Genomic DNA, 54,961 nt, shown 5'->3' with positions numbered 1-54,961 from the left:
CCAAATTCCAAATTCCAAATTCCAAATCCCAAATTCCAAATCCCAAATTCCAAATTCCAAATCCCAAATTCAAAATTCAAAATTCAAAATTCAAAATCCCAACCCTTTCCCGATGAACGCCAACACCATCCTGAACCACGACGAGATCCAGCACAAAATCAAACGCATCGCCTACCAGATTTATGAAACGTTTGTAGACGAAAAAACCGTCGTCATTGCGGGCATCGCGGGCAACGGCTATGTATTGGCGCAGAAGATCGCAAAAACGCTCGGGCAGATTTCGGATTTGAAAGTCGAGTTGTGCGAAGTCACGATCAACAAACAGCAGCCACACGACCCCATCACTACGTCGCTCAAGCCCGACGATTACACCAACAAGGGCTTGGTTTTGGTAGACGACGTGCTCAATTCGGGCACCACCTTGATCTATGGCGTACGCCACTTTCTGAACGTGCCGCTCACCAAATTCAAGACGGCCGTACTGGTAGACCGCAACCACAAAAAATACCCCGTCAAGGCCGACTTTAAAGGCATTTCATTGAGCACGTCGTTGCAGGAACACGTACAGGTGGTGTTCGACAAAAAGGGCGATGCCGCTTACTTAAACTAAAATTTCCTTGATTTTCGAGACGACTTGGTCGACCGACAAACCGTCGGTGTCGATTTTGTGCGTGGCGTGGTTGTAGTAAAAACTGCGCTCGAATAGGCTTTTGGCGATGAACTCCTTCATTTCGGCTTCGTCCAGTTGGGCGATCAACGGCCTGTGGTGCCGCTCGGGCCACAACCGGTTAAAAAGTGTATCGATCGACGTCTTGAGGTATACCGATACTACGCCCGGCTTGGTGAGCCACACGTGGTTGTTCGCATAACAGGGCGTGCCGCCGCCCAGGCTGATGATGGCTTTTTCCTGGTCTTGCATCAGGCCCGCAAGCAAGTCGTGTTCCAGTTTCCTGAACTTGATCTCGCCTTGGGTTTCGAAGATTTGCGCGATGGTCATTTGGGTATGCCGTTGGATCACGTCGTCCAAATCGAGGACGGGCCAACCAATCGCACGCGACAAGGCCTGCGCCGTTTGTGTCTTTCCTGAACCCATGTATCCGAGCAAAATGATTTTATCCATGCAATAAATCCTTATAAACTAAGGCCTTAACGGCGATTCGCAAAAAAAGGCAAATTTAAACCAAATTAGGTTTGAAAAATAAATAATAACCTCTTATATTTGCACCCGCATTAGAGGTTTGCGCTTTGACTCGATAGCTCAGTTGGTAGAGCACAACACTTTTAATGTTGGGGTCCTGGGTTCGAGCCCCAGTCGGGTCACAATGGGCATTTAGCCCATTTTTTAAGGCCACGTGGAGAAATTGGTAGACTCGCCATCTTGAGGGGGTGGTGTCGCAAGACGTGTCAGTTCGAATCTGATCGTGGTCACAACAAAAATCCGCAAAACCCCGCAACGCCAGTTCGCGGGGTTTGTTTTTTTGCAGCGCCGTCGGATTGTCTTTAAATTACGCCCAGCGCTTCTTTTCAGTAAACCTACTCCCATTACTTACCGTTGCCTTTCCTACTCAGCAAGAAATTATAAGATTATCCAATACTCTTTTGCAGACAGTAGCCCGAAGGGCGAACTGTACAAAGTAAAAACCTGTACATTTTTTCCAAAAAAAATCATTCCCGATGACAAACAAAACCCGACGACAAAAATCCGTTGTGAAAAATCTGTTGTGAAATATTCACAACGGATTTTTCACAACAAATGCGGTGAAAAGTGCAACTTCAAAACACACCAGTATTTTCAGTGCATCAGGCCGGTGCTTGATGAAAATGGCATTTGTCACTACGAGTTCAAGCTCAATTTCGAAAACACATCGGGTGCAGATCTGTATATTACCATCACGAACAATGCAGGGCTGGGTGTGTTGTCTCCGTCCACAATCTTGATCCCTGCAACCGCCGTGCCTGGATCTCCTATACAATTCACGTTCGTTTTGTACCCCATCGGGCCTTTCGCTGGCGGTACCCTAGGCATCACCTTTAACGGAGAGACCGCCGATCACAAAAACCTATGTACCCAAAAAATCCAAATGGAATTCCCTGCATTGGAGTGCGAAAAGGATCCGAATAAAGTATATGGGCAAAGCCCAAGCGCCATGCAAACCAACGACACAAAAGGCATCTTGAATGTGGTACCCAATCCCGCTTCGCAAAGCACCGAAATACGATACGTATACAAAACCGAAAATAATGCTGCAAACCGTGAAATCGAGGTATACGATTTGGTCGGACGGCCAGTTTTCCAAATAAAGGTGCGCGATGCGAACGGAAATGTTCCGCTGGATATTAACGGATTCCCTGCAGGATACTACGTCGTATTACTGAAAGAAAACGGAGAAACGCTGCAACAACAAAAACTAATCGTGAAGTAGCAACCATCGTACTGAAACAATAAATGTGTATTTTTATAATAAAAAACATGAAAACAATCTATCTATTACTCTTTTCAATACTTTCCTGCCATTTGGGTGCCCAATCATGGCAGTGGGGCAAACGCGGGGGCGGGGATCAAGCCATAGGCGACCTGAATTGGACCGAGCGGGTGCGTTCGATCAAGACCGACTCGCAAGGGAATGTTTATGCCATTTGTCCAGTTTCGACCCCTAATTTAAATATCGACGGAAATCCGAAAACAGGATACAGTAACGGAAATACTTATGATTTTGCGCTAGTGAGCTTTGGTTGCGACGGTACTTACCGATGGTCGAAAGTGATCGGTGGTCAATATGATGACTATATCGATGGAGTGCAGATTGATAGTCAAGATAATATTTTCGTTTCAGGAAGGGTCATTGCAACCCCGTCCGGATCATCATTAGTACATTTCGACGACGATTTGGTTTTGGAACAATCCCCTTCTAACGTAAACACCTTTAAACGCGGAATGTTCTTGATTAAATATGACACCAATGGACAAATGCAGTGGATGAAGATGCCCCAACCAGAAGACATTTCGCTGGCCGGAAACGGGCAATGCCAATCGTTGGGATTAAGCACCGACAATCAAGGCAATAGCTATTGGTTTACAAAACTGCAGCCGGGACTGTACGCAAACGGCGCTTATGCTGTAACGGGAACTACATCGTCCTACCATATCTTGAAGTATGATGGAGAAGGAAATTTTGAGGGCGGGATTCAGATCAGTATAGCACCAAATGCACAGTCGGAAACTGCTGTCAAAATGGAGGTGAACCACAGCACAGGTACAGTATATTTTGCGGGTTACATTTATTCACTATCGGGTGGCGCGATAAGTTTCAACGGAGAGCCCGTGACCAACGACATGTACCTCGTTGCTTATGACAGCAATGGCAACTTCTTATGGAAAAAAGAAAGCTCACAAAATCTGAACCGTGGCACAGGCTTTACCGATATCCATATCAATGCAGCAGGTGACATCTATTTAAGCGGGGGAACTGGTAACGGTATGGCCTTTGACACCTATACCTTTGCCTCCGGCCAACCTCACAATTTCCCATTTGTGATTAAAACCAACGCAAATGGAGGCTTAATATGGGGAACAAATGCCTCAACATTAGCCACGAGCTATGCGGCGGGCGTTACCGAAGGCGCCGTAGTAGGTGGGTTCGGTTCAATGACCTGGAACGGCATTACGGTTGCCTCTGAACCAAACACGGGATACGATGTATTCATGACAAGGTTTAACCCCGCAACAGGCGAAGTAACAGCCATAGACACATTACTTGACGACGATGGCTATTCCGATTTCGGCACCGCCGTCACCAAAGACCTCCACGGCAATTTTTACGTGGGCGGCAGCTTCGAGCATTTCCTGTACGTCAACAGCCCAACGCCCATGATCAACGATGGGCCGCAAACCGATTTCTTTATCGCCAAGTTCGGCTCAAGCAATTGCGAGCTGGCCGTCGAGCAATACGAGAAGGCGCATGGTTCGGTCTACCCCAACCCCGCATCGGGAATCCTGAATGTTACAGACCGCGAAAATGCGGCTTATGTGGTTTATTCGCTGTTGGGGCAAATCCAATCGAGCGGCACCGTCGGCAAAAACGGCCAAATCGATATCGCACCGTTGGCGGGTGGGGTATATATTTTGAAGATTACGATGGGGGATCAGGTTGAAACTTTTAAATTTATAAAACAGTAAAACAGTACAAGTTATATATGGCATCGGTACGGCAAAGCCATGGTTAATGTACCAACAATTCTATGGGACACGGCATTACAAGAGTATGCATGTACCCGAAAGACGTTCAACGCATCATGGGCAAGGAATATACCCAGGCACGGCGGTATTTGATCAAGATCAAGACACACCTGAAGAAAGAGAACCATCAGTACGTGTCAATCGAAGAATTTTGCAAATACACCGGCCTCCCCATAGACGAAGTGTTGCGCAGTATGTTGTAGGGTCGGTCAACAGATTCGCGTCTGTAGCCTACTCGAAGACATGCAAAACCAGTCCATTAGCAAGTACAAATAAAAGCATAGTTTCTGCCTAAAGTATCGATCTTCCATCCAGATTTTGTATATTTGAATATCAAAAGGCAAAGCCGAATTTATCTGATAGGGGTACAATTCGGGGTACTTGGAATTAGCGATTCTGCAAAAGCTTGATAGATAAGGGATGGCAATTATAGTTCGAATCCCATCATCGTCACGAATAAATAAAAATAAGCCTAAAAATGTAAAGCTCGCTTTAATATTTTTAGGCTGTTTTTATTTTCAGACCGGAGGTCTGTGGGATGTGCGCAGCAAATCCCATTCGTCTTATCTCCAATTAAATCATAAAGCTCGCTTTAATGATTTTAGGCCGTTTTCATTTTCAAAGCGTTAGCTTTGGGATGTGCGCAGCAAATCCCATTCGTCTTATCTCCAGTTAAATCATGAAGCTCGCTTTTCTTATTTAAAGCCTGCTTATTTTCATACCAGAGGTCTGTGGGATCAACGAAGGTAATCCCATTCGCACCAATCCCTACCCTTTTCTTCAACCTCCAACCATTTTGGGCCGTTTTCATCTTCAAAGCGCTAGCTTTGTATCTACGCAGCAAATCACACCCCCCAACTTTAACAAAAACTACAGATTTTCTATATCGTTTTGTCAATTCCATTGCTTAGGGGTAAACCCTATTCCCCCTGCCCTATTGGTTGGAAATTACGAAATTCTTTGATACCTTTTTTGTAGAAAATCTATACATTTTTCTCAAAAAAATTCCCTACCGACGGCAAACAAACCTAACGGCAAAAACCTGTTGTAAAAAATCTGTGGCAAAAAAAATTGCCACAGAAAATTTGCCACAGAATGCAGCGAAAAGCGGAATTTCAAAACTACAGCAGTATTTTCGGTCCATACAGGCGGGGCTAAATGCCACGTAGGTTTCCATATATACCTTCGTCAACCATTTAAAAGCGGTACATTTTTGACGCACCGGCTTTTCAAACTTTTACATCAGCATAGGGTTTTTCGATACCCGATTGTTTTTTAGTAAATTACATCCGTAATCCCATTTGTACAGCCCATGAAAAAGCCATTACTCCTGCTCGTTTTTTTGGTTTCGATGTTATGTAACGCCCAATCCTGGCAGTGGGGCAAACGCGGGGGCGGGGATCAAGCCATCAGCGATTTGAATTGGATTGAAACAGTCCGAACAATAAAAGTTGACTCGCAAGGAAATGTATACGCTATTTGTCCTGTCTCTACGGCCAATCTTGATGTTGACGGGCACCCAAAAATTGGTTATGGAAATGGAGGCACAATTGACCATGCGTTAGTAAGCTTTGCGTGTGACGGGACCTATCGTTGGTCCAAAATCATTGGTGGGCAATATAATGACTCATTTAATGGGTTACAGATTGATTCTGAAGGCAACGTCTTCGTTTCAGGGCGAGTAATTGTAACCTCAACAGGTTCACCGCCCGTCCATTTCGATGAAGATTTGGTTTTAGAGCAGTCTGCTTCCAACGTGAATACTTTTAAACGCGGATTGTATATAATTAAATATGACACCAATGGGCAGATGCAATGGATAAGAATGCCGCAGCCTGAGGATATTTCGTTAGCAGGAAACTTACAATGTCAGTCACTTGGCTTGAGTACGGATCAAGATGGAAACAGCTATTGGTTCACTAGATTATACCCCGGAAGTTATGCGGATGGCGCTTATTTAGTCTCGGGATCAGCATCGTCTTACCACGTTCTAAAATACAATGGACAAGGAAATTTTGAGGACGGCGTTCAAATCAGCTTGGCCCCGAGTGGTCCGTCCGAAACCGTAACGAAAATGGCGGTAAACCACGATCAAGGTACCATATATTTCGCCGGGTATATCATTACCCAAGCTGGCTGGGGCATGAATTTTAACGGCGAACCTGTAAACAACGATATGTATCTCGTTGCCTACGACAGCAATGGCAATTTCCTCTGGAAAAAAGAAAGCTCACAAAATATGAACCGCGGCACAGGCTTTACCGATATCCATATCAATGAAGCGGGCGACATCTATTTAAGTGGGGGAACTGGTAACGGTATGGCTTTTGGCACCTATACTTTCAATTCAACAAACAACAGTAATTTTCCATTCGTGATCAAAACAAATGCAAACGGCGATGTCATTTGGGGCTCCAATTCATCCACCACCGCGGGAACCTATGCGGCAGCCATTTCCGAAGGTGCAGCAACGGGCGGCTTCGCCGGAAATTTCAATTGGGGCGGCCACAGCTTATCTGTCCCTGACAACACAGGCTATGATGTTTTCATGACGCGTTTCAATCCAGCCACAGGTGAAATAATCGCATTGGAAACGCTGGCCGACGACGACGGCTACGCCGATTTCGGCACCGCCGTCACCAAAGACCTCCACGGGAACTTTTACGTGGGCGGCAGCTTCGAGCATTTCCTGTACGTCAACAGCGCCACGCCCATGATCAATGATGGCCCCCAAACCGATTTCTTTATCGCCAAGTTCGGCTCAAGCAATTGCGAGCTGGCCGTCGAGCAATACGATAAGACGCATGGTTCGGTGTACCCGAATCCCGCTTCGGGAATCTTGAACGTTACAGCCAGTGAAAATGCGACTTATGCGGTTTATTCGCTGTTGGGGCAAATCCAATCGAGCGGCACCGTCGGCAAAAACGGCCAGATCGATATCGCACCGTTGGCGGGTGGGGTATATATTTTGAAGATTACGATGGGGGATCAGGTCGAAACTTTTAAATTCGTCAAGCAATAAAAAAGAGTGGGGCGGCAATTGGGTGCGCTGTTGCCACTTTCAAAGATGACTTTCAACATCCATCATTTCGCGCAGCACTCTTATTATTTCTATTTGGGTTTTCTTTATTTTGTAAAAGACAAAATGCGAATTGACTTTTGTACGCCAATAATTTTTCCTGATTTTTCCGAGGTCAATTCCTGAATTTGGTCTTAAACACAAATAATCAAATTCGTCCAGTAACAAATTTAAGTATCTGTCTGCTTGTTCAATTGACCAATTTTCAAAAGTATAAAGCCAAATCTTCTCCAAATCACTTTCAGTTTCTTTGGTCAAGATATAAATCATTTATTCAAATACTTTTTGTGCATTTCATTCAAGAACTTTTCGCGACTGAAATTTTCCACGAAACCTGATTTTTCGCCTTTTATGAGTTCTTTGATCAATTCAGATTTTTTCGTTTCTTCCTTTTCGAACATTCTCAAAGCAGCGCGAACAACTTCACTTGCCGACGAATATTTTCCAGTTTTAACTTGACTATTGATAAAATTGTCAAAATAATCTCCGAGTAAAATTGACGTGTTTTTTGCCATGATCTAAAAGTTTGATTCAAATATACCAATTCATGGTATACGTTCAGGATTTACGACGAAGTTTCAGTGGTTGCAGCCAACGTTTCGCCTATTTGCGAAGGAGCGGAAATAGGAACAAAGTACTCTCTGCTAATATTTCCGCCGCTTCGCTTAGCGGCCTAACGTTACTGGAAGTCGCTCGATTTTTTCAAATATTCTCCAGCAGTTAAAACTGGAATTTTTGAACTCTTGAAATCCTTTTTATTCCTTGTGATAATAACGTCTGCATCATTGTCCATGGCAACAAAATATTGTAAACCATCTTCAAAATCATTGAATTCTGACGCCAAAGCTAATTCAATAGCCTTATCTTCAAGTGGGAAAACAGTAACTAGAACTTTGAATTTCGCCAAATATTTTCTAGCCTCTACTTCCTTATGATGCTTTACAATAGAGTAGTAGGCGTTTGCAAACGACAATGATGAAATGCAAAGTTGAATTTCTTTTTTATCACTCAGCGTAAATAAATCTTGCGCCTCTTTGTAAAATGGCTCGCGCTTGGCTAAGAGATCAATAATGATATTTGTATCGACAAAAACATTTTCCATTACGAGTATTTTTTATCGATATAATCCCTGTAGTCTCTCTTATCGTCATAATCACTTGGAATTATTCCGGTTAAACTCTCAACCAAAGAACTTACCGATGACTTCTTTTTTGCTTCTCGTGTCAGCGAATTAAGATAATTTTCTATTAGCTTAGAAAGGCTTACTCGATGACTTTTAGCATATGTTTTTGCTTCATCAATAACTTCCTTATCGAGATTTAATGTGAGTTTCGTGTTCATAACAATTAATTTACGTGTAAAAGTAATAAATTATCACGTGAGTTGTTTGACGTACGATAATTTCTTCTGCGATTTCCAGTAACTTTAGAATTCCCGTACAACGAATTTGAATGTCATGATTAACGGGGACAGCTCCTGCCCACACCAAAATTCGAAGCATCGCCCCCACAAAAATGCCCAAGAACTCCCAACGAACAGCAAATCACACCCCCAAAACTTTAACAAAAACTACAGCTTTTCTGCCCCGTTTTGTCAATTTCATTGCTTAGGGGTAAACCCTATTCCCCCTGCCCTATCGGTTGAAAACTACAAAATTCTTCGATACCTTTTTTGTTGAAAACCTGTACATTTTTCTCCAAAAAATTCCCTACCGACAGCAAACCAATCCTGCACTCGGATCAGGGCTGGCAGTACCAGATGAAACAGTACCAAAGACTGCTGAAGCAAAATGGCATCACACAAAGCATGTCCCGAAAAGGAAACTGCCTGGATAATGCCGTAATCGAAAACTTCTTCGGGATACTTAAATGTGAACTCTATTACATCAATAAGTTCAGGTCAATAGACCATTTAAGGCATGAGATAAAAGAGTACATCAATTATTATAACAATGACAGGATTAAACTGAATTTAAATGGAATGAGCCCGACACAATATCGGGTTCATCATTATCAATGTAATTATTAACTTGTCTAAACTTTTGGGTGCAGTCTAAAAATTTGCCACAAATAGAACCAGCGGTCACCACAAACCAAACAAGCCCAAAACCACAAACTTCCGTTCCGTGGCTTTAGGCTTGCTTGCATTAACCCAATTTATTCAAACTCATTGAGCCCGTACAGGATCTCCTTCATCTTGGTGCCGTTGACCTCGACGGGTTTGTAGGCCACGTTGAATTTCTCGATCGCGATGTCGATGTCGGCCTTTAGTTTTTTGTACTCGAGCGGCAGCTTGGTCTCGCACTGCTTTTCGTTTTCGTAACTGCCCAGGATGATCTTGAATTTCTGGTAAAATTCGCCCGCCTGGTCGATAAAGTTGTTGTATTGCGTGATGAATTGCAGCAACCGGTCTATCGGAAACTCCATGTTCACCTGCATCTTGTATTGCGTCGTGCCCGCCGAATTCTTGACTTTGAGCAGGTACTCGTCCATTTTGATCCCGATGGCTTCCCAATCGTCGCCTTTACGGCACGCGTCGAGCGTTTGCGCATAACCGATGGGCTTGGTGTAGTCCTTGAACAGGTTCTCGATATCGGCCTTGACCTTTTCGCTGTTCGATTGCAGGTAGGCCGTCTCGAAATAAATCGTATTGAGGTCGTTTTGCATGCGCAGCGTAAAATCGAGTATACATTCTACATTCTTGATCTCGGTTTCCTTTTCTTCCTTGGTGAGCGTCGAGCCGATCATGTTCGTAAAAGTCTGCACCAGCGATACCAGCGTGTTAGTGCCCAGCATCGACGTGAGGTCGACGGCAAACTTCTTGTCGCGCTTCGATTTGAGGATTTCCTTGAGTTTGTCGTATTCGGGGTATTGGTTCGGATTCGACATCTTGTTCATCTCGTTGAGCGTACGCACCGACGCAAAATGATGGTCGAGGCTGAGCACTTTTTCATACAGGATACGCATCACCTGCAACCCCTTGAGGTAGCGCACTTTCGAGATGTCGGCATTGTTCTCGTTCTGCAGTTTTCTGATGTCGTCCATGATGCGGTCCTTGACGATTAGCGCATCGACCTTTTGTTCGGTGGTGACGGCCACGGCCAGGATTTGATTGATGGCCGCGAGTTCATCGAGCTTGACCTCGAGCAACAAACCGTACCGCTCGTTGATCAAGCGGGTCTCGGCAATCAGCTGCGCGATCACCTCATTGGGGTTGCTGTTGTCGGGCGACGCCAACACGCGAAAGCCAGGCAAAAACAGCAAAACGATAAGGACATACTTTTTCATGATCGGTCAAAATTGTGCGCCTGCTTATGGTGCCACGGTAAAGGTCACCTCTACATGGTCGCTGTAAATGTTCATCGGGTAACTTCCCGCCGGAATCTTGTTGTAGGCCGATGCAAAACCCAGGTTCGACACCGTGGCCGCATCGAGCGTAATGGCGTCGACCTGCTGGAACATCGGCCGTTCGTTGGCCGTGAGTTCTGCGATTGCCTTGCCTACGATACGTATCTCGTCCTGTGTGCTCAAATCGCTGCGCTTGGCCCTGAACACAAACGTGTTGGCCGACGTTTTCTCGGCGCTTTTCGACGTGGTCGCGGTGGCCGCCGTTTGCTGCGCATTGAACGCACACACGCCCCTGCCGCTGCTGCAATCGTTGCCGAACCTGCCGAACGAGGCCGACGATTGTTTGGCTGTCACCTGCGCCGATGCACCAAAAGCCGTTGCGATGGCCGATACGCCGAACAAAAATTTCAATCTTTTCATGATATGGGTGTTTATGGATTACAAGAACACGGCGTAGGTTTTTTAAAGGGGCCAGACCAATCGGCTTTACGGCGTCTTGGTTTGTGAAAGCGTCAGCAGCACCTGGACTTTGTCGTCCGCGATCTGCAAAGGATACTCGCCTTTCTTGAGGTACTTGTACCGCAAATCGAGGTCGAGATGGAGCAGCATATTGAAACTGAATTCATAATCGTGCTGCTGGATGAACGTCAACTTTTCGTCGGGCGTTACCTTGGCATATTCTCTTCCGAAAAACTTAATCTGCTCTTCGACCGAAAGCTTGCAAGTATCCAACTCCAGGATCACCGAGGTGGACGAGGTTTTGATGGCTTTGAAATTTTTCACGGCAATTGATTTTTAGGGCTTCTATTGGGTGTTGTTTTGGCGTTGACGCTGTTGCGGATACCTCACGGTCCTGATGCGTAAAGTTACCCTCACACCAAGGTTTCGGTTTACACTTTTAGTGTAAAAAACGTTAACGACCTGGTAATCCGAAACAAAAAAACGACAGCGGGCACTGTCGTTTCCTGGAATTCCAGCATGGAATACCGGTGGCATTTTACACGGTTTTCAACAAAGGCGGGTTGGTGTTTGCGGCATGGCCATTGCGCGCCAAAATAGAAACTTCGCCTTCGGTGTCTTCGGGTTTGGTTTTTTCTTTCCAGTAGGCCTCGAGCGCAATCTGCGAACAATACTCCTGGAACTGCGCAGGGGTTTCCTGCACGTCCTGTAGGATGTATTGTTGGACTTCTGCGAGTTTGTGCGGGAATTCCGCGAGTATTTTTTGCGCCATCTTCCGTTTGTTGTCGCGGTCGATGTAATCGAGCTTGATCACGCGGTCGATACGCCCCGGACGCGACGAGATAAAATTGTGTGCGTCGTGGTTGAACGCCTCGGGCACGCCCAGCGCCTCGTCGATCTTGGTGATGTCGTTGGTCGATATGATGGTGAACACGCCATCGGTTTTGTCGACGCCGTCCAGACAGTTGAGCAGCGTATCGAACGTAAGCGGGCTTTTGAGCTCGCCGCTCTCGCCCGTAGCCCCGTTGGGCATGAACATCGCGCCATTCAACATGCCCGACAGTTGCGAGATGTTTTGTCTTTTGTGGAACACGTTGTCGATGTCCTCCAAAAGCGCAATACACGGTACGTTGAGCTGCATGCTTTGCCAGGCCTTCAAAAAGTCGTTGTTCGACATTTGCCCCATCGAGAACACATAGATCGGCAAATCGAGGTCTTCGGCAAAAGCACGTGCGAGCGCCGTTTTTCCGGTGCCGGGTACGCCATAGAGCAGCCAGCCTTTCTTCCACGGGATTTTCTTTTCCTTGTACCAGTCCTTGCTTTTGACCCAAAGCCCGACGATATCGATCAAATCTTCGACTTCCTTCGGGAAATACAGGTTCTTGAGCGCGTTCCCCTTGCTTTTCATCTCGAGCCCAAGGTCGTTTTGCTCGACGCCAATCAGGTTCAGGTTGCGCAGCATGTACCACGAATACCCGAATCCGTAGCGTTGCTTTTTTTCCTGCTCCTGCTGCTTGCGCTCTGGAAAATAATAGATGTTGAAGCGGTTGGCGTTTTCGATGTCGTCCTCGAGCTGCCAACCCAGGTTGTTGCGCACGGTGACCGCCCTTTCGATGATTTCGGGCACGTTGACCGTTCCCCTGATCGAGATGATGTACGAAAAACTTTTGCTGTTATCTTTCGGCGCCGCGGCTTCGGTACCTGCCGTCTCCAACGCATTCTTGCTGAACACAAACGGGATGCGGACGAGTTTGAACAAAAACTTTCTTTGCGACAAAAACACCATCATGCTCTCGCCGTATTTCTCGAACGCCACCAGGCCGTACTTTCCGGTGCGGAACGACTCGTACTGCGACCCGAACACCTGGTTGTAGTTGTTGAACTTTTTGTTGTTTTCGACCAGATACCCGATCACTTCGTTGTGCAGGTCTTCGGTCTTGATCTCGTATTTCTGGACAAACACCGACGCGACGAACCAAAGCGACGACTTGATGTTGCCCCAAAATCCGGCCACGACCGCAATGAGCGCGCCTCCTTTTAATAGATCCATGACGGTTACTTTTTGTGGTTGTTGATTAATTCGAGCGCCTTGGCCAATGCGTCGTCGGATTTTGTTGCTATATCGGGCGTTACGCCTACCTTGTCCAGGCGTACACCGTCGGCTGTATAAAAATCGCCGATGGGTACCATGACGACATACTTGCCAGAGACGGCAAATGGCGAGGCCGCCAACATGCCGCCATAGGTGGTTTCTCCTATGATGGTCGCCTTTTTATTTTTCTTGAGCGCATACACGATGGGCTCGCAGGTGCTTGCTGTCCTGCCGTTGGTGAGGACATAAATTTGACCTTTAAAAATCGGATTGTCGGGCTTTCTGAAAATCATTCTCAGCCCAGGCTTGGTGCGCAGGTCGTCTCCGAAAGCCGCAGTACTCTTTGGCTGAACCGCCGGTAGCGTGTTAAAAAGCGCCTGATCGAAGCCCGAATACTGCAATTTATTGGAGACAAAATACCCAACCTCGATATCTTCGCTTACAATGTATTTGGCCAGTTCAAATGCGGCATTGATCCCGCCTCCGCCATTGTTGCGCAAGTCGATGATCAGGTTATCGTAATTTCGGTTGGCGACTACTTTGGGCATGGCTTCGGCCAACTGCTGTTTCGAGGTGCTGAAATTCTTGATCTGAACATAGGCCGTGGTCGCGTTTTTCTCTTCTACGACAACCGACCCTTTGGCGTCGGTTGGTTCTTCTTCTTTAGCAATTTCGGCTATTTGTAACGTCAAATGGGTAAACGGAAGCTTTTGCGCAAGCGTGTTGAACCCAAAAAACAATTCGATATCATCTACGGATTCGTCGCAATGGCGCTTCAGGTTTGTTTCGAATTCCTTCCACTGGCTTGTCTCGAGTACGCGCGCGGCGTAAATGTTGTCTTTGATTGTCTGCAGCAATTCGGGACACAAAGACGCGTAATCGATCTTGTGGGCCGTAGATTGCGTTCCGGTCACTTTGCCGACAGGTTCACCATCCTCGTCGATCAAGACACCTTGCAGCTGTTGATCGGTGATGATTCCCTTAAAAAAAAGCTTTCCAAACATCGGGATCTTGGTTTGTCCAAAAAGGCTGTCATTGCGCACCATGCCTTCAATCGACACGATTATACCTTTCTTGGGCGATTTTCCGATGATACGGCCCAAACGCGCCTTACCGCCCATGATACGAACATCGGCATTCTTGGGCGAGGTAATCGTAAACTTACCGTCGGCGATGGTCGACTCGAAAAATGTCGAGAATACCGAACCATGACCAAGGTCCACCTCACTCTTGAAACGGTTCTGGCTTTTCTGGCCCAGCGCGATGGCCGTAGAGGCAAGGCATAAAAGGACAATCCAATTTTTCATCAAGCTTGTTTGATTAAATTCAATGCAATCAATTCTTTTACGAAGTCAAAACCGATGACATCGCCGTTCAAAACCAACGGCTGCCCTGTCGAGACTTGTTGCGGCGTCCGAAAGAAAGTCAACACATCGAACAATACAGATCCGATTTGCATTATTTCATAGCTCTTTCGATTGACCATAAAGATACTCTCGTCCTTGTGTTTTATCAAGCGAATGGCATCGCTGACCACAAAAGGGGTGTTGTTGTATTCGGTCTCGGGCGCCGATGCTGTTGACGGACCGGTTTCGGCTTCGCCGTCAAACAATTCATGGATGTAAAACCAACCCGACCATTGTTCATAATTCTTATAAAGGTACCGCTCCAACTCGCCATAAAGCTTTCTTGTAACCGAATTGACGAAATGATTCCGGTCTTTCTTGGCCAGGAGCCGGTCTGTGTTCACAGGCTTTATGATGACCGAATTGTTCAGCCTCTTGTCTCGTTTGGCAATGATGGTAGCCACGGGCGCCTTGGTCAAATAAGCCAGCAATGCGACACCTTGCCTTGCATAGATGTGGTGGTGCAAGAAATCGATCTTGAGCAAATTCTTGTCACTGGCAAAATTATTCTGCTTGGTGCCTGAGTTCCCGTCGATGAAAAAGAAAACAGAAACGCCGTCGTTTAATTTTTTGCTCAATTTAAGCAATAATTTCGGGTCGTGGGCCGACATTATTTGGAGCGCGCTGGTATCGCTGTTGGGCACGTCCCGATAAACGTCCTGGACAAACGATTCATAATCCCTGATGTAATTGTCCCCGGCCACAACACAGAACCTGTTGTCGTTCATCGCCAAATGGCGCAAAATCATGTAGTAGGAACCCGCATGATAGCTTACAAAAATATGAGGTGTTTGTTTGCTTTTGGCCAACACATCAGACTTGTCGTAAAACCTGGTGTTGTTCAAAAGTGAAGGAAAATACAAGTCGGCACCCGACAACGACCGGTGAAACTGCATGTTTTGCACCATGTTGTAGTGATCCTCGGCATTCAGTCCGGGCAAAAAAGTCGACAGATTGCAGGAAACGACCAAAAATGACCATAGCAAGCCATTTCCATCAATTTCCAAATCGTCTAATTTGGTGCCGTAGATATTTTCTTTGATGCGTGCGACGTTGTCTAAAAAATCGATGTTGTTCATGGCAAAAGTCGTTAAGTGTTCATTTTCTTGCTAAGCGCTATTAAAAAGCCCTGCCCCAACCAAGAGACAGGGCTCACAAACTACAATTTTGTGGTGAGTGGCACCGTAGTGGTAACCGTACAGTGGCAATCCTCTTTTTTCAAGGCTTGCAAGTGTGCGTCGTTGTTGAAATCGAACTTTGGGTTCTGGGCAACAAACTCGTCGAATTTTCTCAAAGTTGTCGCGTTCGTGATTTGACTTCTCACATTGGTGATTTCTTTTTTCGTCTGCGATGTGGTTAAATTGATTTCCATAATTAAAAGTGTTAAGGGTTAAAGACCTGAAATGATTTCAGATCGGGTTTTTATAATTTGAACTAACAAATAATTCTCGAGTAATTTGTTATGTCAAAACTACGCCCGGCACAGCGATCCTACTTACACTTAAAGTGTAAAAAACGTTAAACCAAATGGCTTCCCAGCATAGAACCGACCGGATAAAACAAAAAAAAACGACAAAGGATTGTCGTTTTTGGAGCCATGCCGTCCGGCTATCGCTTTTGGACCACACGGATATGAAGGGGGATTGAAGACTATCGTTGGCGGGTAATCGTCACGAAGTAATAACCGTCTTTTTCGGTCACGGCATAGGTGCCTTTGGCCACGACGAATTCACCTGCAATACCAAGGCCGTCCGAAACATTCCGCGGCAATGAAAATGCATCTACTTGAAGACCGTTCCTGAGGTAGGCGATGTTCTTTTGGTAGAAACTGTTGCTGAACGCCAACGACACCTGGTTGTCGCTCAGTTTCGAAATTCCCGCATCGAACGTTGTGCCGCCGCCAAGCGAACCCGCACAAAAGCCCGATCCGTCTACGCACGGTCCTGCATAACTTGATACTTTACCCAATCCAAGATCAATCTTGGTGAAGTTTTTGGGTGCGCTTTGTGCGTTTGACACCGCACCCGCAAATAACGTGGCCACCAGGACAAAAACTAACTTTTTCATATTAAATAGTTAAGGGTTATCAACCTGAATCTCTTTCAGATTTAAACCCAAAACTACACCAGCCGGCGTCGGCGCGCATGCACTTAAAGTGTAAAAAAAGTTAAGGTCGACCTGCGTTACAGCAGTCCCAGCGAACGACACTCCTTGAGGATGTCCTCGTCGCCGCCTTTCTCGATGTTGAGCAAATCCTTGATCTTGCTCTTGCGTTTCTTGATGGTGTCTTCGGACACGTTCATCTTGGACGCAATCGATTTGATCTGGAAACCTTCGGCGAGTAACACGATGATTTCACGATCCAGGCTGTCGAGCAGGCCTTGTGCGAACAATGGTTGTTTTATTTTTTGCGTGACCAACGGTGTGTAGTAGATTTCGCCGTCCAACACTTTCTCGAACGCTTCGATGAGTTGCGGCGGACGGTAGTCGCTTTTGACCAGCAATCCGTTGGGTTGGATTTTTTTGACCACATTGTACAGCCGTATGGTATCGAAATGGGCCGTCAGCATGATGATCTTGGTCTCGGGCATGTGTTTGCGGATCAGTACCCCAAGGTCTTCGCCGTTGTAGATCTTTTGCTCGGGGTACGGCGGAATCGAGTAGTCCAAAAAAACGAGGTCAAAAAAAGTGGCGTGGTTGGGGTCGGTGATCAGGTGGTAGGCCTGTTCGCAATGGTACGCTTCGGTGATTTCGATGGAATGTTGCTGTTTGTTCAGCGCCAACATCGCCTTGTAGCCCTCGATCATCCCGGGATGGTCATCGATCATCAAAATTTTCACAACCATAAGCGCAAAATTATTTAAGGTGAAAATACGTACTAAATTGGAATTATCAAACTTACTTTCGTTCCTTTTTTAATTTCAGACCAAATTTCGAAGCGCCCACCCAGCTCCGCGGCCCTGACTTTCATGTTCTGAATGCCGATGCCGTTTTTTTTCTGTTTGGTGTTGAACCCGTTGCCGTCGTCCGAAATCGTGACTTCGAGCTCGCCCGATTCGGTCTTGCTCATCGCAACGGCCACATGCTTGGCATCGGCGTACTTCTCGATGTTGTGCAACGATTCCTGCAGGACGCGGTACAAATTGATCTTGATGGTGTGGTTGATCAAATCCCAGTTGACCGAATCGCTCACCTCGAGCGAAAAATGGATTTGTGAATGGTTCTCGATCTTGGCGAAAAGTTCTTTTACGATCGCAATGAAGTCGGAATTGTCCGACAGTATGTTTGCATTCAAATCGTGCGCAATGTTCCTGATCTCCTGCTCGACCGACTGGATTTCCTCTATTTGCGACGAAAACGCATCGTCTTCGATCAAATTCGCCCTGTAAAGCATCGCATACAAATTCAACCTAACGGCCGCCAGCTTACCCATCACGCCGTCGTGGAGTTCCAACGAGATGCGTTGCTTTTCGATATTCTTGCCCTCCTGGATCTTTTGGTGTTGGTCGAGCATCAGCTGGAAAATGTCTTCGTTGGCCTTTTGCTGCTCCTGCTTTAACAACAGTTCGCGCGTTTTGGCCTTGTTCGACTGGTTGACATACCACAGCACGATGATCACGATCGAAAACACCGCTATCGCTGCAATGATCCAGCGCTGGAGCGACAGGTATTCTGTTTTTAAGGACAGGCTGTTGCGTTCGGTCTCGATCTCGTCGGTCTCGAACTCGATCCTCGCGAATTTGTCCCTTGTGGCACGTTCGACCACCTGAAGGCTGTCGCTGAGCGCAATATAACGGTTGGAATAGTACGATTTCTCCTGCGGATTGGCCTCGGCAAGCAACTGCAATATCTTGAGTTCGTCGTCAAAAATATGGAACCGGTGCGCCTGTGTTTGCGCCTGTTTCAAATAACCGTTGGCCGCGGTCGTATCGCCGTGCGCCAGATGGTACTCGCCAAGATACGTTTTGCTCGTGATTTGTATCGGATTGTTTTTGAGACTGTCGGCGATGTGCAAGGTTTCGGTGAACTGCTTGAGCGCCGTCGGGTCGCCCAACTTAAATTTTCCGTACGCCAAATTGTTGACCAGGTAACAGTAAACGGCGCTGTTGCTTTTCTTAAAATCGTCGAAGGCCAGTGCTTGCTTTGCTATTTTGATGGTGTTGGCCGGATCATTTTTTTTTCGGTACACGCTTGCGATATAATTGTAAGGCATCACTCGAAGCGCCTGGTATTGGGAATCGCTCTTCAGGTTGTCGGAAACGCCGATCGCTTTTTGATAGTACTCAATGGCCTTGTCGTAGTTTTCAAGACCGGCCAACGAATTCCCGAGGGTGATGTAACAGTTGTAGGTCACCAGGTCGTACTTTTCTTGCTTGGCCACCTTGAGCGCTTCTATAGAAAGCCGCTCGGCCTGCACATAGTCTTTTTTGAAACTCAGGATATCGGCCTTGATGTTCTTGATGAAAGCTGCCGTAGACTTTCGACCCTTGATATTCAATAAAAACTTTTCTGACTTTGTGTAATAATAATACGCGCTGTCATAATTGGCTTCATTGTAAAAATAATTTCCGATGCAATATGACGATTCAGCGATGCGAATTTGATCATGGGCTGCCATCGACTTTCGGTAAAGCATTTTTGAGAGATCGAAGTACTTCTTTGGCTCGCCCAACTCAAAAAAAGTCTGGGCCAGCTCAAAAATGTCTTCGCTTTTGGCCGCATCGCTTTTTTCGACCAATTGATAAGCCTGATTGGCATAACGCAGCCGCGTGCCAGGAGTTTCCGTCGCGTCGGAAGCTTTACTCAACAAAGATTTGATCGCGCTTTGGTCTTTCAAACGACCAGTGTCCTTTTCTTGGGTACAACCCAAAAAAAAGACACTAGAGAGTAATAATATTCGTATTGTGTTCAAGTGTTACAAATTTCTCAAAACTACAAATTAATGTGAAACATCTACTAAGGTTTTGGCGGGTAAGGAGGTTTGATTGGAGGCTCAATCGGCGTTCCGTTGGTTGTCGCGTCGGGCGGATTGGGCAACAGACTGTCTTTGCGCACCAGTGCGTCGTCTTGTTCTTGGTGTTTGACCACCACGGATGTCGATTGGATTTCGTCTATGTCGTCGGCGCTACACGAGCCGAAAAAAGAAGCCAACGCCACGATGGCGACAGACAGAACAGCATATTTGAACATAAACTGAAGGGCAGATTCTATACTAATTGATTTCATGGGATTATTTTTTTGGTGAAACTTAGATTGGTTTTCAAGACGGTTCCGGAAAATGTCTTTGTGTTTGTTAAAAAATTAGGGTGTTGGTTGCTATTGTAACATTACACCACAAAACTACGTCGAGAGAAATTGTAAGTTTTACCTTAAAAGTGTAAATGATGTTAAAATTTCATGTTACTGTGTAATAAATTAACACAGCGCATCCATTAAGACTTGTACGCCATAAAGTCAAAAACACAGGTAGCCAAGACAAATCTGCGATGTCAATCACAAAAAAATCACAAAAATTTTTTTACCTAAAAACACATCGATACATTTGAATAAATAAATTGATTTTGGACGCTAAAGTCTTTGAAAAAGTATCGAAAGCGCTGGGGGATCCGTACCGGTTGAAAATCATCGAGAAGATCCAGAAGAACGGCGATTTTGTGCCCTGCACATCAATCCTTGATTTGTGCGGGTTGTCGCAGTCGACCGTTTCGCACCACATCAAGCAACTGGTCGATGCCAACTTGCTCGTGGCTGTCAAGGAAGGACGCAACGTTAAGTACATCCTTAACAAAGAATCGTTTGGCAACTATATTGATTTCTTGAACAAGTTTCAACAGTAAAAAATTTTAGAAAAACACATCGATATTTTTAGATGTATCGATTTTAAACCGCTCTGACCATGAAAAAAATGCTCAAAATGACAGCCGTGTTCCTCGGATGGACCAGTTGTGTCGCACAAGGCAAATGTCTCGAACAACAACAAACCGACGAAGCGACACAAGACGCGACGCTAACCCAGAAACCTACCGATACGCGTACCGGGTTGGCGTTGCTCCAAAACATTGACGATATATTCTATCTATAACCCCACCCCGCCCCATAGCCCAAAAAAATCAAGCGGCTTAACGGGAGAGAAGGACAGATTGCGCAAGGAAATCGGCTAGGAAAGGGCTGTCGTTAATCGTGCTTTTTGGTTTTTTCCGTAAAATATTTGAACGGTACGAACAGCATCCCAAAACATTCTCCGTGTTCCTTATCCAGATGCTTGTGGTGCACCTTGTGCGCGCGACGTACGGCCCTGGCATATTTGTTATTGATGTTTCGAAGAAGCTTGAAGCGCTGATGGATAAAAATATCGTGCACCACAAAATAGGTCAGACCGTAACAAAAAATGCCGACGCCGATGGCCAGCCCCAGTTTAAGGTTACTATAGCGCCAAGCGAGAAAAAACGAGATGCATACAATGGCGTACGCGAGAAAAAACAAATCGTTGCGCTCAAACCAGGAATCGCCGTGTTTGCGGTGGTGGTCTTTGTGCCATATCCAAAGTACGCCGTGCATGATGTATTTGTGGCTTAGCCATGCCACAGATTCCATCGCCAAGAATGTGACGATCCCTACCGCGATATGCAGCCAAAGCGGGTAATTCATATCATCCTTAATTTATAGTTGGCATAGCACTTGGCCAAAAGCGCTATCTTTTGATAATTGGGGACCCTGACCCGTGTCTGGAGGATCCGCGAGGGCGGGGTCCGATCCAATCGGGCGAGCAATTCCTTGTAAAAATTGTAGGCCATGTAGACACCCAATTTCGCCTCGACTGGCAATTCCAGGATTCCGAGGTATCCCACGCGCAGATCCTCGCGTATCTCGTCGATGATTTCGCTTTTTTCTACGGCACTCAAGCTGGCCAGGTCGACCTTTGGAAAGTAGCGCCGTTCTAGAATCTCAAGGTCATCCTTAATGTCGCGAAGGAAGTTGATTTTTTGAAACGCAGACCCCAGTCTCATGGCACTTTGCTCGAGCAATTTGAATTTATCCTCGTCACCCGCAACAAATACACGCAGACACATCAGGCCCACGACATCGGCCGAACCGTATATGTAAGCTTCAAATTCCTTTCTGGTGTTGTAATCTTTTTGTGAGAGATCCTGTTCCATGCTGTTCATGAACGCCTCTATGTGGGCCCATGGAATGGCATATTGGTTCACGGTGTGCTGGAATGCATTTAAGATGGGATTTGTACTGATGCGGTCCTCGAGCGACAAGATCAGGTCTTGCTTGAACCTGTAAAAAAGTGCAGCCTGCGGATAGCCCTGAAAACTGTCGACTATCTCATCGGCCAGTCGGACAAAACTGTAAATGTTATAAATATCCTGCCGGATAGACGGCGCCAACAAATGTACCGACGACGCAAAAGAGGTGCTGTATCTTTTGGTCAACATCCGCGAGGCGGAAAACGATATTTGGTCGAAGTACGACTTCATGGACGGGCATATTTTTGTACCAGGGACGCAACCAACTTGCCCGATATGAGCGCCGGGGGAATGCCGGGACCCGGCACGGTCAGTTGCCCTGTAAAAAACAGATTCTTGACTTTTCGGCTGCGCAAACCCGGCCTGAGGAAAGCGGTTTGCTTCAAGGTGTTTGCCATACCGTATGCATTCCCTTTGTACGAATTGTAGCGGTCACAAAAATCGCGCGAGCCAAAACTTTCCCAAAACACTACATGCTGGGACAGGGGTTGGGTAAGGTTTTTCTCAAGCCGCTGTATAATTTTATCGAACATCTCTTTTCTCAACGCCTCGTTGTCGGTCAGTCCCAAGGCAAGAGGCACCAGTATGATGGCAGACTCCTGTCCGTGGGGCGCGCACGAAGAATCGGTTACACTCGGAAAACTGGCATAAAACACCGGCGAGTCGGGCCACCGCGGATGGTCATAAATGTCTTGGGCATGCTGTTCGAAGTCGGCGTCAAAAAAAAGCATATGGTGGTTGACATCCTGCAACTTTTTGTCGAATCCAATGTAAAACAATAAAGCAGAAGGGGCAAAAGTCCTGCTGTCCCAGTATTTCTCGGAGTAATGCCTGAACTTTTCCTCCAGAAGTTTTTCGGTATGGTAGTAATCGGCGCCGCTGACCACCAGGTCGGCCTTTTTGAACTGTCCGCCTACCTTCAAGCCGCTCACGCGATTGCCTTTGACTTCGATCCGCTGCACCTGGGCGTTCGTCTGGAAAGAAACACCGAGTTCCGTGGCCAAAGAAACCATCGCTTCCACCACGGTGTACATGCCCCGCTGCGGGTACCAGGTACCCATGCCGAAGTCGGCATAATTCATAAAACTGTAGAACGAAGGCGTGTCGGCTGGTTTGGCGCCAAGAAACAATACGGGAAACTCCAATATTGTTTTCAGCCGCGCGTCCTTGAACCGTCCTCTTATGTCTTTGGTGATGGGGGTAAAGAAACGACGGATCCGGCGAAGGGTTCTCAGGCCTACCAACTCGAACACCGATTCTCCGGGACGATAAACCAAATCTCCGATCGCCGTGACGTAGTTGTCCTTCGCCTCCACCATAAACGCATCCAAGTGAGCTGCTGCCGAAGTTTCAATCCCCTCGAACGTATTCCTGATATCGCGGTAGCGGCTGCCTATATCGACGCGCTGGCCGTCATTGAAATGAGCCGAATATGCAGGCGACAACCGCTGCAAATGATAATATTGGGACGGGTGCTTGCCGAAATCGGCAAAGAATTTCTCGAAAACGTCGGGCATCCAATACCAGGTGGGGCCCATATCAAACCGAAAACCGTCGCGCCGCAATACCTGTGCACGACCGCCCAGTTGTTCATTTTTCTCCAATACCGTGACGTCATAACCGCTTTTGGCCAAATAACAGGCTGCCGAAAGCGAAGAAAATCCCGAACCGATAATGTAAGCCTTTTGTTTCATTGTTTAACAAATTTAATAAAAAGTTAAACAAAAATAAGACTTTAAGAAAATTTTACAATTCGTTTATCGCCTCAGAAATTTGCGAAAATATCCGTACACCCAACGGCAGGGGGGGCGTGATTTCGCGTGCCAGTTTCCCGAGTACCCACAGCTCTGAAGTGTCGTCCATGACTTCCTCGCGAAACCGTCGCAAATAGTCAGGCAATTCCGCTGCGCTGGGCACGACCGTGAGATAGGTGACATACACTACGTTGGCAAAGAGGTGCTTTACTTCGAGCAAACTCTCCAACGGAACGCTTTCGCCAAGGTAAATGCTCCGGTACCCATTTAAGGTCACTTCGTAGTTAAAATACATTAGTCCTACATCGTGCAGCTCGTCCTTGGGCAGGAACAATACGAATACCTTTTCATGCCGGGTATGTTCCAGTATCTGGATGCGCTCGATGTTCGTCAGGATTTTTTGTCTGATCAGGTAGCTGATAAAATGCTCGTGTGCGGGGGTAATGGTTGCTGTTTGCCACAACATGCCTATCTCCTGCATCAAAGGGACAAACACCTCGAAAAAAACCTCACTAAAGGATTTCTCAGACAACAGCGCATTGTAGGTTTGGAAGAAAAGCGGCTGGTCAAAATTCATCATGGCCATTTTGAAACTGCTGATCGCATGGATCTTTGCGCTTTTCTGCGACACGATCTGGCGCACCAGCGAGAGCATCTTCTCTTCGCTCAGTGTGGCAATTGCCGACAACTTGTAGCCATGCTCGTTCAAAAGCTTTACATTCAGTAGTTTCTGGAGACTAGCGGCATCATAATACCTTATGTTCGTCTGGGTTCGATCTGGTGAGAGCAAGCAGTGTCGCTTTTCCCATATTCGTATGGTATGGGCCTTGATGCCCGAAAGATTCTCAAGATCTTTAATGGTAAATGTGTTTTTGATGCCGGAACTCATAGGTTAATTTTCTGTATCAAATCTACTAATTTCTGGTATGATATCGTTAATTTTGGGTAAAAAGCCAGATGACATACGACTATATTTTCTGCGGATTCGGCCTGTCGTCCATGCTCATTTTACTAGAGCTCCAAAAAACCGGTTCGATGGGCGAAAAACGGATTCTGGTATTGGAGAAAGACAAGGACACGCAAGAGAAGACCTGGTCTTTTTGGGAGCGCGGCAAAGGCGAATTCGATGATCTTCTGGACGGCAGTTGGTCCAGCGGCCATTTTACGGCACCCGGACTGACAACTGAAATCCTTGGAGAGTACACTTACAAAAGCCTTCGTCGTTCGGCACTAAGCGCCTTTGTGCTCAAGCGCCTGTCTCTTTTGGAATCGGTCCGGTTCGAACGGGCCGAGGTGCTATCGTGGGCAGATGACGGCTTGGGCGTGACCGTTCGTACCAACGGACCAACCTACCGCACCAAGAAATATTTCCACAGCGCACCGCCCGACCTGGCATCGCTTGGTAAAAAAATACTGCTTCAACATTTCATTGGATGGAACATCCGCACCGAGCAAAACCATTTTGAGCCAGTTGCCGAGATTATGGACTTCGATGTGCCGCAACACGATAACACCCGCTTTTTTTATGTCCTCCCTTCGACAAACCGTTCCGCCCTTGTCGAATATACGCTTTTTTCGTCCCATTTACTTTCCGAATCAGAGTACGAAGACGAAATTAAACAGTACCTGCTCCGACGAGGCATTGTGAACTACGAGATCGTCTCCAAGGAACGCGGTGTAGTTCCCATGACCACTTACCCTTTCTGGAAAAGGAACACCCGAAACGTGCTTCACATCGGAACAGCGGGCGGATGGACAAAAGCGAGTACGGGATACACGTTTTACAACGCTCAAAAACTATCGGCGCGACTGGTACGGTCGCTTCTTGACGGCAACGCGGACTTCCGGAAATTCTTCAGGAAAGACCGCTTCTATTGGTATGACGCGATTCTCATTGAGGTGCTATGCTTTAAAAACGATGCGGGTCGTGAAATCTTTACGCGGCTTTTCAAAAACAACCGACCCGGACGTGTGTTGCGTTTTCTAAACGAAGCGACGCACTGGACCGAAGAGTTGTCTATTGTGAAGTCCTGCCCCAAATGGCTTTTTTTTAGAGGGTTGGCACACATAATTGCAAAAAGGGGAACCCCGCGTCCCCCTAATTACAATTAAACAAAAAACACTACAATGATGGCAAGAGCACTTTATCCACAACGTGCACGACACCGTTGGATCCCTGTACGTCCGTGGCGACAATATTCGACACCCTGCCGTTTGCATCGGTGATCTTTGCCCCTCCTGAGAGCATCACCGTAAAGTTCCCACCCTGAAAGGTCGCTACGGAAAGTCCTTCACTCAAATCGGCAGCCAGTACGTTGGCACCGGTAACGACGTGGTACTTCAGCGTGTTCTCGAGTGTGGCCTGCGGAACATCGGCCAATCCCGATAAGCTCAATTCGGTTAGCAAATTGCCGAAAGCGGTATTGGTTGGCGCAAAGACCGTGAAAGGCGATGCGGCATCTCCCGATAGTACCCCTACGAAATCAGGCTGATCACCCCGGGTCAAGGCTTGCACCAAAATACTGAAGTCAGGGTTCGCTATGGCATGGTTGACAACCGTAGGAAGCCCGATCACGCGATCCACGACATGGATGACGCCATTGTCCGCGGCGATGTCGGCCGTTGTTACGGTAGCTCCCCCGTTAGCAGCGCCACCATTGATGACAACCCCTGAGGCGGTGTTGATGTACATGCTCAAAGTATTAGACGAAGCGGAACCTTTCGCGAGTGTCTTGACATAGCCGGTGACCAACTGCGACGATCGTACTTCGCCAGACACCACATGGTTGAGCAGCACTTCTTTCAGCGCCGCCAGCGGGACATCGTCGATGTCGGCGTATCCATTTGCGGATAAAAATGTTTGGAAGGCGGTGTTGGTGGGCGCAAACACTGTGAAAGGCCCTCCTGTGTCCAGTGTCGTAACGAGGTCGGCACGCACCAAAGCATCCACCAGAATTGAAAAATCGTCATTTCTAGATGCTACATCCGAAATGGAATTGTCTTGGGGCGATGGATAATAAACCTGATCGTCGTCGTTGCACGAAAAGGTCAAAAAACAAATCGCCAAAGGCACCAACTTAAAGATAGAATTTGTTTTCATGATTTTGAGTTTAATTGTTGATAACGAGACGAATTTACTAGAAATAATTTTATGTTTAACTTTTTTAATAAAATATAAAACATTGTTTAGTTGCTTTGGAGACGAAAGAAAAAGTGTACGCCAACCTACAAACGGACTTCATGCCCAAAATAGGAAACGATCCAAGAGGAAATACGCGCAGAAGCATCGCTACGTAAAAAGGATATTCAATTTTTGTGCAACGGCCTGAAGGAAAAGAATGCCACTGTAAAAAAATCAAGGTCGATATGAGGAATAACGCCGCCCGCGTCATATTATAGGGCAGACAACGGCATCCTACATCCAGCGCAATGTCACAAGTGCCAGCGCAAAGATTCCCACCACGCGGCCAAATTTCTTGTCATTGAATTTGAAGCGCAAAATTTAGGCAATAAACGTCTGAAATCTTTGCAACTACACTGACCATGATTATCATTTTCATACCAGAGGAATAAGTAAAAAAAAGCCTCCGTTTTCGGAGGCTTGTCTATTACTTTTCCAACAACTGTTGAAGCGGCTCGAGTTGTTTTAAATCGATGTCGGCATTCTGCAGCGCCGAAACCATCGTAACGATGCTCGTTGGATTCATGTCGTTGCCCAGCACGCGTACCACGGCAAACCCGTTTTCCTTTTTGTTGGCAAAAACCACGAACTCATCGATGTGCTCGTCGTCGCCTACAAAACTGATCGACGCGCCTTCTTTGCCCGAGCCGAATTTCATCAGTTGTTGGTATTTCGGATCCTTGAGGATCTGGCTTACCTTGGCGCGCTCGGTTTCAAACTCCGCCGTGTTCGCATCGGTGGCCTTGAAAGCCAAGATGTTCATGCGGTCAAACGATTGGAAGGCCTGCTTTTGCTCGAGCGACAACTTGGTTTGGTCGAGGTTGAGGATGCTGGGCGACACGTCGAGTGTAACAAAATCCTGGTTGTCGGTTTGCGCGACAAAATACTTTTGAAGCGTCGGTTCGGACTGACATGCCGCCAGCGCCGCAAATGTCAAAAGCAACATCTTTTTCATGGCTCTTTATTTTGGGCCTTTCGGGCCTTTTGGACCTTTGCTCTTGGTGGCTTTCTTGAGGTCGTCGCCGCCTGGGAAACGCATTTTGTCGGTCAGGGTCGAAATTTCGGCCAGGTCAAAGTTCCCCGTGAGCGACATCAGTACGGTATCGTCTTCCTTGCCGCCTTCGATGAACATCAGCAATTCGCGCACCTGGGAATCTGTAGCACCCGATTTGACCATGATCTTGATGTTGCGCCCATTCTCGGTGATGCGCATCAGCTCGTCGAGCCCTGCAGACTTGATGTAGGAATTGGCGGTGGCCTTCATTTCATTCTCGACACGTGTGCTCTTGGTGGTAAACACCTTAAGGTTGTCGAGTTTTTTGATCAGCGCGAGGTATTGTTGGGCTTCCTTATCGGATGCATCCATTTTTACCTTGCTCATGAGGTCGAACATTTTTTTGTTGACGATGATCGACGTCACGTCGTCTTGCCCGTCGAATTTATCGAAAGCACCCTGGGCAAATGTAGGCGCCGAAAACAACAGCATCAAGCTGGCGATTATGAACTTTTTCATTTTTGGAAATTTTTAGTTTTTAAGTTTGACAATTCCCTTTGCTGCGGGACACAGGAAGCCTTAGTGGTGGTCTATGAACACGCGGTCTTTCGTGGCTTCGAACGTTTGCATGTACTGGACGCTCTCGACGCCCGTGTTGACGTGGCTGGACAACAACGCCAACGCTTTTTGGGTCTCCCTGAACGCTTCCTCTGGACTGTCGTACGTACCCAGGTCCTGCGGTTGCGTTTGGTTGAAATAGGCAAAAGTGCCTACACCCACCAGGACAACGACCGAAGCGGCCACCGATAACCACGCTACTCTTTTGCGTTTTCCAGATTGTAGTGGTACGGTTTGTTCAAATTGTTGTTCCCTGGCCAAGGAGAAATAGCCGAACATTGGTTTGTATTGTTCCAGATGCGCGGGTACATCGCCGGAAAAATAATCTTGCAATTGCTTTTCCTGCGCCGTGGTGGTTTCTCCTTCAAAGTATTTTTCGAGTAATTGTTCTATTTTATCCGATTCCATAGCGGTGTGTTTTGGTCATAAATTCCCGTATTGTTTTCCTTGCTCTTGAAAGCGCCACACGGATGGCGGTTTCATTCATCTCTAATATTTTGGCGATGTCTTCGTATTCGTACTGTTCGATGTCGCGCATTTGTACGATGAGCCTTTGTTGCTCGGGCAGTTGATTGATTACTTTCTCTACCCAACTCATTGCGTCGTTGTCTTCGACTTGCTTTTGAAGCGGCGGTTCGCGGTCGGTAAAATTGTTGTGGACGATCCGGAGGTTGCCGGCGCGTTTGCTCTTGAGCTGATCCAAACAATAATTCTTGGTCATGGTCATCGCAAGCGCTTCGACACTATTGTACTCCGACAGTGTTTCGTTTTTGGTCCACAATTTTACCAGAACTTCCTGCGTCGCGTCTTCGGCTTCTTCAGTGCTTACGAGCAAACGCTTCGCCACCCGAAAGATCTTGCTCTTGAATGGCGAAACCAGCTGCATAAACTCGTTCTGATTCATAATTGTTCGTTTTTTGATGATGATTGAAAGCCAGACGAAGGCGTTTTATTTTTGTTACAAAACAATTTACATAAAACTAAAATTTTTATTTTTACGTGGGTAAAAATTCTGCCGATGCTATGAAAAATCCTTTGAAAATATTGCTCTTTCTTGTCATGGGCATGCTTGTCGGATGCGAAAAAGACGACCACGACGTACCGCAAAACATCGAAGTACAGGATTTTGTCTGGAAAGGACTCAACCTGTACTATCTGTGGCAGGCCGATGTACCCGAGTTATCGGACTACAAATTCGGTGACCAACAAGATTTGAACGCGTTTTTGTACGGCTACCCTAATCCGGGCGAATTGTTCCAAAGCCTGTTGTACAAACCCGCCTCGCAATTTCCTGCAGACCAAGCCATCGACAGGTTCAGTGTCATTTACAGCAACTACAATGACCTCGAAGGCGTACTTTCGGGGACGACGCGCAACCACGGTGCCGATCTGGCGCTGTATTACAAGGACGATTCCGAATACGAAATCATTGCGGTAGTGCGTTACATTTTGCCCAATTCAGACGCGGCAACCAAAGACATCCAGCGTGGCGATTTGATCTATGGCATAAACGGCCAACAACTCAACGTCGACAATTACATCGGATTGTTGTCGCAAAACAGCTACACCGTCAATTTCGCCGATTACGACAACGCCAATTTTACGCCCAACGGACAATCGTTGTCGCTCACCAAAACCGTACTTTCCGAGAATCCTGTTTTGCTGACCCAAGTGATCAACGAGGGTGCGCACAAAATCGGTTATTTGATGTACAACGGATTTTACCCCGCATACGAAACCCAACTCAACGATGCTTTCGGACAACTCAAATCGCAAGGCATCACCGATCTGGTACTCGATTTGCGCTACAACGGCGGCGGATCGATCGCAACGGCGGCGCGATTGGCCAGTATGATCACAGGGCAGTTCAACGGGCAGGTGTTCGCCAAGGAACAATGGAACGCCAAGGTCGAGGCCTATTATCTTGAAAACAGCCCCGGAACGCTCGTCAATTTGTTCTCCAACCGCATCGAAAACGGCGGCGCCATCCAGAGTTTGAACCTCGACCGGGTTTATGTGCTAACCACGCGCGCCACGGCATCGGCCAGTGAATTGGTCATCAACAGCCTCGAGCCTTACATCGATGTGGTGCAAATCGGCGACCGTACCATCGGCAAAAATGTAGGATCGATCACTTTATACGATTCGCCGTCCTTTTCGAAACTCGGCGCGAGCCCGAACCACCGCTACGCCATGCAGCCGCTGGTGCTCAAGATCGTGAACAAGGTAGGATTCGGCGACTACGTCAACGGATTGCAACCCGACGAACCGATCCAAGAAAATATCCAAAACCTGGGCGCGCTCGGCAACACAAACGAACCATTGCTCAACGCAGCCATCATGCACATTGTGGGCGGCGGACGCATACCACAAAATCAAACCCCATCGCAGCGACCCGTAAAGGATTTGCGCCCGATGCAGCAACTCAAGACCGAAATGTACCGCGACGTCCCGCCGGGCTTTTCAAACATCCGATAAAAAAAGGGCGGTCTCAAAAATCGAGGCCGCCCTTTTTCTCAAGTAAGCAAAAATCAGTTGAAATACACGCTGTTCGGAATCAAACCGGTAGTCAGGTTCTTGAGCAACGTACCTGTTGGGGTGTAAATGAGCACCGCACCGTCCGAGGCATAATCCTTGGCATCGGTGACATACAGGTTTCCGTCTTCGACCTTTAAACCATAAAGCGTTGTGGCCGCTGTCGTGAACAGTTCGGTGCCGCTTACGCTCGCCGCATTAATCGCATTGCCGTAAACCTTGTTGCCCACGGTAAAGAACAGGCCGCCTTCGTCCTCATTGAGGTTTTGGGCACCAACCAACGTTTCGGGAAAAGTGATGTCGCTTTCAACCGCGTTGGTCGCGAGGTCGATCCTGACCAAATGGCTCGGCGCCGGATCAAAGAAACTACTTGCGGTGAGCACATACAATTTTCCGTCCTCGGTATCGAACGAATTCGGGCTTTGCGGCAAAGCAATCGTTGCATCGACACTGCCGGTATTCGGGTTGATGACCTTGATCGAATTGCCGTCGCCATAGTTCCCGTTGAGCACATACAACTTGCCGTTCTCTTCAAAAATCTTGTCGGCGATGGCCCCTACCGGAATAGGTGCATCGACACTGTAGTCGGCCAAATCGATGACGGTGATGTAGTCGTCGGCGAGGTCGCCAAAATCGGCGAGGTTGGTGATGTAGGCCTTGCCGTTGAACACCACCCCGTAACGCGGGTTGAAAAATCCTGTTTCGATCGTGGTAATGTGCTTGAACGTGTAGCGGTTTACGACGGTCATTTTATTCGAACCGCCCGAAATGACAAATGCCTTGTCGCCGCCGAAGAACATCGACTGGACATAGCCGCCAACACCATCGCCTTCGTTCTCTGCGCCAAAAACATCCTGCTTCAACAGTGAATAATTGTAGGTCGAGAACGTGATAGAACCCGCCGATGCATTGCCCTCGTTCAACACAAAAAAGCCACCTTGGTAGGCCCCGAGCGGTACATTGACCACCGGGTCGTCGTCGTTGTCGCACGAGACCAAAACCGAGCAAAACAGCGCGGCAAAAAACAATTTACTGAGTTTCATATGTTAGAATTTAAGAATTAGATACACGTTAAAATGGCGTCCCGGCATGGGCCTGTCGGCCACGCTTTCGTATTGCTCGTCCCACAAATTGAGCGCCTTGAACCCCAACCGATAAACGCGCTTATGCCCAAAATCATAGTCTGCGGAAACATTTGACACATGGTACAGGCCGACGGTTTTGTCGGGGTTGTTGTCCGATTGCGTATACACCCATCCGTTGTAGACATGCTGATAAGCCAACGATAGCTTGCGATAGCCATACGCCACGGCCACCGTCGCTTTGTGGTAGGGAACATAGATCAGTTGCTTGCCCGTTTCGCGGTTGCGCGAGTCGGTGTAGCCGTAGGCGCCTTTTAGGTTGAACCGGTGGCGTCCTATGCGATGATCATAACCCAGCGTCGCTTCGGCTCCATTGATCAACACGCTGTTGGTGTTTTCGGGCGAGAACACGCCGCCGCTGCCGGGAACCCATCGGATCATGTCGCTGATTTGCATCTGGTAAATCGTTGCGGTCATGCTAAAATGATTGAACCTAAAGCTGTTGGTTGCTTCGAACTGATAGGATCTTTCGGGTTGTAGATTTGGATTCCCACCTTGTTTCCAGTACAAATCGTTGAACGTCGGGATGCGAAAATTGCGCGAAGCGTTGACTTTCAAACCGTACCACCGCCAAGGCGTCCAATCGATTCCTGCCGAATACAACAGCGGACTGTCGTAATTGTCGGTAACTTCCTTGCGCAGGGCCAGCTCATAGCCCAACACGGGCCACGGCCGGTGCCTGAACAACAAACCAGCCGATCCGATTTGTCTTTTTTGCAGGCTAATGTCGGACCCCGTGCCGTCGTGCTGCGTAAAATCGATCAAGGTGTTAAAGGCCATCCGGTCGTTGGGCGTAAAGGTCAAATCGTGGCGCGCCAAAAAAGTCTTGACCTGCCCGAACGTATGATCGGCATCAGACAAATCGTCGAAATACTGGTAGCGTTCGCTCAAAAAAGCGGTCTTGACTTTCGAAATCCATTTGCCCCAAACCGCCTGCCATTCCAATAAATTTCGCGTGTTGTAATCGCGGTACTTGGTGGGGGTATCCGAGGTGTTGATGAGCGAAAAATGCCGCTCGCCGTCAAAAACCTGACTGTACAATTTCACGGCGTGTGCATCACCCAGTCGATACCCCAAGGCAAGATTCATCCCGGTATTGTAAAACTGTCCGTTGCTGTTTTTTCTGTTTCGTTTGTCACCCACAAACGGGTAATCGTTTTGGGATTGGTTGCGCGACAATCCTGCGTTCACGCTCCAATCTTGGTTGGATGCCGCCAGTTGATACGATCCGTTGAACGTGTCGAAACTACCATAAGCCAATCGAACATCATGACTGAACCTCCGACCAAAAAAAAGCTCGTTCTCAAGGTGGATACTCCCGCCCACAGCACTACTGCCATAAATCGCGCTGCCGCCACCAAGACGCACCGAAACGTTTCCGAAGCCTGCGGTAGGGACGGTATTGAAATCGGTTTGCCCGTTGAGTTGCGAGTTGATGTTGATGCCGTTCCATACGACTGCCGTCTGTTGGGCCGTCGTACCGCGGAACGCAGGCGAAGACACCATGCCGTAACCGTTCTCCTTAAAATAAATCGGGGTGTTGAACTGCAGCAGGTCGGCGAGCGAAACCGAATTCCTCGAAAGCGTCGAATCGTTGAGTTTGATGACGTTTTGCGTGTTGGAAAATCGCTTGAGTTGCGCGTCGGAAATGGTCACTTCACGTAGCGCAATCGAATCCTGTTGCGCCCGCAAAACCGGACACAGCAATATAAAAAAACAAAAAATGAGCTTTCTCGCAGTCATCAATCCTGAATCTTTTTTCCCGAAGATTCGACATTTGTTTAGGATTCAGGCAGGTCTCCTGGCTTGCGTCTTGTCGTATACCTTCCCGTTTTAAAAACAGTGGTTTGCAGCTTACGACAAGCTGGATAGCTTACAGTTGCGGGAACAGCCCAGGCTTTTTACGCGTTCGACATTTGTTTGCGTTCACCTGATTCCCTTTTAATGCGTTTTCACACAACCTGAATCTGGCGCAAATATAGCGCATAGATTTGAAAAAACTAAATTTGATTTTTAAGACCTACGCGCCTACCTTTGCTTTTCAACGTGCGATATGAAAAACTTATTTGTTCGATGGATGGTTGTTTTGGTATGGTTTGGCTTTGTGGGCTGCCAGCGCGAAACTGCGTCGTCTTCGGTAGCCGTCAAAACTCAAAACGAAATTGTCGCCGCCAAGGGCCTCTCGATCTACAGATACCAGGGCTATTCGCTGGTCACCATTACCAACCCGTGGCCCAACGCGACCAAGGATTACGTTTATGTTTTGCAGCGAAAAGGGGCCGTAATACCCGACAGCCTCAAACAATACCCGACGGTTCCGGTGCCGCTTTCCGCTATTGTCGTGACCTCAACCACGCACATCCCGTCGCTCGAAATGCTGGGCGTTGCCGAGACACTGGTGGGCTTTCCGAACCTCGATTACGTTTCGTCGGAAAAAGTCAGGACGCGCATCGATGCGGGAACAATCCGTGAACTTGGCTCGAACCAAAGTCTCAACACTGAAGTGCTCCTTGATTTGCAGCCCGATCTAATCGTCGGCTTTGGCATCGACAACAACAATCCCGCGCTCGACAATCTGCAAAAAAGCGGACTCAAAGTCATGCTCAACGGCGATTGGAACGAACAAACGCCGCTCGGAAAAGCCGAATGGATCAAGTTCTTTGGCGCGTTGTATGGCAAGGAAAAACAAGCCGATTCGATTTTCAACCAAATCGAAAAGACCTACAAACAAACGCTGGCGCTGGCCAAAAATGCCAAGCAAAAGCCCACGGTGATGGCAGGCGCAATCTATGAAAACCAATGGTATTTGCCACACGGCAACAGTTGGGGTTCGATATTTATCGCCGATGCGGCCGGCGCATACCTTTGGGCCGACAGCCATGGCACGGGCAGTTTGTCGTTGCCTTTCGAAAAAGTGCTCGAAAAAGCCAAGGACGCCGAATACTGGATTGGCCCCGCGCAATACACCTCGCTGGCCGAAATGACTGCCGACAATCCGCATTATGCGCAATTCAAGGCGTTCCGCGATAAAAAGGTTTTTTCTTTCAGCACCAAGAAAGGCGCAAAAGGCGGTCTCATATTTTATGAATTGGCGCCCAACCGGCCCGACCTCGTGCTCCAGGACATGCTCCGCATCCTGCATCCCGAATTGCTGCCCGATCACCCACTGTACTTTTTTGAACAACTTCGCTAGCATTGGCCACCACGCGACATACCATTTTGTTCTGGCTGCTTTTTTCAGGCACGGTGTTGTTGTTTGTGGCCGACATCAGCCTTGGGTCGGTTACAATTCCTGTGCGCGAAGTGTTCAAAAGCCTATTCGGATCGTCGTCGAAAGAAACGTGGGATTACATCATTGTCAACTATCGCTTGCCCAAAGCCATTACGGCCGTACTCGTTGGATTTGGCTTGTCCATCAGCGGATTGCTGATGCAAACACTGTTTCGCAACCCGCTGGCCGGCCCCTATGTATTGGGACTTAGTTCGGGTTCGAGTTTGGGCGTGGCGCTGGTCATCTTGGGGTCGGCGGTCATGCCGGGGATTGTCGGTCATTTTATGGTTTCGTCCTATGGCATTATCCTCGCGTCCTGTTTGGGCAGCTTGCTCGTGTTGGTCGCGGTGTTGTTGGTGTCGAAAAGATTGCGGGACACGTCGGCCATTTTGATCGTCGGGCTTATGTTCGGCAGTTTCACGAACGCGTTCGTAGGCGTATTGGCCTATTTCAGCACGGCCGAACAACTGCAAAAATTTACGTTCTGGTCGCTTGGCAACCTCGGTAACTTGTCCTGGACTTCGGTGTCGATTTTATCCGTATCGGTACTCATCGGATTGCTGTTGAGCATTGCTACCATCAAACCGCTCGACGCCCTGCTGCTCGGCGAGAATTACGCCAAAAGCCTCGGTATTCGTTACCAGCGCACCCAACGCATCATCATCGTGGCTACGAGCATATTGGCAGGCAGCATCACGGCCTTTGCGGGCCCTATCGCTTTTATTGGGCTGGCCGTACCGCACATGGCCAAACTGGCGTTCCAGACCAGCAACCACCGCGTACTTTTTGTCGCCACGTTGTTTTTTGGCGCCATGGTGATGTTGTTTTGCGACATCGTTTCACAGGTTCCGGGTACCGATTTGACGTTGCCCATCAACGCGATCACTTCGATCATTGGCGCGCCGGTGGTCATTTGGTTGTTGTTGCGCAAACAAAGATTCAACGCATGAACCAGCCGATATTACATACCCAAGATTTGCAGATTGGCTACAAAAACGCCATCGCTTCGAACGTCAACCTATCGTTGCAACCGGGCAAACTTGTCGCGCTCATTGGGGCGAATGGCATCGGTAAATCGACATTGTTGCGTACGCTGACCAAGATCCAGCCACCAATTTCGGGCGATGTTTATTTAGGCGGTAAACCGATATCGGACTATTCGTCGGCCGAACGCGCGCGGCAATTCAGCATCGTCTTGACCGAAAAACTACCGCCGAGCAACCTCACGGCGTGGGAACTTGTGGCGCTCGGACGTCAGCCGTATACGGATTGGATCGGCAAACTTTCCGACGTCGATCGCCAGCAAATTACGCAAGCCATGGCGCTCACGCAGGTTACGGATTTGGCCGACAAACGACATTTCACCCTGAGCGACGGCCAATTGCAAAAAGTGTCGATCGCGCGCGCGCTGGCGCAGGACACGCCGCTGATCGTGCTCGACGAACCCACGACGCACTTGGATCTGGTGCACAAGGTATCGCTGCTCAGGCTGCTCAAAAAGCTCACGCTCGAAACCCAAAAGTGCGTGCTTTTTTCGACACACGACATCGATCTGGCGCTGGAGTTAAGCGACGAAATGATTGTCATGAGCCCGCAAAAAACCATTCAAGCCGCACCATCGCAATTGATTTCAGACGGCGTGTTCGATACGATTTTTAAGGACGAACACATTGTATTTGACGTCGGAAAAGGAAAGTTTATTTTCAGGAATTTGTAAGCCGTCGCTTTGATTTGGTTTATATTTGTGAAAATCGTTCGCCATGAAATTACTTTGCGCCCTGTTTTTTGTGTTTTCGGTTGCGATGGTTGCCCAACCGTCGGTCGAAATGACGCCGCGCGGGTTTGCGCCCATCACGATCCCGTCGCCGGCCAAGCCACTCGAAAAGCTGATGGAAGCCGCTACCGCCTGGGCGCCGTTCTACAACAAAAATGGTCATGACGTGTACGATGTCGGGAACAACGCACTCACCGTAGACGCGCTACGGGAGAACGCCTATTTCTACCGCAACCTGGGCGAACGCTTCGATTACAATATCGTTTATACGCTCAAGATTGTTTTTAACGACAACCGAACATGTACGCTGTCGTTTTCGGTCAAGGAAATCTACGCCAAGGAAGCGCCTGTCAAGACAACGGTTGCCGACTTTTTCACGCCCGAAGGCAAACTCAAGGAAGACTACCTCGAAGTCAAGCCGTCGCTCGAATTGACGGCCAACAAGATTGTCAAATCGTTCGCAGATTTTATCGCCAACTAGCTATTTGCCCTTGAGCAGGTTGATGCTGACCGTGGCCGTATCGGCGTCGGGAAATCTTCTGAACACATGGGGATCGGGATACAAACCGGCTTCTGAAGCGACGCTATTGAACACATCGATCTCGACAATGTACTGGTCCGAAAAACCGTGCGTCGCATCGTAGGCGGTTGCCGAGGTACGTCCGAGGTGCGCCGCCGCGAGTGCCGGGTCGATCGTATGCAACTCAATCAACAGCAAACCGAACTTTTGTACATAAGGCGACCATTTTTGCAAATGCTCAAGCAGGTTGTCTTCGACCAAATTATTGGCGATGCGACGACCGCGATGCGCAAACGCGCCTGTTGATTTGCTGACGCGGCCCGGTGTAATATGATTGGGCTCGCTCCAAATGCGGTTGTGGTCCAGAAAAGTCCGTACGTTGAGCAAATCCTTGAGATCGATTGCATAATTCTCCTTGAGGTCGCGCGCCAAAATATCAGGACGACCAATATCGCCCCAAATCACCTTGGCCCAAATGTCGGCCTTGATCAGGTTGGCGCGGGTGACCTTGAGCGCGGTTTGGTTGTAATCGACACCCACCAAAAACAACGGGTAATTGTCGAGCATCTTGCCACGTAGCGTTTGCCGGTCGATCACTTCAAAAATATGCTGCAGGAACGCGCCGTTGCCGCATCCCATGTCGAGTATGCCTTTGGGCTGTTGCTCGATCGGACGGTTGAACAAATCGATCAGGATTTCGTCGACGACTTTAAAATAGGTGTCGTGCGCGCCGCCGCTGCCCCATACGTTCATCTCGCGGTCTACGTGGATTTCGTCCTGCCCCTCGCCCACCATACGCAAGGCCGAGGGGTCGCCAAAAATCAGTTCCTCGATCTTGGCGAAGGTCGGCAAATAAGACACCGTCACGCCATAAGCCGAGGCGCGCTTGGCAAAAAACAGCCCCGTTTCGGTAAACTGGTAATTGCCGTTTTTTTCGGTATACCAGCCAAGCCAGGTAAAGAAATCGAGGATCTTTTTGAACAATTCGGGCGATTTGTGGAATTCCTCGGGACGGAATGAAATCTCCATGAAATACTTGTGGAACATACCCGTCATGCCCAACCGAACGAGTGTCGGGCCCACGATATAACCTTCGATGTGTTTGAGGATTTGGCGTTGGACGTTACCCGTAATTTCGTCGTCCGAAAAAACGATACCGTAGTTTTTCTTGTATTTTTCGAAGATGGCGTCGAGTTTCTGGAACGGCGCTTCCTCAAAAAGCCGCGGATGGAATTGGGTCGAAAAATGCAACAAATCGACTACATCCTGGTACAGGTAAAAATGGGCAAACGCCGCCTCGGTTTTTGCGTTGGATTGTACGGTAATCACATCCTGCGCATCGATCCGGTAATCGAGAAAACCTTGCGAAGCCAGTACGCGCAAACCTACATTCAGGTAACCTTCGTTGGCTTTGAACCGCGTGGTCAGTTCAGATAAAGTGGCTTGTTTTTTTTCAAGTACGTAATCCAGTACGCCTTTGTTTTGGAGGGCGATGGCGACCGGCGCCGTGGCCAATCCGTCGAGGTGTTTGAAGATCGTGCTTCTAAGTTGGGCTTTGTCAATCATAATTTTTGGGTCTCACTTCCCAAATATAACAATTTCCCGACAACCTCAACGCAATTGTCTTTTGGCCTCGCCGAGCACGAAAGCGACCGAATTGGCCAGGTTGTAGCTGCGCACCAAAGGCGAAATCGGGATCGTCAAATGGTTCGGAAACCGTTCGAGAACAACCGATGCCAGCCCGACACTTTCCTTGCCGAACACCAACCAATCGCCGTCCTGGAAATCTTGGTCGAGGTACGATTTGGCAGCATGCGAACTGAACAGGAACACCCTTGAAGCGTCGGGAACCTGCGCGGCCCATTGTTCGACACTCTCATATTCGGTGCGGTCGAGATGCACCCAATAATCGAGCCCCGCGCGTTTGACGGCGGCATCGGTGATTTTGAACCCAAACGGATGGATCAAATGCAGGCGGCTTTCAGTACCCACGCACAAACGACCGATGTTGCCTGTGTTGTTGGGGATTTCTGGTTCGACGAGGACGATGTTTAACATTGATTATTTTTTATTTCTATTTTTTATTGTCACGATCAAACGTCGAGCATGGTCACCTCGCGCACTTCGCCCGATTGGAGGTTATCGAGATGGATGTTGCCGATGCGCACCCGAACCAACCGCAACGTAGGGAAACCAACGGCCGAAGTCATTTTGCGCACCTGTCGGAACTTGCCCTCGCGCAACGTGATCGACACCCAACTTGTCGGGCCGTGCCGGTCGTCGCGGATTTTGTAACTCCGTGCGGGAAAATCGGGTGGTGCCATCAACCGCGCTTCGCACTTTTTGGTCGTGTATTTTTTGCCGTTGAAGCCAATCTGAACGCCCGCCATGAGTTCATCGACCGCTTGCTGCGTGATGACGCCGTCTACTTGCGCGTAGTATTCCTTTTCGACTTTTTTGCCGCGGACGATTTCGCTCATCATGCCGTTGGTGGTGAGCAACAACAAACCTTCGGAGTCTTCATCAAGCCTGCCGATGGCCATGGTGCCGGGCGCAAAATCGTGCAACTCGCCCAACAGTTTTTTGTTGCGTTTGAGCTCATAGACAAACTGGCTCAGGTAACCGTAGGGTTTGTGGACCAAATAGTGGCGGTGCTCCATGACGCAAAGGTAATCTTAAAAACGGCTTTTAAAAAAATGTTTGGAAACAGAAAATCATCTGCCATTGTTTTGACGAAAACGATATATTTGCCTATTGAAAACCAAGGGCATATGATAGTTTCTGTCGTCCCTACCTGCTAAAGGGACATTCCACCACCGACAAAAAAAGGACGGGACCGTGTAACGCGGCCCCATTTTGAACATCATATACTTTTATCATGACACAATTATCGCCTGCACAAGGCAAACTATCGCTTATATTTTCGGTCATCAAGAAATCGCTGCGTGGCGAAGAACTCGATTATACCACGGGCAGCATCCGTCTTTCGGTTGTTTTGCTCGCCATCCCGATGATGCTCGAGATGATGATGGAATCGGTTTTTGCGCTCGTCGATTTGTACTTCGTAGGGCATTTGGAGCACAGCAGTTTTGCGATCCAGACCGTCGGACTCACCGAATCGGTACTCACCATCATCTATTCATTGGCCATCGGGATCAGCATGGCGGCCACGGCAGTTGTCGCGCGACGCATCGGCGAAAAAGACCCCAAGGCGGCGGGCAAGGCAGGCATGCAGGCCATCTTGGTCGCGGTCGCGCTCAACGTGATCATCTCGGCGTTTGGGGTGTACTACGGCACCGACATCCTGTTGTTGATGGGCGCTTCGCCCGAAGCTGCCGCACACGGCACGCCGTTTATCCAAATCATGATGGGCAGCAGCATCGTCATCACGTTGTTGTTTTTGATCAACGGGATTTTTCGCGGCGCGGGCAACGCGGCCATCGCGATGAAAAGTTTGTGGATCGCCAATTTGGCCAACATTGTGCTGTGTCCTGTTTTCATCAATGGATTTGGACCGGTCCCGGCGTTCGGGCTTACTGGCGCTGCCATAGCCACAACCATCGGCCGAAGCATTGGTGTGGCTTACCAACTGTACCATTTGTTCAACGGAAAAAACCTGCTCAAGATCACGTTGTCCTGCATGACACCCGACAAAGAGATCATCCAGAACATCGTCAAGATCGCCTCACCTGCCGTGTTGCAGTTTGTGATTGCGTCGTGCAGCTGGATTTTCCTCGCGCAATTGGTGGCCACCACGGGTGGCGACGACGGCTCGGCGGGCTACCAAACCGCCATGCGCCTGATGATGTTCTTTTTGCTCCCGGCCTGGGGTTTGAGCAATGCCGCGGCAACGCTCGTGGGCCAAAATCTGGGTGCCCAACAAACGCAACGTGCCGAAGAATCGGTGCTCAAGACGGCCAAATACAACATGATTTACATGGGGCTCGTGATGCTGATTTCGCTGGTGGGTGCCGAGTTGCTCGTGGCCTTTTTCACGAACGACCCAGAAGTACGCGTCTATGCCGTGCGGGCCGTACGCATCATTGCGCTGGGCTATGTGTTCTATGGCATCGGGATGGTGATGATCAATGCGTTCAACGGCGCAGGCGACACCTGGACGCCCACCAAGGTAAACCTGGTGGGGTTTTGGTTTTTCCAGATCCCGCTCGCCTACTTCCTGGCCAAGTCCTTGAAGATGGGCCCCGAAGGCGTGTTCATCGCGATTCCCGTAGCCGAAACGGCCATCACCGTGGCGAGTTTCATTTTGTTCAAACGCGGGAAATGGAAGGAAGTTAAGGTGTAGCGACTGCCGCGTGAGAGATGGCAGTGGAAATCCTTTTTGGTGAGGAACGAAACCAAAAAGATTACCTCACCAAAATAATATTTATCATAGGTGTTCGGTGAACTTCGTTTGAAACGGACAGCCTGACGGAGCACGACAAAACTCCTTTTTATGACAAATTTCACGCGCCGGCACGCCCAAAAAAGCCAAAAAAAGCCACTTTCACGAGTGGCTTTTCTATCTAATATTCGAAATATTATTGCCTGCTTTGCACGTAATCGGATAGTTCGTCGGCGTTGGACGAGAATTTGAAGATGCCGTTGAGCTTAAAATAGCTGCGCGGTTCGATGCAGTAATCGTAGGCAAACTTCGCGAACTCGAGCGTGTTGTCCTCAAAGCTGAACAGTTGCGCGATTTGCATGATTTGGTTGGTGTTGAGGCAGTTGCTCGAAACAACCTGCTTGGCGGTCTTGAGCTTGCTGTCGTCGAACGATTGCTTTTTGATGGTGGAAAGCGCAGCGTTGAAATCGCCCGGCGACATCGCGTAACGTTTCGAACAACCGCGGTCGCGTCCGTGGCCATGGCCATCGTCATGGTTGTGGCCATGGTGGTCGTGCCCGTCATGGATGGTGGTGGTCGTGGTCGTGGTTTGGGTAGTGCCCATCATACCGTCGTTGACCTGGACGTTCATGTTAACGCCGCCCACATTCATCCCAACCTGTGCGCCGCCTCCTGACGTGGTCGTGGTGGTTGTGGTGGTTTGCACCGTACGTGGCTGGCCATAATGGACGACAAAAACGTTGGCCGGTGCCACGTAGGTCGGTAGGATCTCGGTTTGCGAAAAGAATCCCAATTTTCTTTTGCTGGCGTCTTTTTTGTCGTTCTTGATTTTGTAGGTGACGTCGACAAAATGGGCGTCGGCGTCTTGCAACGCGAGGTAGTTTTTGGTGATGTCTTGCAATTTCTTGTTCTCGAATATGATGCGCGCATTGTAATACGGCTGCGGCAAATCTTCGATGCGCAGGTTGGTTTGCGCCACGTCGTTCATTTTTTCGCCGTTGAGGATCAGGAAGAACTTGTCGCCACTCTCGGAGAAAATCGTCAAATGGCCAACGCTACTGGTTTGTGCGATGGCGCAAAGGCCTACAAAGAACATCAGTACGGAAAGTGTAGTTTTTTTCATATGGTTTTTTGTTTGATTGTTTAAGTTCCCGGTCGTTTTCAAAAACGATGCCATTTACGGGAAACGGAATTTTTCGGCTCCAACCGGGGCATGCAACCTGTGCAAGCCTGTTTGCATCTGCATGATTGTGTGCATTTTGGGCCAAATATAGACAAATCGGGAATTATATAAAACTATCTTAAAATCGTATAATCGCACGGCGGTTTTGCGTTCTAATTTAGCTACAGGTTAAAGCGGTAGTTTTCAGTTCAATGACATACAAAAATCCCTAAATTGTAAGGTTATGAGAAAGTTAGTTTTGGTTGTTTCGCTGGGCGTATTCGCATTTTCGGGCTATTATTTTGCAGCCAACCTGCGGGATTCGGCCGATTTGAATTACATCATCTACATGAGCATTTGGGGGCTTCTGATTTTGATTTCGCTGATTGGCATCGTCTACAATTTTCCTACGCTGCGCCACCACAAACGCCATATGCGCAATTTAATCTACAACAGCTATTCTAGCCAACGCATCAGAAACAAAGAGTTCGACCGACAATACCACATTGTGAACTAACACTTTATATATCATGGGTCACACCTGAAAAAATGGCTTTTCGCGAGGCCATTTTTTTATGCCCGCCGGTGAACAACTTTCGACACATTGTCTGCATTGAAATCGGTTTTTTTATACATTTACTTTTTTTCAAACGCTACGCAAATGACTACCGCTATTGTTCTCGTCGCCACATTTTTGATTGCCCTGGCCGTGGGCATTTACCTCGGCAAAATGCTGCTTGCCGCCCAATCGAAGTCCGAAAAAATAGGGCTCGAGCAAAAACTGATCGGGCTGCAATCGCAATTCGACCTCACGCGTGAACAAGCGCAGCGCGAACGCACCACCTTCGACAAACAGTTGGCCGAAGCGCACGGCGAACGCGACGCCATCCGAACCGAAAAAGAACGTCTGGCGATCCTGCTTTCCAAAAAAGAAACCGACTTCGAGAACCTTTGGCAGCGTCATGTCGAACAAAAAGAAGAAGTCGAGCAACTGCAGCAAAAATTCACCAAGGAATTCGAAAACCTCGCCAACAAGATCCTCGACGAAAAATCGACCAAGTTCACCGAGCAGAACAAGGAGAACATCAAAAACATCCTTTCGCCGTTGCAGGAGAAAATCCATCTTTTCGAGAAAAAAGTCGAAGACACGCACAAGGAAAGCATCGACTACCATGCGGCGCTGCGCCAGCAAATACTAGGCCTTCGGGAGATGAACGAACAGATGAGCAAGGAAACGATCAACCTGACCAAGGCGCTCAAGGGCGATTCGAAAATGCAGGGCAATTGGGGCGAATTGGTGCTCGAACGCGTACTCGAAAAATCGGGGCTCGAAAAAGGCCGCGAATATGAGGTGCAGCAAAGCTTTACGACCGACGAAGGCCAGCGTGTGTTCCCCGATGTGATCATCAATTTACCCGATGGCAAGAAGATGGTTGTGGATTCGAAAGTATCGCTCGTGGCCTATGAAAAATACATCAACGAAGACGACGACACCTCACGCGCCAGCTACCTCAAGGAACACGTAGGCTCGATCCGGCGTCACGTAGAGCAGCTGGGCGAAAAGAACTACCACGACCTGTATCAAATGGAAAGCCCCGATTTTGTGTTGCTGTTTATCCCCATCGAACCCGCATTTGCGCTTGCCTTGGGTGAAGATTCGACGCTGTACAACAAGGCGTTTGAGAAGAACATCGTCATCGTTACGCCATCGACTTTGCTCGCGACGCTGCGTACGATCGACAGCATGTGGACCAACCAAAAACAACAGGAAAATGCAATCGAGATTGCGCGTCAGGCGGGTGCGTTGTACGACAAATTCCACGGATTACTCGCCGATTTGATCACGATCGGCAAGAAAATCGACGACTCGAAGGCGGGCTATGCCGATGCGATGAACAAATTGTTCGACGGCAAAGGAAACCTGATCAACAGCGTCGAGAAACTGCGAAAAATGGGCGCAAAAGCCAAAAAAATGCTGCCAGAAAGCATCTTGAAAAGGGCAGAAAATGACGAAACCGAACTCTTAAATCCATAACCATGAGAAAATTTATCATGATCACGTTAGGCCTTGTCGTGTTGGCGGTGGCGGTGTATTTTGTGTTTGTCTACTCGGTGACCTACAGTGAAGGCGTGCGCGCCGGGGAGTTGATAAAAGTGAGCAACAAAGGAGTCGTATTCAAGACCTGGGAAGGAGAGCTCAGCCAGGGCATTTCGGGCGCCCAGATTTTTTCGTTTTCGGTGCTCGACAAAGATGCCGAAGTGATCCAGGAACTGCAAACCCTGCAAGGGCAATACGTCAAGGTAAATTACGTCGAACGGTACCGAACCTTCCCGTGGTGGGGCGACAGCCGTTATTTTGTGACCCATGTCGAAAAAGAAAAATCGCCATTCAATTTGCGCTGAAAACCTATTTTGTCGAATTACCGCGGCCGCAAAAGAAAACCGTACAATAGCTAAAAAAAATCCGACCTTTTAAGTAGGGTTATCGCTATCTTTGTTGTTTTAATATGGAACCAGGTACGGACGAAATCCGCATGGTTAAAAGGAATAAAAAAACCCGCTCCAAAAATGTTATAAAATTCTTAATTTTAACAAGATAGAAATCAAATTCGTATCTATTTTTTTATATTTTTGGGGCTGCAATAAAATTGAATGAGAAAGTTTTACGGATTAATAACCATTCTGGCGATGGTGGCATTTGCTATTTACTCTTGTTCCGATTCGGATTCGGAAACCTACGTGCCCATCGCGCCAGAACCTTCGTCGCCCGTCATTGTCGATTTGACACAGGTACCCTACCCCAAATTGTCCGATTACCACTTTTTCGACGGCGCCCTCAAGGACCAGGAACCCGCTTTGGGCGTCCTGCCGTTTGAACCTGCCAGTACCTTGTTTACCGACTACGCATTGAAAAAGCGTTTCGTGTGGATGCCCAAAGGGACCAAGGCCAGCTACAATGGCGATGCAAAAGCGCTCGAATTGCCGGTTGGCGCGGTACTGATCAAGACTTTTTACTACGACCATGTGCAGAACATTACCCCTGTGGGCGGTACGCGCATCATCGAGACGCGTTTGATGATCCGCAAGGCGACGGGGTGGATTTTCGCGAACTATGTGTGGAACGACGAACAAACCGAAGCCTACCAAGACCTCGCGGGCAGCTTTACGGCCGTCGAATGGAAGGAGAAGAACATCACACCCAAAAGCGCAAATTACCGCATCCCGTCTGAGGAACAGTGCATCATTTGCCACAAAAAACAAATTATAGAAAACGATGTGGTGACGGCCGTCATCCACGTTCCCATCGGCATCAAGCCGCAAAACATGAATTTCGCGCTCAACTACGGCACCGAAACCAAGAACCAGTTGACCAAGTGGGTCGAAGCAGGCTATCTCGAAGCAGGCTTTGCCTTGCCGACGGCCGAAAATACAACAATCGACTACCGCGACGAAAGCAAGCCGGTTGATTTGCGCGCGCGCTCGTACATCGATGCCAATTGCGCGCACTGCCACAACATCGAGAACCATTGCTATTACCGGCCGATGCGCTTTCCTTTTTCGGAAACGGGCAACCGCACCAACTTGGGCGTGTGTGTAGACACCGAAGACATGCAGGGGTTTGAGCCTGCGCTGGGCAAGATCGTCACACCGGGTACCATCAACCGTTCGATGTTGTACCACCGATTGAACACCACCGACGAAACCTTTAGGATGCCGCTCCACGGAAGGACCATCATCCATTACGAAGGGCTCGAATTGATAGAAAACTGGATCAACTCTTTGGAGCCATGTCCGGACTGATTGAAAACAAACTATAACTAATAACCACTTTAAACACTATTTTACTAATGAAAAAAATTACATTGATTGCTGGATTGCTCCTCGCCGGGCATTTGGCGCAAGCGCAAGACACCTGCGGAACGGCGTTGCCGATCTCGGGTTCTGGCCTTTATGTGGTATCGGGCATCAACGGTTCGCAAGTCCCTACGCCGATTTGCGCGGCCAACGGAGCTAACAATTCAGGCAACGCGGCCGGTGAATGGTATGTGTACACGCCAACCCAGGATTACACGGTAACCATCACCACGAGCATCGCACAAAACAATCCGTTGGTGGATACCCGTGTGCATATTTACACCGGAAGTTGTGGTGCTTTGACGTGTTATGCGGGCGACGACGATTCGGGCAACGGCAACTCTTCTTTGGAGACGTTCAACGTAACCGGCGGCCTGACCTATTACATCGCTTGGGACAACAAATGGACTTCTAATGGATTCACGTTCCAGGTGATCGAAAACACGGTCGTAATCCCTGATCCAGTTCCGGTTTCGTTTACGCCAATGTCACTCAGCACCAACGGATCGGCCGAGTGTCTTGTAGACATGAACAAGGACCATTTGGACGACTTGGTGAGTGTAACGGGCACCAACATCCGCATCAATTACCAGAATGCAAACGGCACGTTCACGACCACCGATTATCCGACCACACAAGCGACGCACCAACCTTCATGGAGTATCACTGCGGGCGACTACAACCGTGACGGTTACAACGACTTGTTGTACGGTGGTGGAAGCGGACTTACTTTTATGCGTTCGAATGGCTTGGGCACGGGCTTTACACAAGATACGCCTGGCCAATATATTTTCTGTCAAAGAACCAATTTTGTGGACATCAACAACGACGGAAACCTCGATGCATTCTCATGCCACGACGTGGATCCGAACGTATACTACATGAACAACGGCGCCGAGACCAACAACTGGACTTACTACCAGTCGGGTACTACGCCGGGCGCTTACATGTTGGGCATCACCCCAAGTGGCGGTAACTACGCCTCTTTGTGGACCGATTACGACAACGATGGCGACCTGGACATGTTCATCTCTAAATGTTCTGGGCCACCTAGCGAACTGCACCGCAACGATGGGAACGGCGTATTTACTGACATTTCGGCGATTGCAGGCGTCAACATCTTGCCGATCACGTCTTGGTCATCGGCCATTTTCGATTACGACAACGACGGCGATATGGACATCCTGATCGGCCGTAACGGTTCGGTAGGCAACAAATTCCTGCGCAACAACCTCGACACCACGAACAATGAGGAAGAGGCGTTCACCAACATCACCGAAGGTTCTGGTTTCGATACCGAGAATTCGAACAACCGCGACTACATCGCCTATGATTTTGACAACGACGGCTGGGTAGACGTGATGGGCGGTGGCAACAAAATCATGTTCAACAAAGGCAACGGTACGTTTGTCGCTTCAAGCTATCCTATGGGTGTGGGCGCCGTTGGCGACATGAACAACGACGGCTTCCTCGACATTTTGAGCGGCGGCCAGGTTTACATGAACAACGGAAACCCGAACAAATGGATCAAGATTGCACTCGAAGGCATCGAAAGCAACACCAACGGCATCGGCGCGCGCGTCGAGCTTTACGGTTCTTGGGGCAAGCAAATTCGTGAAATCCGCAGTGGCGAAGGCTTCGGATACATGAGCACGCTCAACGCCCACTTTGGTATCGGTACCGCAAGTGCCATCGACGCAGTGGTTATCAAATGGCCTTCGGGCACCGTCGATACGATCCTGAATCCGTCAAGCAACCAGTTTTTGACTGTGGTAGAAGGATCGACACTCGGCATCGGACAAGTAGAAAGCAACACATTGTTCAGCATCTACCCTGTCCCTGCATCTGAAAAATTGAACATCCAATTCAACAACAATTCAGACATCAAGACGGCAAAAATCATCGATTTGAGCGGACGCGTGGTGGACGTCAAAATCGAGAACAACGCCATCAACGTAAGCGCGCTGGCTACCGGCACTTACATCCTTTCTTTGAAAGACAACAACGGCAAGCAACACACGCAAAAGTTCGTCAAGAACTAAGCGTTTGCAGTTCTAAAATAAAAAGCCCTGTTTTGAACAGGGCTTTTTTTTATGAATATGATTTGGACTGATTGATGCAAATTAAAACACCCGAACGAGATTGAAGCCGAAAAAAATGTCGCCATCGGCCCAATCGCCTGTAGTTTGGCCAAGGAAGCCGGCCTCGTGTATGCCTTGCGAATTGGTGAAATGCATCTGGAACACATGCCCGCCCGTTTCGAGATCGACACCCACCGAAAGCGGGTTGCGGAACTGCGAATGGCTCGCGCGGTTGGTATGCACGGCGTAGTCGAGGTTGATCGACCAACGGTTGGCGATTTTGTACCGCCCGCCCATCCCAATGGCGAGCTGCGAATTGTCCTGCGTGTCTTCGATCACAAAATTTTCGTGGAAAAAAGTCGGGGCGAGCTCGAGCGACAAACGCTTGTTGAATTTGCGCGAAACGAGCACCTGCGTCAAATAAATCATCCTGTTTTGGAACGTCATGCGCGGGTAGTTGCGCTCCTTGAGCGTATTGTTGAACCCCAGCGAATTGAACAAAACGATGGTAACCGGCAATCCATCGGTGGTTTGTTGTGCGATGCGCACCTTGGCCGATACATCATAGGCTTGCTCGCTGCGCCCGACGGCCGTCGTAAGCCAATCGGTTATGCCGTAAAGGAATTTGAGTTGGGTGATGGCGTTGTCCAATCCGAAAAAACCTTCGAATCCGTCCTTGACCGAACCAAAACGGTGTGCAACCACAAAATAAAAATCTTTCTTGGCGGCCAGTTTCGTCGACTCCAAATTGACGATTTTCATGGCCTTGAACGCCGATTCGACAGGCTGTTTGGCCGGAACCGAGTCGAGCCCGGCGAGCAAATCCTCTTGCCCGAAACCGGCCAATGGAAACAGCAACAAAGGAATTAGTTTTTTGATCATGTGTGTGTTGTTAGGGATAATGTTTATTCGAGCAGCACCGCTTGGTCCATCCTGAATTCGCCCAGCAGGTCGTCGAAACCTACAAACCGGCCCTTGAGCCGAACCTTGCCGCCCGCCGTAAGATCGGCGATGGGCGAATCGCATTGCACAAACAACTTTTCGTCGATGGTGAGTACGCCGGCCGCGGCATCGACCGTGGTGATTGTTCCCGAAACCTCGACGACTTTGTTGCCATAGGCGATGTTGGCCGCCGCTGCATCTTTCAAAAATTCTTGCTCCATTCGCGCAACGCTTAGGGTATAGTCTGCATCTAGGTTTTCGACGCGACGGTGTTCGCGGTACACATACCGGTAGAGGGTCAAAAAGGCGGCGGCCATCACCAGCAAGACGGCCATGGCCAAGACAAGTTTTCGCATAGTCATAACTTTAAAACAGAACGATGAAGATCAGTAGTTCCAATCCTACGAATTTCCCCACGCGCGCGTTGGGTTTTGCAATGATGCTTTTTTGCGCGATGGGTTGCGCCAACGACAGTACAGATGATCTGATCGCCCCACAAAATACACCAGACGCGCCCATCAGCTATACCAACAACGTCGCGGCCGTCATCAATGCGAACTGTACCGTTTGCCATGGCGCTTCTCCGGTAAACGGTGCGCCCATGTCGTTGGTCAGCTACGAACAGGTCAAGCAAGCCGTTCTTGAACGCGGCCTGATTGACCGTATCTCGCGTCCGCAAGGTGCCGAAGGTATGATGCCCAACGGCGGTACGCGGCTACCGCAAAATACCATCGACATGATCGCGCAATGGGACGCCGAAGGACTACTCGAATAACCAACATAAACCATGAAAACAACACTCACCACTTTGTTGCTGCTGATCGCCATAAGCGCTTCTGCACAGAAAATGATCACCAAAACAGGTAAAATTGAATTCGAGGCCTCGGTGCCGTCGTTCGAAGAAGTCAAGGCGACCCACAACGCCGCCACCGCCGTACTCAATGCCCAAACCGGAGAATTCGCGAGCCTTGCGCTTGTCAAAGGCTTCCGTTTTAAAATAGCCTTGATGGAAGAACATTTCAACGAAAATTACGTCGAGAGCGACAAGCATCCGAAAGCGACGTTCAAAGGCAAAATCGAAAACTTTGACGCCGCTGCGCTGGGCACGACATTCAAGGATTTTTCGATCAAGGGTCAACTTGAACTACACGGAAAATCGAAGGCCATCGCCGCACCGGCAAAAATCCGCAAGACCGACGCAGGCATCGAAATCATTTCGAATTTTGCGGTCAATGCCAGCGATTTTGACATCCAGATCCCGTCTGTCGTCAAAAGCAAGGTATCGAACAAGGTAAACATCAGGTCTGAATTCACGGTCAAATAGGCATCTGCTTTACTTTTTGGCTGCTGTTTTTCAAAAAAATCCAAATTTATTTGCGTAACCAAACGGTTTCATTATATTTGTAACCGAATAGTTACTCTTTTGTATGAGACGAGACGTTTTTCAGGCGATTGCCGACCCTACCCGACGCGAAATCATCGGTTTGCTCGCGCAACAACCCTTGCACCTCAATGCCGTGGCCGACCAGTTCGACATCAGCCGCCCTGCGATTTCCAAACACATCAAGATACTGACGCAATGCGGGCTGGTCAAGATTAGAAAGCAAGGACGCGAACGATTTTGCGAACCCAGCTACGATGCCCTGTCGGAGGTGGCGCAATGGACGCTCCAATACCGCCATTTCTGGAACGAAAAACTCGATGCGCTCGATCAATTTTTGTCTAAACCTTAAACCGAATTCGTATGGCCACTCCCACACTATCACTCGAACGCATTTACGACGCACCTGTTGAAAAAGTCTGGCGCGCGCTCACCGAACCCGACCAACTCAAACAATGGTTTTTCCCGATGATGGCCGATTTTAAGCCCGCAGTGGGATTCACTACCCAGTGGGACGTCACCCACAACGGCCGCCTGTATCCGCACAAAATAGTGGTGACAGAAGCAATCCCGAACAAACGGATTGCCTACACATGGCAATATGTCGGGTATCCGGGGAATTCGGTCGTTTGCTTTGCTCTGGAACCGTTGGGCGACCAAACCCAACTCACGCTTACGCATACGATCACCGAGTCGTTTGAATCGGAACGATACCCCGACTTCTCGAACGAAAACTTCAAACAAGGCTGGACGCACTTTGTTGGATCGCTCCAGAATTTTGTCGAACTTTAGCAAAAAAGACCATGGAAGCCTATACCGAAGCCCAAATGCTGATCAGAAAACCGGTGCGCGACGTATTCGAAGCGATGATCGACCCGCAACGCACTACCCAGTTCTGGTTCACCAAAAGCTCCGGCCAACTCCAAGCGGGCCAAACCGTGACGTGGCACTGGGAAATGTATGGCGTATCGGCCGAGGTGTTCGTGGTAGCAATTACCGATAACCAAAGTATTGTTTTTGACTGGGGCCAGCCCAAACGACGCGTGGTGTTTTCGTATGAGCCACTGACCGATGACACCACCTATGTGACCGTCCGCGAAACGGGCTATACCGAAACCGGTGACGATTTGCTCGCGGCCGTCAGGGATTCCACGGGCGGGTTCACCACCGTGCTCGACGGCATGAAATGCTTTTTGGAACACGGAATTTCGCTCAATCTGGTAGCCGACAAATTTGCGAAGGGCGAATAACGTTTCGTATAAAAATAAAACGATCGGTTGTTTGATTCTTTGGATTTTTGGTTAAATTTGAGTGTCAACAAAAAAACGCTTATGGACAGTTTTACTTTAACCGAAGACATCGACGTGGTGTGTGTAACGGCCAAGAATTTTCCCGACGATGTGGAACGCGCGCACATCCATCTTCACGTCATCCTTCCCGAAAAAGAGCGCAGGCGTTTTTTTGGCATTTCCTGGAAGGACCAAAACGGCAAGATTGTCTACAAAGCTGCCGCCGATTTGATGCCACACGAAACGGCCGAAAAGTACGGACTGGAAACCTTCAGGATCAAAAAAGGACCTTACAACAGTTTCTACATCAAGGATTTTATGGAAGACCCCGAAAGCATCGGTCGTGCGTTCCAATTGTTGATCGCGCAGCACGAGGTTGATCCTGACGGCTATTGCCTCGAGTGGTATATCGGCGACAATGACGTTAAATGTATGGTTCCGCTCGGCGACAAATACAAAGAATTTACTGGCCTGAACAAAGAATAGTTGCAACCGGCACCGTTGTTTGTCGGTTTCGCACACTTGGGAAAAAATGCGGCCCGATATCTTTGTATCAACCAAAAAACCACACCATGGAAACAAGGAAAATCACCGTAGAAACAACCGTTCACGCGCCGGTGGAAAAAGTCTGGGCGTATTGGTCTGAACCGGAACACATCATGCGTTGGTGCCAGGCATCGGATGATTGGCACGCCCCGCACGCTGAAAACGACTTGCGCGCCGAGGGCAAATTCACCACAACGATGGCGGCCAAAGACGGCAGTTTCAGTTTTGATTTTGGCGGCCGGTACACACGCATGTCGTCCCGAACAATTTCATCGCTTACGCAATGGATGACGGGCGGACGGCTGAAATTACGTTTACCCCGCAAGGCGACCAAACGCACATCAGGGAGAGTTTTGTACCCGAAAACCAAAATCCTGAGCAGATACAGCGCGACGGCTGGCAGGCGATTCTAGACAATTTCAAAAAGTATACGGAAGCGAATTGAAGTTCGAAACCGCCGTTTAAAGCTACGATCCTGTGGCTTTTTTACATTTAATCAACCCTGATTCCCATTTGAATCGGGGATTTTTTTTGACGTTCAGGAATTGCGGCACCCGCGCCGGAGACGCGCCATTTTTGTTCATTAGGGTTTTGGCAGGCCCAAACTGTTATAAAAATAATTCTTAAAAACGGTTCATAGCCAATAAAAAAATTATCTTTAACACACTAACAACCAATACCATGAAACAAAAATTACTTCTCCTGCTGTTTTTTTCGCTGAATGTATTCGCCGGAAATAGCGACAAAACGGTGCAGGGTCCGTCCATCGGATTAATAATGACCGGTGTTTTTATGGATCAGAATATGATCTATTTCGCTTTTACCATCAAGAATAATGGCGATCAGCCGTTGACGAACATTTACATCGACAACCTGAGTGAAAACAGCAGCATGCTTGACATCTACTACACCTTTCCGCCTGAAACCGCAATTCCGAGCCTGGCGCCCGGGGAAGAGGACACTATTAGTTTTATGGCAAACAAATTCGCTTTCGATTGCTATGACATGAGCCAGGCCAAAGTATTTGCCACTGCGCCCGGCGGTGTTGAAGTGACCGATTTGAGCGATCCGTACGATTATTACTCTGACAACCCGACGGAATCTTTCTATTCACCCATGATCGTTTTGTCGATCAATCATGAATACCATGACAACAATGGTAATTCTATAGTTGATGTAGGCGATGATGTGGGTTATACCTACCAGGTCGATGTGCCGTTTTTTTCCACGTTTTATATCTCGGATGAAAATGTCACGTTGGACAACGCCTTTGGCAACGGCTCCCAACTGATTACTTACGGCATTCACTACATCACGCAGGATGACGTGGACGTCGGCTATATTTTCAACGGCTTCAATATGGATATAGACGCCAATTGCGGATTCGGCCTTACCGGATATGATACGCCGCATTGTGGGACATGTCCCGTCGCCAGTTTACCCGTGCTTTATCCCTACACCGTGAAACTCACCGATTTGTTGCCCAACCGCATCAGCGGCCAGGTCAAATTCAATTCGAATAGCGATAACTGCGCAAGCGGTACAGGCTTTCCAAACAGAAAAGTGGTCGCAACCGGCAGTTCAAACTCGTTTGCGACTTTTACGGACGCATCCGGAAATTACGAGATTTACATCCCGAATACAGACACTTACCAAACAACGGCCACAGAGAATCTCAATGTCAATTTTTCTTCGGACCCG

General features: G+C 48.5%; 61 protein-coding genes, 2 tRNA genes, 2 pseudogenes and 1 riboswitch (1 of these 66 only partly in view). Of the genes and pseudogenes, 31 read left to right on the top strand and 34 right to left on the bottom strand.

The window, feature by feature from the left end; genetic code table 11:
* The first annotated feature begins 112 nt into the window (after positions 1–112).
* Positions 113–610 (top strand): phosphoribosyltransferase family protein, encoded by a 498-nt coding sequence (locus tag BLP55_RS09670; protein ID WP_091142782.1) that lies wholly within the window; start codon positions 113–115, stop codon positions 608–610.
* Here BLP55_RS09670 and BLP55_RS09665 read toward each other — a convergent pair.
* Positions 602–1,120, bottom strand: coding sequence for a shikimate kinase (locus BLP55_RS09665; RefSeq protein ID WP_091142779.1), 519 nt, complete (start codon positions 1,118–1,120; stop codon positions 602–604). The two genes, BLP55_RS09670 and BLP55_RS09665, sit on opposite strands and share 9 nt — an antisense overlap.
* A gap of 127 nt (positions 1,121–1,247) precedes the next feature.
* Between BLP55_RS09665 and BLP55_RS09660 the strand changes: the two genes are divergently transcribed.
* From BLP55_RS09660 to BLP55_RS09640, 5 genes are all read left to right on the top strand, one after another.
* A tRNA-Lys gene (locus BLP55_RS09660) sits at positions 1,248–1,320 on the top strand.
* 26 nt (positions 1,321–1,346) lie between these two features.
* Positions 1,347–1,428: transfer RNA gene (locus BLP55_RS09655), tRNA-Leu, on the top strand.
* Entirely contained in the window at positions 1,422–2,423 is a 1,002-nt protein-coding gene (locus BLP55_RS16805) for a T9SS type A sorting domain-containing protein (RefSeq protein ID WP_139149644.1), read from the top strand. Before BLP55_RS09655 ends, BLP55_RS16805 begins: the two co-directional genes overlap by 7 nt.
* 47 nt (positions 2,424–2,470) lie before the next feature.
* Positions 2,471–4,177 (top strand): T9SS type A sorting domain-containing protein, encoded by a 1,707-nt coding sequence (locus tag BLP55_RS09645; RefSeq protein WP_170826836.1) that lies wholly within the window; start codon positions 2,471–2,473, stop codon positions 4,175–4,177.
* A gap of 62 nt (positions 4,178–4,239) precedes the next feature.
* Positions 4,240–4,440 carry a hypothetical protein gene (locus tag BLP55_RS09640; RefSeq protein ID WP_091142768.1) on the top strand — a complete coding sequence of 67 codons (201 nt, stop codon included), beginning with the start codon at positions 4,240–4,242 and terminating at the stop codon, positions 4,438–4,440.
* 398 nt (positions 4,441–4,838) lie between these two features.
* On the opposite strand, the gene BLP55_RS09635 is transcribed toward BLP55_RS09640, so the two are convergent.
* Complete coding sequence (locus BLP55_RS09635) at positions 4,839–5,141, bottom strand: hypothetical protein (protein WP_091142765.1); 303 nt, start codon at positions 5,139–5,141, stop codon at positions 4,839–4,841.
* Between the two features lie 408 nt (positions 5,142–5,549).
* On the opposite strand from BLP55_RS09635, the gene BLP55_RS09630 reads away from it, so the two are divergent.
* Complete coding sequence (locus tag BLP55_RS09630) at positions 5,550–7,259, top strand: T9SS type A sorting domain-containing protein (RefSeq protein WP_091142760.1); 1,710 nt, start codon at positions 5,550–5,552, stop codon at positions 7,257–7,259.
* 39 nt (positions 7,260–7,298) lie between these two features.
* On the opposite strand, the gene BLP55_RS09625 is transcribed toward BLP55_RS09630, so the two are convergent.
* The 4 genes from BLP55_RS09625 to BLP55_RS09610 all read right to left on the bottom strand — a co-directional run bounded on the left by BLP55_RS09625 (position 7,299) and on the right by BLP55_RS09610 (position 8,657).
* Positions 7,299–7,574, bottom strand: a complete 276-nt coding sequence (locus BLP55_RS09625; protein WP_244503450.1) for a type II toxin-antitoxin system RelE/ParE family toxin — start codon at positions 7,572–7,574, stop codon at positions 7,299–7,301.
* Positions 7,575–7,582: 8 nt separating this feature from the next.
* Complete coding sequence (locus tag BLP55_RS09620; RefSeq protein WP_091142752.1) at positions 7,583–7,831, bottom strand: type II toxin-antitoxin system ParD family antitoxin; 249 nt, start codon at positions 7,829–7,831, stop codon at positions 7,583–7,585.
* A 164-nt stretch (positions 7,832–7,995) separates the two neighbouring features.
* On the bottom strand, positions 7,996–8,418 hold the full coding sequence (locus tag BLP55_RS09615) for a type II toxin-antitoxin system VapC family toxin (protein ID WP_091142748.1): 423 nt from the start codon (positions 8,416–8,418) through the stop codon (positions 7,996–7,998).
* Positions 8,418–8,657 (bottom strand): DUF6364 family protein, encoded by a 240-nt coding sequence (locus BLP55_RS09610; RefSeq protein WP_091142744.1) that lies wholly within the window; start codon positions 8,655–8,657, stop codon positions 8,418–8,420. The genes BLP55_RS09615 and BLP55_RS09610 overlap by 1 nt, the downstream gene beginning before the upstream one ends.
* A 360-nt stretch (positions 8,658–9,017) precedes the next feature.
* Here BLP55_RS09610 and BLP55_RS09605 point away from each other — a divergent pair.
* Positions 9,018–9,344 (top strand): annotated as a pseudogene (locus tag BLP55_RS09605) (IS3 family transposase); the annotation flags it as partial.
* Between the two features lie 128 nt (positions 9,345–9,472).
* Here the strand turns inward: BLP55_RS09605 and BLP55_RS09600 are convergent.
* From BLP55_RS09600 to BLP55_RS09550, 11 genes are all read right to left on the bottom strand, one after another.
* Positions 9,473–10,603 (bottom strand): hypothetical protein, encoded by a 1,131-nt coding sequence (locus tag BLP55_RS09600; protein WP_091142735.1) that lies wholly within the window; start codon positions 10,601–10,603, stop codon positions 9,473–9,475.
* Positions 10,604–10,627: 24 nt separating this feature from the next.
* On the bottom strand, positions 10,628–11,083 hold the full coding sequence (locus tag BLP55_RS09595; protein WP_091142731.1) for a hypothetical protein: 456 nt from the start codon (positions 11,081–11,083) through the stop codon (positions 10,628–10,630).
* 66 nt (positions 11,084–11,149) lie between these two features.
* A complete protein-coding gene (locus BLP55_RS09590) occupies positions 11,150–11,446 on the bottom strand; it encodes a hypothetical protein (RefSeq protein ID WP_091142729.1) in 297 nt (98 codons plus the stop codon).
* A 214-nt stretch (positions 11,447–11,660) separates the two neighbouring features.
* Positions 11,661–13,172: an AAA family ATPase gene (locus tag BLP55_RS09585; protein ID WP_091142724.1), complete on the bottom strand. Its 1,512-nt coding sequence runs from the start codon at positions 13,170–13,172 to the stop codon at positions 11,661–11,663.
* 5 nt (positions 13,173–13,177) lie between these two features.
* On the bottom strand, positions 13,178–14,521 hold the full coding sequence (locus tag BLP55_RS09580; RefSeq protein ID WP_091142720.1) for a S41 family peptidase: 1,344 nt from the start codon (positions 14,519–14,521) through the stop codon (positions 13,178–13,180).
* Positions 14,521–15,699: a lysophospholipid acyltransferase family protein gene (locus BLP55_RS09575; RefSeq protein ID WP_091142716.1), complete on the bottom strand. Its 1,179-nt coding sequence runs from the start codon at positions 15,697–15,699 to the stop codon at positions 14,521–14,523. The genes BLP55_RS09580 and BLP55_RS09575 overlap by 1 nt, the downstream gene beginning before the upstream one ends.
* A gap of 80 nt (positions 15,700–15,779) precedes the next feature.
* Positions 15,780–15,992 carry a hypothetical protein gene (locus tag BLP55_RS09570; protein ID WP_091142712.1) on the bottom strand — a complete coding sequence of 71 codons (213 nt, stop codon included), beginning with the start codon at positions 15,990–15,992 and terminating at the stop codon, positions 15,780–15,782.
* Between the two features lie 278 nt (positions 15,993–16,270).
* On the bottom strand, positions 16,271–16,687 hold the full coding sequence (locus tag BLP55_RS09565; RefSeq protein ID WP_091142709.1) for a hypothetical protein: 417 nt from the start codon (positions 16,685–16,687) through the stop codon (positions 16,271–16,273).
* A gap of 116 nt (positions 16,688–16,803) precedes the next feature.
* Positions 16,804–17,466 (bottom strand): transcriptional regulator, encoded by a 663-nt coding sequence (locus BLP55_RS09560; RefSeq protein ID WP_091142705.1) that lies wholly within the window; start codon positions 17,464–17,466, stop codon positions 16,804–16,806.
* Between the two features lie 32 nt (positions 17,467–17,498).
* Entirely contained in the window at positions 17,499–19,427 is a 1,929-nt protein-coding gene (locus BLP55_RS09555) for a tetratricopeptide repeat-containing sensor histidine kinase (protein WP_139149643.1), read from the bottom strand.
* 149 nt (positions 19,428–19,576) lie between these two features.
* Positions 19,577–19,846 carry a hypothetical protein gene (locus BLP55_RS09550; protein ID WP_139149642.1) on the bottom strand — a complete coding sequence of 90 codons (270 nt, stop codon included), beginning with the start codon at positions 19,844–19,846 and terminating at the stop codon, positions 19,577–19,579.
* A gap of 335 nt (positions 19,847–20,181) precedes the next feature.
* Between BLP55_RS09550 and BLP55_RS09545 the strand changes: the two genes are divergently transcribed.
* Positions 20,182–20,457: an ArsR/SmtB family transcription factor gene (locus BLP55_RS09545; protein WP_211516819.1), complete on the top strand. Its 276-nt coding sequence runs from the start codon at positions 20,182–20,184 to the stop codon at positions 20,455–20,457.
* Positions 20,458–20,516: 59 nt separating this feature from the next.
* On the top strand, positions 20,517–20,702 hold the full coding sequence (locus BLP55_RS09540) for a hypothetical protein (protein WP_091142689.1): 186 nt from the start codon (positions 20,517–20,519) through the stop codon (positions 20,700–20,702).
* A gap of 92 nt (positions 20,703–20,794) precedes the next feature.
* Here the strand turns inward: BLP55_RS09540 and BLP55_RS09535 are convergent, their stop codons facing one another.
* From BLP55_RS09535 to BLP55_RS09520, 4 genes are read right to left on the bottom strand one after another with little or no spacing between them, the layout of a single operon-like run.
* Entirely contained in the window at positions 20,795–21,268 is a 474-nt protein-coding gene (locus BLP55_RS09535) for a sterol desaturase family protein (RefSeq protein WP_091142685.1), read from the bottom strand.
* Positions 21,265–22,104 (bottom strand): phytoene/squalene synthase family protein, encoded by an 840-nt coding sequence (locus BLP55_RS09530; RefSeq protein ID WP_091142682.1) that lies wholly within the window; start codon positions 22,102–22,104, stop codon positions 21,265–21,267. Before BLP55_RS09530 ends, BLP55_RS09535 begins: the two co-directional genes overlap by 4 nt.
* On the bottom strand, positions 22,101–23,567 hold the full coding sequence (locus tag BLP55_RS09525; RefSeq protein ID WP_091142678.1) for a phytoene desaturase family protein: 1,467 nt from the start codon (positions 23,565–23,567) through the stop codon (positions 22,101–22,103). The genes BLP55_RS09530 and BLP55_RS09525 overlap by 4 nt, the downstream gene beginning before the upstream one ends.
* A 52-nt stretch (positions 23,568–23,619) precedes the next feature.
* Entirely contained in the window at positions 23,620–24,516 is an 897-nt protein-coding gene (locus BLP55_RS09520) for a MerR family transcriptional regulator (RefSeq protein ID WP_091142674.1), read from the bottom strand.
* 68 nt (positions 24,517–24,584) lie between these two features.
* Here BLP55_RS09520 and BLP55_RS09515 point away from each other — a divergent pair, with 68 nt between their 5' ends.
* Entirely contained in the window at positions 24,585–25,739 is a 1,155-nt protein-coding gene (locus BLP55_RS09515; RefSeq protein WP_091142670.1) for a lycopene cyclase family protein, read from the top strand.
* Positions 25,740–25,749: 10 nt separating this feature from the next.
* On the opposite strand, the gene BLP55_RS09510 is transcribed toward BLP55_RS09515, so the two are convergent.
* The 5 genes from BLP55_RS09510 to BLP55_RS09490 form a co-directional block, all read right to left on the bottom strand.
* Positions 25,750–26,727 carry a fasciclin domain-containing protein gene (locus BLP55_RS09510; RefSeq protein ID WP_091142666.1) on the bottom strand — a complete coding sequence of 326 codons (978 nt, stop codon included), beginning with the start codon at positions 26,725–26,727 and terminating at the stop codon, positions 25,750–25,752.
* Between the two features lie 508 nt (positions 26,728–27,235).
* Positions 27,236–27,763: a DUF4252 domain-containing protein gene (locus BLP55_RS09505; protein ID WP_091142662.1), complete on the bottom strand. Its 528-nt coding sequence runs from the start codon at positions 27,761–27,763 to the stop codon at positions 27,236–27,238.
* Positions 27,764–27,769: 6 nt separating this feature from the next.
* Positions 27,770–28,321, bottom strand: coding sequence for a DUF4252 domain-containing protein (locus tag BLP55_RS09500; RefSeq protein ID WP_091142658.1), 552 nt, complete (start codon positions 28,319–28,321; stop codon positions 27,770–27,772).
* A gap of 60 nt (positions 28,322–28,381) precedes the next feature.
* A complete protein-coding gene (locus BLP55_RS09495; protein ID WP_091142653.1) occupies positions 28,382–28,828 on the bottom strand; it encodes a hypothetical protein in 447 nt (148 codons plus the stop codon).
* Positions 28,815–29,324 (bottom strand): RNA polymerase sigma factor, encoded by a 510-nt coding sequence (locus tag BLP55_RS09490; RefSeq protein WP_091142650.1) that lies wholly within the window; start codon positions 29,322–29,324, stop codon positions 28,815–28,817. Before BLP55_RS09490 ends, BLP55_RS09495 begins: the two co-directional genes overlap by 14 nt.
* A 119-nt stretch (positions 29,325–29,443) precedes the next feature.
* Between BLP55_RS09490 and BLP55_RS09485 the strand changes: the two genes are divergently transcribed.
* Positions 29,444–30,898 carry a S41 family peptidase gene (locus BLP55_RS09485; RefSeq protein WP_091142646.1) on the top strand — a complete coding sequence of 485 codons (1,455 nt, stop codon included), beginning with the start codon at positions 29,444–29,446 and terminating at the stop codon, positions 30,896–30,898.
* A gap of 53 nt (positions 30,899–30,951) precedes the next feature.
* Here BLP55_RS09485 and BLP55_RS09480 read toward each other — a convergent pair whose 3' ends face one another.
* Entirely contained in the window at positions 30,952–31,998 is a 1,047-nt protein-coding gene (locus tag BLP55_RS09480; protein WP_091142643.1) for a DUF5074 domain-containing protein, read from the bottom strand.
* Positions 31,999–32,001: 3 nt separating this feature from the next.
* Entirely contained in the window at positions 32,002–33,840 is a 1,839-nt protein-coding gene (locus BLP55_RS09475) for a TonB-dependent receptor plug domain-containing protein (protein WP_091142639.1), read from the bottom strand.
* Between the two features lie 31 nt (positions 33,841–33,871).
* Positions 33,872–34,077: riboswitch (cobalamin riboswitch) on the bottom strand.
* A gap of 73 nt (positions 34,078–34,150) precedes the next feature.
* Between BLP55_RS09475 and BLP55_RS09470 the strand changes: the two genes are divergently transcribed.
* From BLP55_RS09470 to BLP55_RS09455, 4 genes are read left to right on the top strand one after another with little or no spacing between them, the layout of a single operon-like run.
* Positions 34,151–35,290, top strand: coding sequence for an ABC transporter substrate-binding protein (locus BLP55_RS09470; protein ID WP_091142635.1), 1,140 nt, complete (start codon positions 34,151–34,153; stop codon positions 35,288–35,290).
* A 2-nt stretch (positions 35,291–35,292) separates the two neighbouring features.
* Complete coding sequence (locus tag BLP55_RS09465; protein ID WP_244503449.1) at positions 35,293–36,318, top strand: iron ABC transporter permease; 1,026 nt, start codon at positions 35,293–35,295, stop codon at positions 36,316–36,318.
* Positions 36,315–37,085: an ABC transporter ATP-binding protein gene (locus BLP55_RS09460; RefSeq protein WP_091142631.1), complete on the top strand. Its 771-nt coding sequence runs from the start codon at positions 36,315–36,317 to the stop codon at positions 37,083–37,085. Before BLP55_RS09465 ends, BLP55_RS09460 begins: the two co-directional genes overlap by 4 nt.
* Before the next feature lie 43 nt (positions 37,086–37,128).
* Positions 37,129–37,623, top strand: coding sequence for a hypothetical protein (locus BLP55_RS09455; RefSeq protein ID WP_091142628.1), 495 nt, complete (start codon positions 37,129–37,131; stop codon positions 37,621–37,623).
* Here BLP55_RS09455 and BLP55_RS09450 read toward each other — a convergent pair whose 3' ends face one another.
* From BLP55_RS09450 to BLP55_RS09440, 3 genes are read right to left on the bottom strand one after another with little or no spacing between them, the layout of a single operon-like run.
* Positions 37,624–39,228 (bottom strand): class I SAM-dependent methyltransferase, encoded by a 1,605-nt coding sequence (locus tag BLP55_RS09450; RefSeq protein ID WP_091142624.1) that lies wholly within the window; start codon positions 39,226–39,228, stop codon positions 37,624–37,626. It lies immediately after the preceding gene.
* 45 nt (positions 39,229–39,273) lie between these two features.
* Positions 39,274–39,720: a tRNA (cytidine(34)-2'-O)-methyltransferase gene (locus BLP55_RS09445; protein ID WP_091142621.1), complete on the bottom strand. Its 447-nt coding sequence runs from the start codon at positions 39,718–39,720 to the stop codon at positions 39,274–39,276.
* A gap of 35 nt (positions 39,721–39,755) precedes the next feature.
* Positions 39,756–40,322 carry a pseudouridine synthase gene (locus BLP55_RS09440; protein WP_091142618.1) on the bottom strand — a complete coding sequence of 189 codons (567 nt, stop codon included), beginning with the start codon at positions 40,320–40,322 and terminating at the stop codon, positions 39,756–39,758.
* A 218-nt stretch (positions 40,323–40,540) separates the two neighbouring features.
* Here BLP55_RS09440 and BLP55_RS09435 point away from each other — a divergent pair, with 218 nt between their 5' ends.
* Complete coding sequence (locus BLP55_RS09435; RefSeq protein ID WP_091142614.1) at positions 40,541–41,965, top strand: MATE family efflux transporter; 1,425 nt, start codon at positions 40,541–40,543, stop codon at positions 41,963–41,965.
* Between the two features lie 235 nt (positions 41,966–42,200).
* On the opposite strand, the gene BLP55_RS09430 is transcribed toward BLP55_RS09435, so the two are convergent.
* Positions 42,201–43,127 (bottom strand): proline and serine-rich protein 1 family protein, encoded by a 927-nt coding sequence (locus BLP55_RS09430; RefSeq protein WP_170826834.1) that lies wholly within the window; start codon positions 43,125–43,127, stop codon positions 42,201–42,203.
* Between the two features lie 283 nt (positions 43,128–43,410).
* On the opposite strand from BLP55_RS09430, the gene BLP55_RS09425 reads away from it, so the two are divergent.
* The 5 genes from BLP55_RS09425 to BLP55_RS09405 all read left to right on the top strand — a co-directional run bounded on the left by BLP55_RS09425 (position 43,411) and on the right by BLP55_RS09405 (position 49,063).
* The gene (locus BLP55_RS09425; RefSeq protein ID WP_139149641.1) at positions 43,411–43,683 is read left to right on the top strand and encodes a hypothetical protein; all 273 of its coding nucleotides are present in this window, start codon (positions 43,411–43,413) and stop codon (positions 43,681–43,683) included.
* Positions 43,684–43,827: 144 nt separating this feature from the next.
* Positions 43,828–45,201: a DNA recombination protein RmuC gene (locus tag BLP55_RS09420; protein WP_091142916.1), complete on the top strand. Its 1,374-nt coding sequence runs from the start codon at positions 43,828–43,830 to the stop codon at positions 45,199–45,201.
* A gap of 2 nt (positions 45,202–45,203) precedes the next feature.
* Complete coding sequence (locus BLP55_RS09415; protein WP_091142603.1) at positions 45,204–45,569, top strand: 6-phosphogluconate dehydrogenase; 366 nt, start codon at positions 45,204–45,206, stop codon at positions 45,567–45,569.
* 249 nt (positions 45,570–45,818) lie between these two features.
* On the top strand, positions 45,819–46,967 hold the full coding sequence (locus tag BLP55_RS09410) for a hypothetical protein (protein WP_091142600.1): 1,149 nt from the start codon (positions 45,819–45,821) through the stop codon (positions 46,965–46,967).
* 47 nt (positions 46,968–47,014) lie between these two features.
* Positions 47,015–49,063, top strand: coding sequence for an FG-GAP-like repeat-containing protein (locus tag BLP55_RS09405; RefSeq protein ID WP_091142596.1), 2,049 nt, complete (start codon positions 47,015–47,017; stop codon positions 49,061–49,063).
* A gap of 81 nt (positions 49,064–49,144) precedes the next feature.
* Here the strand turns inward: BLP55_RS09405 and BLP55_RS09400 are convergent, their stop codons facing one another.
* Together BLP55_RS09400 and BLP55_RS09395 are read right to left on the bottom strand one after the other, a co-directional pair.
* Positions 49,145–49,984 carry a DUF5777 family beta-barrel protein gene (locus BLP55_RS09400; protein WP_091142592.1) on the bottom strand — a complete coding sequence of 280 codons (840 nt, stop codon included), beginning with the start codon at positions 49,982–49,984 and terminating at the stop codon, positions 49,145–49,147.
* Between the two features lie 23 nt (positions 49,985–50,007).
* Positions 50,008–50,400: an OB-fold protein gene (locus BLP55_RS09395; protein WP_170826833.1), complete on the bottom strand. Its 393-nt coding sequence runs from the start codon at positions 50,398–50,400 to the stop codon at positions 50,008–50,010.
* Between the two features lie 23 nt (positions 50,401–50,423).
* Between BLP55_RS09395 and BLP55_RS09390 the strand changes: the two genes are divergently transcribed.
* The 9 genes and pseudogenes from BLP55_RS09390 to BLP55_RS09355 form a co-directional block, all read left to right on the top strand.
* On the top strand, positions 50,424–50,819 hold the full coding sequence (locus tag BLP55_RS09390) for a hypothetical protein (protein WP_244503448.1): 396 nt from the start codon (positions 50,424–50,426) through the stop codon (positions 50,817–50,819).
* Positions 50,820–50,831: 12 nt separating this feature from the next.
* Positions 50,832–51,368, top strand: a complete 537-nt coding sequence (locus tag BLP55_RS09385) for a YceI family protein (protein WP_091142584.1) — start codon at positions 50,832–50,834, stop codon at positions 51,366–51,368.
* A gap of 103 nt (positions 51,369–51,471) precedes the next feature.
* On the top strand, positions 51,472–51,777 hold the full coding sequence (locus tag BLP55_RS09380; RefSeq protein WP_091142580.1) for an ArsR/SmtB family transcription factor: 306 nt from the start codon (positions 51,472–51,474) through the stop codon (positions 51,775–51,777).
* An 11-nt stretch (positions 51,778–51,788) separates the two neighbouring features.
* On the top strand, positions 51,789–52,217 hold the full coding sequence (locus tag BLP55_RS09375) for an SRPBCC family protein (RefSeq protein ID WP_091142577.1): 429 nt from the start codon (positions 51,789–51,791) through the stop codon (positions 52,215–52,217).
* Between the two features lie 11 nt (positions 52,218–52,228).
* The gene (locus BLP55_RS09370; RefSeq protein ID WP_091142573.1) at positions 52,229–52,675 is read left to right on the top strand and encodes an SRPBCC family protein; all 447 of its coding nucleotides are present in this window, start codon (positions 52,229–52,231) and stop codon (positions 52,673–52,675) included.
* Between the two features lie 81 nt (positions 52,676–52,756).
* The gene (locus tag BLP55_RS09365; protein WP_139149640.1) at positions 52,757–53,200 is read left to right on the top strand and encodes a transcriptional regulator; all 444 of its coding nucleotides are present in this window, start codon (positions 52,757–52,759) and stop codon (positions 53,198–53,200) included.
* Positions 53,143–53,460, top strand: a pseudogene (locus BLP55_RS17415) (SRPBCC domain-containing protein); the annotation flags it as partial. The gene BLP55_RS09365 and the pseudogene BLP55_RS17415, both read left to right, overlap by 58 nt.
* A gap of 83 nt (positions 53,461–53,543) precedes the next feature.
* Entirely contained in the window at positions 53,544–53,705 is a 162-nt protein-coding gene (locus BLP55_RS17410; protein ID WP_317040304.1) for an SRPBCC domain-containing protein, read from the top strand.
* A 236-nt stretch (positions 53,706–53,941) separates the two neighbouring features.
* A protein-coding gene (locus BLP55_RS09355; protein ID WP_091142566.1) for a T9SS type A sorting domain-containing protein crosses the window boundary here: on the top strand, positions 53,942–54,961 show its 5' portion. It continues 1,122 nt past the right edge of the window; 1,020 of the gene's 2,142 nt are visible here — the first part of the coding sequence; its start codon is at positions 53,942–53,944; its stop codon lies beyond the right edge, outside the window.

Origin of the sequence: Flavobacterium caeni, from assembly GCF_900101895.1 — a bacterium.
Lineage (GTDB): Bacteria > Bacteroidota > Bacteroidia > Flavobacteriales > Flavobacteriaceae > Flavobacterium > Flavobacterium caeni.
This window is presented reverse-complemented; position numbering and strand designations above follow the sequence as displayed.

Coding starts and splice junctions, on each gene's coding strand:
- BLP55_RS09670 (WP_091142782.1), top strand. CDS start 113: ATGAACGCCAACACCATCCTGAACCACGACGAGATCCAGCACAAAATC.
- BLP55_RS09665 (WP_091142779.1), bottom strand. CDS start 1,120: ATGGATAAAATCATTTTGCTCGGATACATGGGTTCAGGAAAGACACAA.
- BLP55_RS09645 (WP_170826836.1), top strand. CDS start 2,471: ATGAAAACAATCTATCTATTACTCTTTTCAATACTTTCCTGCCATTTG.
- BLP55_RS09640 (WP_091142768.1), top strand. CDS start 4,240: ATGGGACACGGCATTACAAGAGTATGCATGTACCCGAAAGACGTTCAA.
- BLP55_RS09635 (WP_091142765.1), bottom strand. CDS start 5,141: ATGGAATTGACAAAACGATATAGAAAATCTGTAGTTTTTGTTAAAGTT.
- BLP55_RS09630 (WP_091142760.1), top strand. CDS start 5,550: ATGAAAAAGCCATTACTCCTGCTCGTTTTTTTGGTTTCGATGTTATGT.
- BLP55_RS09620 (WP_091142752.1), bottom strand. CDS start 7,831: ATGGCAAAAAACACGTCAATTTTACTCGGAGATTATTTTGACAATTTT.
- BLP55_RS09615 (WP_091142748.1), bottom strand. CDS start 8,418: ATGGAAAATGTTTTTGTCGATACAAATATCATTATTGATCTCTTAGCC.
- BLP55_RS09610 (WP_091142744.1), bottom strand. CDS start 8,657: ATGAACACGAAACTCACATTAAATCTCGATAAGGAAGTTATTGATGAA.
- BLP55_RS09600 (WP_091142735.1), bottom strand. CDS start 10,603: ATGAAAAAGTATGTCCTTATCGTTTTGCTGTTTTTGCCTGGCTTTCGC.
- BLP55_RS09595 (WP_091142731.1), bottom strand. CDS start 11,083: ATGAAAAGATTGAAATTTTTGTTCGGCGTATCGGCCATCGCAACGGCT.
- BLP55_RS09585 (WP_091142724.1), bottom strand. CDS start 13,172: ATGGATCTATTAAAAGGAGGCGCGCTCATTGCGGTCGTGGCCGGATTT.
- BLP55_RS09580 (WP_091142720.1), bottom strand. CDS start 14,521: ATGAAAAATTGGATTGTCCTTTTATGCCTTGCCTCTACGGCCATCGCG.
- BLP55_RS09575 (WP_091142716.1), bottom strand. CDS start 15,699: ATGAACAACATCGATTTTTTAGACAACGTCGCACGCATCAAAGAAAAT.
- BLP55_RS09570 (WP_091142712.1), bottom strand. CDS start 15,992: ATGGAAATCAATTTAACCACATCGCAGACGAAAAAAGAAATCACCAAT.
- BLP55_RS09565 (WP_091142709.1), bottom strand. CDS start 16,687: ATGAAAAAGTTAGTTTTTGTCCTGGTGGCCACGTTATTTGCGGGTGCG.
- BLP55_RS09560 (WP_091142705.1), bottom strand. CDS start 17,466: ATGGTTGTGAAAATTTTGATGATCGATGACCATCCCGGGATGATCGAG.
- BLP55_RS09550 (WP_139149642.1), bottom strand. CDS start 19,846: ATGAAATCAATTAGTATAGAATCTGCCCTTCAGTTTATGTTCAAATAT.
- BLP55_RS09540 (WP_091142689.1), top strand. CDS start 20,517: ATGAAAAAAATGCTCAAAATGACAGCCGTGTTCCTCGGATGGACCAGT.
- BLP55_RS09535 (WP_091142685.1), bottom strand. CDS start 21,268: ATGAATTACCCGCTTTGGCTGCATATCGCGGTAGGGATCGTCACATTC.
- BLP55_RS09530 (WP_091142682.1), bottom strand. CDS start 22,104: ATGAAGTCGTACTTCGACCAAATATCGTTTTCCGCCTCGCGGATGTTG.
- BLP55_RS09525 (WP_091142678.1), bottom strand. CDS start 23,567: ATGAAACAAAAGGCTTACATTATCGGTTCGGGATTTTCTTCGCTTTCG.
- BLP55_RS09520 (WP_091142674.1), bottom strand. CDS start 24,516: ATGAGTTCCGGCATCAAAAACACATTTACCATTAAAGATCTTGAGAAT.
- BLP55_RS09515 (WP_091142670.1), top strand. CDS start 24,585: ATGACATACGACTATATTTTCTGCGGATTCGGCCTGTCGTCCATGCTC.
- BLP55_RS09510 (WP_091142666.1), bottom strand. CDS start 26,727: ATGAAAACAAATTCTATCTTTAAGTTGGTGCCTTTGGCGATTTGTTTT.
- BLP55_RS09505 (WP_091142662.1), bottom strand. CDS start 27,763: ATGAAAAAGATGTTGCTTTTGACATTTGCGGCGCTGGCGGCATGTCAG.
- BLP55_RS09500 (WP_091142658.1), bottom strand. CDS start 28,321: ATGAAAAAGTTCATAATCGCCAGCTTGATGCTGTTGTTTTCGGCGCCT.
- BLP55_RS09495 (WP_091142653.1), bottom strand. CDS start 28,828: ATGGAATCGGATAAAATAGAACAATTACTCGAAAAATACTTTGAAGGA.
- BLP55_RS09490 (WP_091142650.1), bottom strand. CDS start 29,324: ATGAATCAGAACGAGTTTATGCAGCTGGTTTCGCCATTCAAGAGCAAG.
- BLP55_RS09485 (WP_091142646.1), top strand. CDS start 29,444: ATGAAAAATCCTTTGAAAATATTGCTCTTTCTTGTCATGGGCATGCTT.
- BLP55_RS09480 (WP_091142643.1), bottom strand. CDS start 31,998: ATGAAACTCAGTAAATTGTTTTTTGCCGCGCTGTTTTGCTCGGTTTTG.
- BLP55_RS09475 (WP_091142639.1), bottom strand. CDS start 33,840: ATGACTGCGAGAAAGCTCATTTTTTGTTTTTTTATATTGCTGTGTCCG.
- BLP55_RS09470 (WP_091142635.1), top strand. CDS start 34,151: ATGAAAAACTTATTTGTTCGATGGATGGTTGTTTTGGTATGGTTTGGC.
- BLP55_RS09460 (WP_091142631.1), top strand. CDS start 36,315: ATGAACCAGCCGATATTACATACCCAAGATTTGCAGATTGGCTACAAA.
- BLP55_RS09455 (WP_091142628.1), top strand. CDS start 37,129: ATGAAATTACTTTGCGCCCTGTTTTTTGTGTTTTCGGTTGCGATGGTT.
- BLP55_RS09450 (WP_091142624.1), bottom strand. CDS start 39,228: ATGATTGACAAAGCCCAACTTAGAAGCACGATCTTCAAACACCTCGAC.
- BLP55_RS09445 (WP_091142621.1), bottom strand. CDS start 39,720: ATGTTAAACATCGTCCTCGTCGAACCAGAAATCCCCAACAACACAGGC.
- BLP55_RS09440 (WP_091142618.1), bottom strand. CDS start 40,322: ATGGAGCACCGCCACTATTTGGTCCACAAACCCTACGGTTACCTGAGC.
- BLP55_RS09435 (WP_091142614.1), top strand. CDS start 40,541: ATGACACAATTATCGCCTGCACAAGGCAAACTATCGCTTATATTTTCG.
- BLP55_RS09430 (WP_170826834.1), bottom strand. CDS start 43,127: ATGAAAAAAACTACACTTTCCGTACTGATGTTCTTTGTAGGCCTTTGC.
- BLP55_RS09425 (WP_139149641.1), top strand. CDS start 43,411: ATGAGAAAGTTAGTTTTGGTTGTTTCGCTGGGCGTATTCGCATTTTCG.
- BLP55_RS09420 (WP_091142916.1), top strand. CDS start 43,828: ATGACTACCGCTATTGTTCTCGTCGCCACATTTTTGATTGCCCTGGCC.
- BLP55_RS09415 (WP_091142603.1), top strand. CDS start 45,204: ATGAGAAAATTTATCATGATCACGTTAGGCCTTGTCGTGTTGGCGGTG.
- BLP55_RS09410 (WP_091142600.1), top strand. CDS start 45,819: ATGAGAAAGTTTTACGGATTAATAACCATTCTGGCGATGGTGGCATTT.
- BLP55_RS09405 (WP_091142596.1), top strand. CDS start 47,015: ATGAAAAAAATTACATTGATTGCTGGATTGCTCCTCGCCGGGCATTTG.
- BLP55_RS09400 (WP_091142592.1), bottom strand. CDS start 49,984: ATGATCAAAAAACTAATTCCTTTGTTGCTGTTTCCATTGGCCGGTTTC.
- BLP55_RS09395 (WP_170826833.1), bottom strand. CDS start 50,400: ATGCGAAAACTTGTCTTGGCCATGGCCGTCTTGCTGGTGATGGCCGCC.
- BLP55_RS09390 (WP_244503448.1), top strand. CDS start 50,424: ATGAAGATCAGTAGTTCCAATCCTACGAATTTCCCCACGCGCGCGTTG.
- BLP55_RS09385 (WP_091142584.1), top strand. CDS start 50,832: ATGAAAACAACACTCACCACTTTGTTGCTGCTGATCGCCATAAGCGCT.
- BLP55_RS09380 (WP_091142580.1), top strand. CDS start 51,472: ATGAGACGAGACGTTTTTCAGGCGATTGCCGACCCTACCCGACGCGAA.
- BLP55_RS09375 (WP_091142577.1), top strand. CDS start 51,789: ATGGCCACTCCCACACTATCACTCGAACGCATTTACGACGCACCTGTT.
- BLP55_RS09370 (WP_091142573.1), top strand. CDS start 52,229: ATGGAAGCCTATACCGAAGCCCAAATGCTGATCAGAAAACCGGTGCGC.
- BLP55_RS09365 (WP_139149640.1), top strand. CDS start 52,757: ATGGACAGTTTTACTTTAACCGAAGACATCGACGTGGTGTGTGTAACG.
- BLP55_RS17410 (WP_317040304.1), top strand. CDS start 53,544: ATGGATGACGGGCGGACGGCTGAAATTACGTTTACCCCGCAAGGCGAC.